Here is a 57,671-nt window from a genome sequence, read left to right on the forward strand (position 1 = left end):
TTAACTCGTTGATTAACAAGGAGTTTTGCGTTCCGTTTGCTGCGGAAGTGGGGCGCATTATAAGGGGATCTGAGAGGGCGTCAACCTTTTATTTCAGTTATTTGAAAGATCCTCGGCGCAGACCTTATATAGGCCACCAAGTGCCTGCCTCAAACTCTGCTGCGCCTACAAGATCGAGCGCCGCGCGGGCGGCGCTCGATTTTAAGGGCGCCAGAAACCCCAAGGCAGGCACCTTGCAGCCACCCATTAATCCAAACCAGGCCTCACCCACCCCACAAACCAAAACGGGGAGGCCTGTCGGCCTCCCCGCTTCTATATATAGCGACACCCGCAACCAATCACTCGGCCTTCAAGGTAACCCGGCCAAACGACTTCTTACCCGCCTGGCACACATGGGTAGCACCCAGGACAAACAAGAAGTCCTTGTCGACGACTGCACCATCAACCTTGACCGCGCCGCTACCGAGCAGATCACGCGCCTGGGCCGAGTTCTTCACCAGACCCGCGCGGTTCAGCACCGCAGCGATCGGCAGGTCTTCAGCCGCAGCGACTTCGATCTCCGGCAGATCCTCAGGCAGCTCACCCTCCTTCATGCGGTTACCCGCAGCACGGTGAGCATTCGCCGCAGCCTCTTCACCATGGAAGCGCGCCACGATCTCTTCGGCCAGCTTGATCTTGATGTCGCGCGGGTTCGCACCCTTCTCGACATCGGCGCGGAACTGATCGATCTCGTCCATCGAGCGGAAGCTCAGCAGCTCGAAGTAGCGCCACATCAGCGTATCCGGAATCGAGACCAGCTTGCTGTACATCACCCCAGGCGCTTCCTGGATACCCACATAGTTACCCAGCGACTTGGACATCTTCTTCACGCCATCGAGCCCTTCGAGCAACGGCATGGTCACGATGTTCTGAGCTTCCTGGCCATAGGCGCGCTGCAGCTCACGCCCCATCAACAGGTTGAACTTCTGATCGGTACCACCGAGCTCGACATCCGCCTTGAGCGCAACCGAGTCGTAACCCTGCACCAGCGGATAGAGGAACTCATGGATGGCGATCGGTTGCTGGCTGGTGTAGCGCTTGTCGAAGTCGTCACGCTCGAGCATGCGCGCGACGGTGTACTGGGACGCCAGACGAATGAAGTCGGCCGGGGTCAGCTTATCCATCCAGGTAGAATTGAACGCGACCTCGGTCTTGGCCGGGTCGAGAATCTTGAACACTTGCTGCTTATAGGTTTCGGCGTTGTCCAGAACCTGCTCGCGGGTCAGCGGCGGGCGCGTGGCACTCTTGCCGCTAGGGTCACCGATCATGCCGGTGAAGTCACCGATCAGGAAGATCACCTGATGCCCCAATTCCTGGAACTGCCGCAGCTTGTTGATCAGCACGGTGTGACCCAGATGCAGGTCAGGAGCCGTCGGATCGAAGCCAGCCTTGATACGCAGCGGCTGGCCGCGCTTGAGCTTCTCCACCAGTTCCGACTCGACCAACACCTCTTCCGCACCGCGCTTGATAAGCGCCAGCTGCTCTTCAACCGACTTCATAGACAGACCCGCAAGGCTCAGATTCAAAGGGGACCAACCATACAAGATCGGCCGTCAAATACAAGTTTCGCAACGGAATGTGACCCGGAAGGCGCCTTGCGGCGTCTACGCGCCCTTGCGCGAAAATGGATTTGGTTATATTTTATACAGTTATTTCATCTTCATCATGTCATTCATCTTTTCCACCGTGTTTTTCAGCGTATTCAGTCACCTTTTTCATTCACTTTTTCAAAGTCACCTCATCTATGACCAACGACACGCCTAAAGCGCCCCCGCTTTATCCGAAAAGCCATCTGTTGGCCGCCAGCGGCATCGCCGCCCTGCTCAGCCTGGCCTTGCTGGTATTTCCTTCCAGCGACGTAGAAGCGAAGAAGACCACCCTCAACCTCGAGCTCGAAACCCCGGCCGAGCAACTCAAAGACGAATCCAAGGCCGCACCGCTGGTGCAGTCCACCGAATCCGCCGGCTCGCCCTTCGCCCAGATCGAAGGGGATGAACCCGCTACAGAACAGGCCGCCGGACAGCCGCAGCCCGTCGCGCAGGAGAAGGCGCAAGACAAGGCCCCCGGTCATCGCGAAGTCGTGGTCGCCCGTGGCGACACCCTCTCCACACTGTTCGCCAAAGTGGGCCTGCCCGCCAACGTCGTGCATGACGTTCTGGCCAGCGACAAGCAAGCCAAGCAGTTCAGCCAGCTGAAACACGGCCAGGTGCTACAGTTCGAACTGGACAAGGACGGCCAACTGGCCAGCTTGCACAGCCAGGTCAGCAACCTCGAAAGCATCCGCCTGAACAAGACCGACAAGGGCTACGCGTTCGAACGCGAAATCACCAAGCCCCTGGTGCGAACCGCCTACGCCCATGGCGTCATCAAGAGCTCGCTCTCGGCCTCGGCCCAACGTGCCGGCCTTTCCCACAGCCTGACCATGGATATGGCCCGCGTGCTGGGCTACGACATCGACTTCGCCCAGGACATCCGCCCTGGCGACGAATTCGACGTGGTCTACGAACAAAAGGTCATGGATGGCAAGGTGGTCGGCACCGGCAACATCCTCTCGGCGCGTTTCACCAATCGCGGCAAGACCTACACCGCCGTGCGCTACACCAACAAGCAGGGCAATACCAGCTACTACACCGCTGACGGCAACAGCCTGCGAAAGGCGTTCATCCGCACACCGGTGGACTTCGCCCGCATCAGCTCGCGCTTCTCCGCCGGGCGCAAGCACCCGATCCTGAACAAGATTCGCGCCCATAAAGGTGTCGACTATGCAGCGCCTCGCGGCACGCCGATCAAGGCAGCCGGTGATGGCCGCATCGAACTGGCCGGCCGCCGCGGCGGCTACGGCAACACAGTGATCATCGCCCACGGCAACACCTACAAGACCCTGTATGGCCACATGCAAGGCTTCGCCAAAGGCATCAAGACCGGCAGCAACGTCAAGCAGGGCCAGATCATCGGCTATATCGGCACCACCGGTCTCTCCACTGGCCCGCACCTGCACTACGAGTTCCAGGTCAACGGTGTCCATGTCGACCCGCTGAGCCAGAAGGTGCCGATGGCCGATCCGATCGCCAAGGCCGAGCGCCAACGCTTCATGCAGCAAAGCCAACCCCTGATCGCTCGCATGGATCAGGAAAAGGCCACGCTGCTCGCCGCCAACAAGCGCTGATCCATGGCGTTCTACCTGGGGGTGATGTCCGGCACCAGCCTTGACGGCCTGGACATTGCCCTGATCGAACAGTGCGAGCAGCCACGGTTGCTCGCCACCTGCTACCTGCCCATGCCCTCCGACCTTCGCCAGGACCTGCTGAGCCTCTGTGCCAGTGGCCCCGACGAGATCGCACGGGCAGCGCTGGCCGAAAATCGCTGGGCCAGCCTTGCTGCAGAGGGCATCCGGCAATTGCTGGCCGAGCAGAAACTCGAGCCCAGCGCCATCCGCGCCATCGGCAGCCACGGCCAGACCATCCGCCACGAACCAGCCCGCGGCTTTACCGTGCAGATCGGCAACCCGGCATTGCTCGCCGAGCTGACCGGCATCTGCGTGGTGGGTGACTTCCGTCGCCGCGACGTGGCCGCAGGCGGCCAGGGCGCACCACTGGTCCCGGCCTTCCACGAAGCCTTGTTCGCCCACCTGGGGCAGCGCCTGGCAGTACTCAACGTCGGTGGCTTCAGCAACCTGAGCCTCATTGCCCAAGACACGCCAGTGCATGGCTTCGACTGCGGCCCGGGCAATGTGCTGCTGGATGCGTGGATCGAGCGCAAGCGCGGCCAGACCTTCGACGCCGATGGCGCATGGGCGGCAAGCGGCAAGGTGCAGGACGAATTGCTGGCAGCGCTGCTGAGCGATCCGTTCTTCGCCGGCAATGGCCCCAAGAGCACCGGGCGCGAGGTATTCAACCTGCCCTGGCTCGACGCTCACCTGGCAAGGCTGCCGCGTTATCGCGACGAAGACGTTCAGGCCACCCTGCTGGAACTGACCGCCCGCAGCATCACCGATGCCTTGCGCAATGCCCAGCAAGGCACCGAAGCCCTGATGGTCTGTGGCGGCGGCGCACGCAATGGCACCCTGATGAATAGGCTGGCCGCCCTGCTGCCGGCCGCGAAAGTGACCAGCACCGATGCCCAAGGTATTGACCCGGACTGGGTCGAGGCGATGGCATTCGCATGGCTGGCTCATTGCTGCCTCGAAGGCATCCCGGCGAACCGCCCAAGCGTCACGGCGGCCAGAGGGCTGCGAGTGCTGGGCGCGATCTACCCGTCCTGATCGACAGAAACGAAAACGCCGCGCAATTGCGCGGCGTTTTCGTTGAAGCCGGACTCAGATCGAGAACGACGAACCGCACCCGCAGGTGGTGGCGGCATTCGGGTTCTTGATCACGAAGCGCGAGCCTTCCAGACCTTCCTGGTAGTCCACTTCAGCACCGGCCAGGTACTGGAAGCTCATTGGATCGACGACCAGCGAAACGCCTTCGCGCTCGACAATGGTGTCGTCATCGGCCACGTCTTCATCGAAAGTGAAGCCGTACTGGAAACCCGAGCAACCGCCGCCTGTGACGAACACACGCAGCTTGAGGCGATCATTGCCTTCCTCGGATACCAGGGTCTTCACCTTGTGCGCAGCCCCTTGGGTAAACTCCAAAGCGGTGGGGGTGAAGGTTTCGACGCTCATGTTGGTTCTCCCGGCGTAAGCCGCCATAAAACTCGATGACGCGCATTATCCGCTTCTCCGAGAAAATTGGTCAAGAATTGTGCGGCTTTGGTCGAGACAAACCAAAAGGCCCGCACGGGGCGGGCCTTTTCACCTGCTTGACGATTAAGGCAGCAGCCCCGCGTGGGAAAGGCCCATGCGCTCATCCAGCCCGAACAGGATGTTCAGGTTCTGCACTGCCTGGCCGGACGCGCCCTTGACCAGATTGTCGATCACCGACAGCACCACCACCAGATCACCACCCTGCGGGCGATGAACGGCAATACGGCAGACGTTGGCGCCGCGCACGCTGCGCGTCTCTGGGTGGCTGCCGGCCGGCATCACGTCGACGAACGGCTCGTTCGCGTAGCGCTTTTCGAACAGCGCCTGCAGGTCAACCGAGGTGTCGACCACATTCGCGTAGAGGGTGGCGTGAATACCGCGGATCATCGGGGTCAGGTGAGGTACGAAGGTCAGGCCGATATCCTTGCCCGCCGCCAGGCGCAGGCCCTGGCTGATTTCCGGCAGGTGACGGTGGCCTTTGACCGCATAGGCCTTCATGCTTTCGCCAGCCTCGCAGAACAGCGAGCCCACTGCAGCACCGCGGCCTGCGCCACTGACACCCGACTTGCAGTCGGCAATCAGGCGCGACGGATCGGCCAGACCCGCTTCGAGCAGTGGCAGGAAACCAAGCTGGGTCGCGGTCGGGTAGCAGCCTGGCACGGCGATCAGACGCGCCTGGCGGATCTTCTCGCGGTTCACTTCAGGCAGGCCGTAGACGGCATCCTTGAGCAGTTCCGGCGCGCCATGCGGCTGGCCGTACCACTTGCCCCACTCGACGGCGTCCTGCAGACGGAAGTCGGCAGACAGGTCGATGACTTTGGTCCCGGCGGCCAGCAGCTCGCCGGCCAGGGCATGGGCAACGCCATGCGGTGTGGCGAAGAACACCACATCACAGGCACCGAGAGTCTTGCTGTCCGGGACGCTGAACTGCAGGCCGTCATAGTGGCCGCGCAGGTTCGGGTACATGTCGGCCACCGCGACACCCGCCTCGGAGCGCGACGTGATGACCGCTACCTCGGCCTGTGGGTGCTGTGCCAGCAGGCGCAACAGTTCGACACCGGTGTAACCCGTGCCGCCGACGATACCGACCTTGATCATAACGCTTGCCCCTCATCAACGAGACCACTGGAAAGCGCACGATAATAGGGTTACGTGACGCCTGTAACAACTCTTGGGTACCCCTTCGCAGTGCCGGACCACTACTATCTGACCACCGTGAAAACCTGAAGGAACTCCCCCATGCTCTATCTCTGGATCAAGGCGCTGCATATCGTCAGCGTGGTCTGCTGGTTCGCCGGCCTGTTCTACCTGCCGCGCCTGTTCGTCTACCACGCCCAGAGCCAGGACAGCATCAGCCAGGAACGCTTCGTCACCATGGAGCGCAAGCTGTACCGCGGCATCATGAACCCGGCGATGATCGCAACCTACGTGTTCGGTATCTGGATGCTCTACCTGACGCCCGGCTGGCTGAGCCAGGGCTGGCTGCACGCCAAGCTGACCCTGGTGATCCTGCTGACCGGCTACCATCACGTATGCGGCGCACAGCGCAAACGCTTCGCCGCCGGACAGAACACCCGCAGCCATGTGTACTACCGCTGGTTCAACGAAGTACCGGTGCTGATCCTGCTGGCCATCGTAATTCTGGTGGTGGTCAAACCGTTCTGAGCATAACCCCTGAGCGAAGGAGCCTTGCCATGTCCCTGCCTGCAACACTCGAACACCGCCTGCGACTGCCCGTGGTCGCCGCGCCGATGTTCCTGATCTCCAATCCGCAGCTGGTACTGGCTTGCTGCGCCAACGGTGTGGTGGGTAGCTTTCCGGCGCTGAACCAGCGCGACAGCGCCGGCTTCAAGGCCTGGCTGGAGGAGATCGAGGCGGGCCTTGCGCAATTGCAGGCACCTGCGCCTTATGCCGTGAACCTGATCGTGCACCCGAGCAACCCGCGCCTGCAGGCCGACCTCGCCCTGTGCGCGGAGCACCGGGTGCCGATCGTGATCACCAGCCTGGGCGCTGCGAAGGAGGTGGTAGACGCGGTGCACGGCTATGGCGGCCTGGTGTTCCACGATGTCACCACCCGTCGTCACGCCGAGAAAGCCGCCGAGGCCGGCGTTGATGGCCTGATCGCCGTGGCTGCGGGTGCCGGCGGTCATGCCGGGACCTGGAGCCCCTTCGCCCTGGTCGCGGAGATTCGCCAGTTCTTCGACAAGACCCTGCTGTTGGCCGGTTGCATCAACCACGGTCACGAAATCCTCGCGGCACGTCTGCTCGGCGCGGACCTCGCCTACATGGGCACACGCTTCATCGCCACTCGCGAGAGCCAAGCCCAAGGTGCCTACAAACAAATGCTGCTCGATGCTCACGCCGCCGACATCGTCCACACCCCGGCGGTCTCGGGTGTGCCGGCCAGTTTCCTGCGCCAGAGCCTCGAGCAGGCCGGTTACGACATGGCCGCGCTCAAGCACAACCCGGGTGAGGTCAAGCTCAAACCGCTGGATGAAGAAGCCAAGGCCTGGAAAACCGTGTGGTCGGCAGGCCAGGGCGCGGGCGGTATCCATGACCTGCCCGATACGGCAGCGCTGATCGAGCGCCTGCGTGACGAATACCGAGCCGCCCAGCTTCGCACCGCTGAACTGGCGCGCTGAAGCCCTGCAAAAGACCACAACAGCCCCAGCCAAGCTGTACACTAGGCGCCCTCTTCCGCCCCCAGGAGCCTTGCATGACCCGTTACGCCATGATCACCGGAGCTTCCAGCGGCCTGGGCCTGGCCCTGGCGGAGGCCCTGGCGCGGCGCGGGCGCAACCTGATCCTGGTGGCACGCCACCGCGAAACCCTTGAGCCAATCGCGGTCGAGCTGACCCAGCGCTTCGGCGTCGAGGTCTTGCTGCGCGCCTGCGACCTCAGCCAGCCTTTGCGCCTCTCGGGGTTCGTACTCGAGCTGGAAGAGGGCGAGCGGCGCATCGACCTGCTGGTCAACTGTGCCGGGCAGCGCACCTATGGGCCCTTCCTGGCCCATGAGTGGGCCGACGAACAAGACCTGCTGGAGGTCAATATCCTCGCCCTCACCCGCCTGTGCCACGCCATCGGCAACCTGATGGCGGTGCACGGTGGCGGCCAGATCCTCAACGTGGCCTCACTGGCCAGCGCCGCGCCGGGTCCGTGGATGGCGTGCTACAGCGCCAGCAAGGCCTATGTACTGAATTTCTCGGAAGCCCTGCGCGAAGAACTGCGTCGTACCGGGGTCAAGGTGTCGGTTTTGTGCCCGGGCCCGATCCACTCGGCAAAACGACACATCCCGCGCCTGGAGGGCAGTTCGCGCTGCCTGAGCGCCGAAGAAGTGGCGCTCTACACCGTGCGCGCGCTGGACAAGAACCGCGCCCTGATCATGCCGGGCCGACGCAATCGCTGGCTGGCCTTCGCCCCACGCCTTCTGCCGCGCTGGTTGAGCCGCAAGCTGGCGGGCGTGATCCATCGTCGCTACTGCCCGATCGGCGCCGAATGACCTCTGTCCGAGCAGCGCCTCGCTGAGTACACTGCGCTTCGACCCTCACCAAGGAGCAAGTGACGTGGACGATCTATTCCTCAAGATCATCAACCGGGAAATCCCGGCGGATATCATCTACGAAGACGACCAGATCCTGGCCTTCAAGGATATCGCCCCTGCAGCGCCGGTACATTTTCTGGTCATCCCGAAAAAACACATCCGGACCCTCAACGACCTGACCGAAGAGGACAAGGCCCTGGCTGGCCACATCCTGTTCACCGCCCAGCGCCTGGCCGTCGAGCAAGGCTGCGAGGAAGGTTTCCGTGTGGTCATGAACTGCAACCCCAAGGGTGGGCAGACGGTCTACCACATTCACATGCACGTGCTCGGCCAGCGTCAGATGAACTGGCCGCCGGGCTGACCCAAGGCAAGCCCATCCGGCATGATTGAGTTAAACTGTCGGGCATCACTTTAGTGGAGGTGCCCGATGGCTACCGAACGTCACTATTCGCCGCTCGACCGCTTGTTGCTGCAGGCTGATACCGCCATGCGCACCCTGCTGCCCTTCAGCGGCCAACCTTCCCGTCCCTCGCCTGCGATCATCCAGCCGGATGCCGAGCTGGACGAGTCCCAGACCCGCCATATTGCCGGCCTGATGCGCATCAACCATACCGGTGAGGTCTGCGCCCAGGCGCTCTACCAAGGTCAGGCCCTGACCGCCAAGCTGCCGCAGGTACGCAAGGCCATGGAGCATGCCGCCGAGGAAGAAATCGACCACCTGGCCTGGTGCGAGCAGCGCATCCGCCAACTGGGCAGCCACCCAAGTGTGCTCAACCCGCTGTTCTACGGCATGTCGTTCGGCATCGGTGCCCTCGCCGGCCTGGTCAGCGACAAGGTCAGCCTGGGCTTCGTCGCCGCCACCGAGCACCAGGTCTGCAAGCACCTGGACGAGCACCTCGAACAGATCCCCGAAGAAGACGAAAAATCCCGCGCCATTCTCGAACAGATGCGCGTCGATGAAGAGCAACACGCCGAATCCGCTCTGGAAGCCGGCGGCTATCGTTTCCCGGCCCCGGTGCGTTTCGGCATGAGCCTGCTGGCCAAGGTGATGACCAAGAGCACCTACCGCATCTAGGACCCACCGATGACCGAGCGCTTCGATGCCAAGGATCTGGCCAGCGCGGTAAGCGCCGGCGTCCTCCAGCCAGGCCAGGATCGGGCACTGCTCGAATTCCTGCGCCAGCAACCGCAGCAACAGGGCCGGTTCCAGTTGGCCCATGTCGCCTTCTACTTCGGCGCACTGCTGATCATGGCGGCCATGGGCTGGCTGCTCACCGAGGCGTGGATGCGCATTGGTGACTCGGCGCTGCTCGCCATCGCCCTGCTCTATATCGCCAGCCTTACCCTGTTCGCCCTGTCACTCCAGCGCCGCGGGCAGGCCATTGCCGCCGGGGTTCTGGCCGCCGTCGCCGTGAGCATCGTACCGCTGGCAGTGTTCGCCCTCGAACGCCTGCTCGGCTGGTGGCCGCTGGATGACGTGCAGTTCGACTACCACCAGTACTACACCTACGTGCAAGGCGGCTGGCTGCTGATGGAAGCGGCAACCGTCGTCGCCGGGCTGGCGATGCTGCGCCTGGTGCCTTTCCCCTTCATCGTGATGCCAATCGCGGTGGCCCTGTGGTTCATGTCCATGGACCTCAGCGAATGGTTCTACGGCGAAGTGTTCAGTTGGGAGCAGCGCCAGAACGTCTCGGTGTGGTTCGGCCTGCTGTTGCTGGCCGCGTTCCTGGCAGTGGACGGTCGCACGCGCCGCGACTACGCCTACTGGGGTTACCTGGCAGGGCTTCTGGCCTTCTGGGGCGGGCTGACTTCGATGAACAGCGACAGTGAAGTGGGCAAGGCGCTCTATTGCCTGATCAACCTTGGCCTGATGGGATGTGCAGTGCTGCTGCGCCGCCCGATGTTCATGGTATTCGGTGCCATGGGCGTGGCTGCGTACCTGGGCTACCTGTCGTATGACGTGTTCGCCGAGTCGCTGCTGTTCCCGGTGGTGATCACATTGATCGGGCTTGGCGTGATCGGCCTAGGCCTGGCCTACCAGAAGCGTCGTGAACGACTGAGTCAATCGTTGCGGGCAAAACTGCCGCAATGGCTACTGGACGCGCTGCCAGCCCTGCGTGACTGAAAACCGGGGCCGCCAGGCGGCCCCACAGTCTCAACCCAGCTCCACGATCTCGTAGCCATGGGTGATTTCCACGCCCGCCCGATCAAGCATGATCGAGGCCGAGCAATATTTCTCGGCCGACAGCTCCACTGCCCGCTTGACCTGCGCTTCCTTCAGCCCGCGGCCTTTGACCACGAAATTCAGGTGGATCTTGGTGAACACCTTCGGATCTTCGCTGGCTCGCTCGGCCTCAAGGAAGGCTTCGCAGCTTTCCACCGCCTGTCGGGACTTCTTCAGGATGCTGACCACATCGAAACTGCTGCAGCCACCCAGGCCGAGCAGCAGCATCTCCATCGGGCGTACGCCCAGGTTACGACCGCCAGCCTCGGGAGGACCGTCCATGACCACGACATGCCCACTCCCCGACTCACCGAGGAACATGGCCTCACCGGCCCACTGGATGCGCGCCTTCATCTATCCGGACTCCTGATTTCGTAAAAGGCCGTCAGCTTAGACCTTGTAGCGCCGTCGGAAAAGCTCAAGACGTTAGGGTTTCATGCCGATAAACCCAAAGTGTCTGATAAGCTGACGCCAAATCACTGGCGCCCCTGTCAGTAACCTCCTACAAAATGCCTCTGCGTCGCTCGAACAGGATTTCGTGATGGTAGCCTCAGCACTCCCTGCCAAGATCAAGAATATCGACAAGCTGCTGGTGCACTGCCAACGCCGCCGCTATGCCGCCAAGAGCAACATCATCTGCGCCGGCGACCGAGCCGAGACGCTGTCGTTCATCGTCAAGGGTTCGGTGACCATCCTGATCGAGGACGACGAAGGTCATGAGATGATCATCGCCTACCTCAACAATGGTGATTTCTTCGGTGAGCTGGGGTTGTTCGAACCGGCGGGCCCCGAACAGCAGCGCAGTGCCTGGGTACGGGCCAAGACCGAATGCGAAGTGGCCGAGATCAGCTACGACAAGTTCCGCGAGCTGGCCCGCCACGATCCGGACATTCTCTACGCCCTTGGCAGCCAGATGGCCCAGCGCCTGCGCAACACCACGCGCAAGGTCGGCGACCTGGCCTTCTTCGACGTCACCGGCCGCGTCGCTCGTTGCCTGCTCGACCTGTGCAAGCAGCCAGATGCCATGACCCACCCCGACGGTATGCAGATCAAGATCACCCGTCAGGAAATCGGTCGGATCGTCGGCTGCTCGCGCGAGATGGTCGGCCGCGTGCTCAAGGATCTCGAGGAACGCAGCCTGGTGCAGGTCAAGGGCAAGACCATGGTGGTCTACGGCACCCGTTAATCCTTGGGCAGCGCCGCGATCACCTCGGCGTAGGCCTGGGACAGCCGTTCGAACCAAGGAACTGCGGGCGCCACTTCATGCAAGGCAATATGGCTGTCGGCACGGCAGCGTTGCTCCAGCCCACAACATTCGTTGAAACGATTGACCGCCGCCACCATCGACTCACGCTCGTTGTCCAGCAGCAGCGCCCCATGCACCAGCACCACCGGGCGCTTGCCGCCCAGCCCCTGGCGCCAGCGCTGGGCAGTGCCGACCAGCTTGCGGCCGTTGAGATTGACGTTGTAGCGACCATCGCAGAACGCACCGTCGATCTCCCCGACCGACGCCACACCACCCCATTCGCGCAAGACATCGCACAGCGGCAGGCACAAGCGCTCGTATGCGTTCTCGATGCGTCCGTGATCGCCTTCGCTGCGCGGTGCGACGTAGACCAGCGCCACGTTCACCGTCGAATGGGATTGCGGCACGGGTTCACCACCGGTTTCACGCAGCAGCACGGGCCAGCCGGCAATCGCCAGCTCCGCACAGGCAGCTTCGAAATTATCGAGCCGGCTCATGCGCCGTGGCATGACCAGCGCATGGTCGGTGGGGCGCCAGAAGAGCACACCAGATTCACGCTCGCCACGGCAGACGGCGGCGAGCAGCTCCTGTTCGGCGTGCAGGCCCTGCTCGACGGTGAGGGCCAGGGGTTGATCGGTCATTGATCCACCTTGGAAGTTAGGTCCACTTGCCCACGAAAGGGCCAGAACAGGCATACAAAAAAGCCGGCATCAAGCCGGCTTCCTTATCTTGATCAGTCCAGAGGCTGAACAGTCTTCTTCACCTGATCCGGGAAGAACAGCCGCTGCAGTTCCAAGCCCGGCTGCTCGGCCCGCATGAAGGCCTCGCCCACCAGGAACGAATACACTTCGTTGATTTCCATCAGCTCCACGTCGGCGCGGTTGAGGATACCGCTCTCGGTGATCGCCAGGCGGTCACGCGGAATGCGCGGCAGCAGGTCGAGTGTGGTATCCAGGCTGACCTCGAAGGTGTGCAGGTTGCGGTTGTTGACCCCCACCAGCGGCGTGTCGAGGGTTTTCAGCGCGCGCTCCAGCTCATCGCCATCGTGCACCTCCACCAGCACATCGAGACCGACATCCTTGGCAGTGGCGGCAAGCTCGGCCATCTTCACATCGTCCAGTGCCGAGACGATCAGCAGCACGCAGTCGGCGCCCAGGGCGCGGGCTTCGACGATCTGGTAGGGATCGACCATGAAGTCCTTGCGGATCACCGGCAGCGACACGGCGGCGCGGGCCTGTTGCAGGTATTCGTCAGCGCCCTGGAAGTAATCCACGTCGGTGAGTACCGACAGGCAGGTCGCCCCGCCCTTCTCGTAGCTGACCGCGATTTCCGCAGGCACGAAGTGCTCGCGGATCACGCCCTTGCTCGGCGAGGCCTTCTTGATTTCAGCGATGACCGCCGGCTGCTTGCGCTTGGCCTGTTCGATCAAGGCGTTGGCAAAGCCGCGCGGAGCATCGGCGACCTTGGCCAGACGCTCCAGCTCGGCGAGGCTCACGCGCGCGCTGCGCTCGGCCACTTCCTGAAACTTGCGGGCGATGATTCTTTCCAGCACCGTCGGTACGCTCATGCTCCGTTCTCCTGCTTGAATACCGCGGTAAAGGCGCCCAGCTCCTGGAGTTTTTCCCAGGCAAGGCCGGTGTGCAGTACATCGTGGGCGAGTTCGACGCCCGATTTCAGGCTCATCGCGTGGTCGGCGGCATACAGCGCGGCGCCGGCGTTGAGCACGATCATTTCGGCAGCTTTCTGGCCATTTTCGGTCTTGCGGCGGCCCAGGGCGTCACGGATCAGCGCCAGCGAAGCCTGCGGATCCTCGACCGCCAGGCCGTGCAGGCTCTGGCTCTTCATGCCAAGGTCTTCCGGTTCGACCCAGTATTCGGTGATCTCACCGTTCTTCAGTTCCGCGACGAAGGTCGGTGCGGCCAGGCTGAATTCGTCCAGGCCATCCTTGGAGTGCACCACCAGCACATGCTTGCTGCCCAGGCGCTGCAACACTTCGGCCAGCGGGCGGCACAGGGCCTGGGTGAACACGCCAACCACCTGGTGCTTCACACCGGCCGGATTCGTAAGCGGGCCGAGCATGTTGAAGAGCGTGCGCAGGCCCAGGTCGCGGCGCGGGCCAGCGGCATGCTTCATTGCGCTGTGGTGAGTCTGGGCGAACATGAAACCGATCCCCAGGCTATCGATGCAGCGGGCCACCTGTACCGGCGTAAGGTTCAGGTAGATACCGGCCGCCTCCAGCAGGTCGGCGCTGCCGCTCTTGCCGGACACCGCCCGGTTGCCGTGCTTGGCCACCGGGCAACCGGCCGCGGCGAGCACAAAGGCCGAGGCCGTGGATACGTTGAAGATGTTGGCCCCGTCGCCGCCGGTGCCGACAATGTCGACCACGCCGTCGAGGCTCTTGAGCTCGACCTTGTCGGCCAGCTCACGCATGACCGAAACGGCACCGACGATCTCGTCGATGCTCTCGCTCTTCATGCGCATGCCCATCAGGAAGGCGCCGATCTGCGCCTCGGTGCATTGTCCGGTCATGATCTGACGCATGACATCGCGCATTTCTTCTGTGGACAGGTCCAGGTGGCCGACGATGCGGCTCAGCGCGCTCTTGATATCCATGATCGGTCCTTAGCGGCGGCCGCCGGTCTGCTTGAGGAAATTGGCGAACAGCTCGTGACCCTGCTCGGTGAGGATGGACTCGGGGTGGAACTGCACCCCTTCGATGTTCAGGGTCTTGTGACGCAAGCCCATGATCTCGTCGACCGAACCGTCTTCATGGGCAGTCCAGGCGGTAACTTCGAGGCAGTCAGGCAGGGTTTCGCGCTTGACCACCAGCGAATGGTAGCGGGTCACGGTCAACGGGTTGTTCAGGCCGGCGAACACGCCCAGGTCGCGGTGGAACACTGGGCTGGTCTTGCCGTGCATTACCTGGCGGGCCCGCACCACGTCACCGCCGTACGCCTGGCCGATGGACTGGTGACCCAGGCACACGCCGAGGATCGGCAGCTTGCCGGCAAAGTGCAGGATGGCCTCGATGGAAACGCCTGCCTCACTGGGCGTGCAAGGGCCAGGCGAGACGACGATGCGCTCCGGGTTGAGGGCTTCTATCTGGGCGATGGTCAGTTCGTCGTTGCGAATGACCTTGACCTCGGCACCCAACTCGCCGAGGTACTGGACGACGTTGTAGGTGAAGGAGTCGTAATTGTCGATCATCAGTAACATCTGGGGGCAACCTCTTGAATCTACTGACTGTGCTTTCGAACCTTCCTGCGTCGGCCATGGGCGCGGTTCTGCCGCGACGGCGAAACTGGAACGACAGGAGGGCAAACGGGGACGGGCCGGACAGGACCGGCAGGAGAAAGAGTCAGGCGCGCCAACGCCAACGGGCGTGAGCCTTGATAACGCGCATCAGGAGTTTGCTGACGATCAACACGGGGTAGTTCTCGCTCATACGTCCCGGCACAGTAGCCTACCGCGACGAGAGGCGCAATACGCCGTAAATATCGGGAAACGAACGGACCGCGCGCTTTTTTGCTAAGGTCTTCGGGCTTGTCTCCATAAAAACAATGAAAAGGAACTTCACACATGCGACAGCCACCTTTCCTGCGCACGGCCCTGTGCCTGCTCACCCTCGCCTGCAGCCAGGCCATGGCAGCGCCCTCGCCATACTCTTCGCTGATCGTGTTCGGCGACAGCCTGAGCGATGCCGGGCAGTTCCCCGACCTGACCGGCGGCACGCCGGGCATGCGCTTCACCAATCGCGATGCGAACGGCAACTATGCCCCGGTATCGCCAATGATCCTTGGCGGGCGGCTGGGCTTTTCCGATACGGAACTGGGCCCATCCACTTCGCTGGTCAATCTTGTGCAGGGTCGCCCCGACGGCAACAACTGGGCCGTCGGCGGCTACACGACACAGCAGATCCTCGACTCGATCACCGACACCTCCGAGGCGGTTATTCCGCCCGGGCGCCCTGGCGCAGGTGCCGTCCTGCGTGAGCGTCCCGGCTACCTGGCCAACGGTCTGCGGGCCGACCCGAATGCGCTCTACTACATCACCGGTGGCGGTAACGACTTCCTGCAGGGGCAGGTCAACAGCGCCGCCGATGCCGCCGCCGCAGGTGCGCGCCTCGCCGCCAGCGCCCAGGCCCTGCAACAGGGCGGGGCGCGCTACATCATGGTGTGGCTGCTGCCCGACCTGGGGCAGACCCCGAACTTCAGCGGGACACCACAGCAGGGGCCGCTGTCGCAGCTCTCGGGCGTGTTCAACCAGTCGCTGCTCAACCAATTGCGCCAGATCGACGCTGAAATCATCCCGCTGAACATCCCCACCCTGCTCGGCGAAGCACTGCGCAGCCCGGCGGAGTTCGGCCTGGCCGCCGACCAGAATCTGGTCGGCACTTGCTACAGCGGCGACAGCTGCGTGCAAAACCCGGTCTATGGCGCCAACGGCACCAACCCCGACCCAACCCGGCTGCTGTTCAACGACTCGGTACATCCAACCATTGCTGGCCAGCAACTGATCGCCGACTACGCCTACTCCATCCTCGCCGCCCCTTGGGAACTGACGCTGCTTCCGGAAATGGCCCACGCCAGCTTGCGTGCTCACCAGGATGAGCTGCGCAACCAGTGGCAGACACCCTGGCAGGCGGTCGGCCAGTGGCAAGCCTTCGTCGCCACCGGCGCCCAGGACCTGGATTTCGGCAGCCAGCGCAGTTCGGCAAGTGGCGATGGCCGCGGCTACAACCTGACCCTCGGCGGCAGCTACCGGCTCGATGATGCCTGGCGCGTCGGTCTCGCAGCGGGCGTCTACAGACAGAAACTGGAGGCAGGCCAACAGGACTCGGACTACAAGCTCGACAGCTACCTGGCCAGTGCCTTCGCCCAGTTCCGCCAGAACCGCTGGTGGGCCGATACGACGCTGACTGCCGGCCACCTGGACTACAGCGACCTCAAGCGCAGCTTTGCCCTCGGCGCCAGCGAACGCACCGAGAAAGGCGACACCGATGGCGAGGCCTGGGCCATCAGTGGACGGCTGGGCTACAACCTGGCCGCCGACGAGAGCCGTTGGCAACTGGCTCCGTTCATCAGCGCCGACTATGCACGGGTCAAGGTCGATGGTTATGACGAGAAGAGCGGTCGCTCGACGGCCCTGAGCTTCGATGATCAGGAGCGCAAGTCCCGCCGACTGGGCGCGGGCCTGCTGGGCACTGTGCAGGTGCTGCCAAGCACGCGGTTGTTCGCCGAGGTCGCGCGCGAGCACGAGTTCGAGGATGACCGCCAGGACCTGACCATGCACCTGACCACCCTGCCGGGCAACGACTTCACCCTGGCCGGCTACACGCCGCACAGCAACCTGACCCGGGCAAGCCTGGGCCTCAGCCATGAACTGGTGCCGGGGGTGAACCTGCGGGGGAACTACAACTGGCGCAAGAGTGATGAGCTGCGTCAGCAGGGCGTCAGCCTGGCGGTGAGCCTGGACTTTTGAGGGTTAACCCATCGCGTGGCCAGCCCGCTCCTACAGAAATAGCAGTGAACCTGTAGGAGCGGGCTGGCCCCGCAATGGGCTGCACAGCAGCCCCCTCACACCACCAAAAAAACGGCGCTCACCAGAGCGCCGTTTCTTCATCCATCAGCCGCGCGGCGTCTGCTCGGCAAGCGCCACGGCCCGGAACATCGCCCGCCGCTTGTTGATGGTCTCTTCCCACTCCAGTGCCGGCACCGAGTCGGCAACGATGCCGCCACCGGCTTGTACGTGCAGCTCGCCGTCCTTGATCACCGCAGTGCGGATGGCAATGGCGGTGTCCATGTTGCCGTTCCAGGCAAAGTAACCCACTGCACCACCATAGACACCGCGCTTGACCGGCTCCAGCTCGTCGATGATCTCCATCGCCCGGATCTTCGGCGCGCCCGACAAGGTGCCGGCCGGCAGGATCGCACGCAGGGCGTCCATCGCCGTCAGCCCCTCGGCCAACTCGCCGGTGACGTTCGAGACGATATGCATGACGTTCGAATAACGCTCGATCACCATTTTCTCGGTCAGGCGCACGCTGCCCGTGGACGACACACGCCCCACATCGTTGCGCCCCAGGTCTATCAGCATCAGGTGCTCGGCGATTTCCTTGTCGTCCGACAGCAGGTCGTCTTCCAGGGCGCGGTCGGCCTCTTCGTTGGCGCCGCGTGGGCGGGTGCCGGCGATCGGACGTACGGTGACCAGATTATCCTCGACCCGCACAAGCACTTCCGGCGAGCTGCCGACCACATGGAAGTCGCCGAAGTTGAAGAAGTACATGTAGGGCGTCGGGTTGAAGCAGCGCAGTGCCCGGTACAGGTCGATGGGCGCAGCCTTGAAGTCGATGGACATGCGCTGCGACGGCACGACCTGCATGCAGTCGCCAGCGAGGATATATTCCTTGATCCGCCCGACCGCATTCTCGTAGTCGTCCCGGGTGTAGCTGGAGCGGAATTCAGGCTCAGCGGCCATCGGCCCGCTGAGGTCCAGTCCCCGACGCGGAGTGATCGGCTGACGCAGCGTGTCGAGCAAGCCCTCCAGACGCGCCTTGCCCTGCTCGAAGGCCTGCTCCTCAGACGGGTCGACCAGCACGATCGCATGCATCTTGCCGGCCAGGTTGTCGAACACCACCACGGCGTCGGAGACCATCAGCAGGATGTCCGGCACCCCCAGCGGATCCGGGTTCGGGCAGGCGCCCAGGCGCTTCTCGACATAGCGCACGCAGTCATAGCCGAAATAGCCGACCAGGCCACCATTGAAGCGCGGCAGGCCTGGAATGTCGGCGACCTTGTAGCGGTCCTTGAACGACTCGACGAATGCCAGTGGATCTTCGACCTCGTGGCTCTCTACCTCGACGCCATCGTGCAGGATGCTCACACGGTAGCCGTGCACGCGCATCACCGTGCGCGAAGGCAAACCGATCATCGAGTAGCGCCCCCACTTCTCCCCGCCCTGCACGGACTCGAGCAGATAAGAGTTGGCCTGGTCGGCAAGCTTCAGGTAGATCGACAGCGGCGTATCGAAGTCGGCCAGGGTTTCACAGGCCAGGGGAATGCGGTTGTAGCCGGCAGCGGCCAGGCGCAGGAATTCTTCGCGGGTCATGGGTAGCCTCGTGGCAAGCAGCAATGGGTTCGGGCAAGCGGACGGGCCGGCAGGCGCCGGCGAGCGGGAGTCAGGCGCGCCAGCGCCAACGGGCCAAGGCCTTGATGACTTTCATCCAGAATTTGCCGGTAACACCCACAGTGGAGTCTCTGTCTTGGGAGGCTTGAAGGTCCGCCCACGTTATCCCAGTGTCGGTGACTAAGCAACCGGGCAGCAGCAGGCGCAGATCGTCGAGTACCAGGCTCGGTGATTCCTCGTCGATCGGCCGGCCGTGGTTGTAGCCGTAGGTCAGGCCGACGCTCTTGACCCCCGCGGCCCTGGCCGCCTGCACGTCACTGCGCGAGTCGCCGACGAACAGCGACTGCTCGGGTGCGATGCCGGCCATCTTCATGACGAACAGCAGCGCCGCCGGGTCGGGCTTTTTCTGTGGCAGGGTGTCGCCACCGATGATCCAGCGGAAATAGCGACCAATCTTCATCTGGTCCAGCAACGGCCCGACAAAGCGTTCGGGCTTGTTGGTGATCAGGGCCATCTCCACGCCCTGCTTGCGCAACCAGCGCAAGGTGTCGCGCACGCCCGGGTAGACCACGGTCAGCTCATGGCTTTCACCATAAGCTTCCATGAACAGTGCCAGCGCACGCTCGGCCAGTTGCGCATCGACTGCGTCGTGCTCGATGCCGCCGGCCAGGGCGCGGCGCACCAGCACCTCGGCACCGTTGCCCACCCACTGGCGCACGGCGTCCAGCCCTGCGGGCGGGCGCCCGAGTTCGAGCAGCATGCGGTCCACGGCGGCGGCCAGGTCCGGTACCGAATCGATCAACGTACCGTCCAGATCGAACATCACCAGCCTGGGCAGCGTCCCCGGGAACAGCTGCTCGAAGCCACTCATGGGCGGGCCTGGGCCAGTTCGGCACGCATCTTGGCGATCACTTCCTGGTAGTCCGGGGCGTTGAAGATCGCCGAACCGGCCACGAAGGTGTCGGCGCCAGCAGCGGCGATTTCGCGGATGTTGCCGACGTTGACGCCGCCATCGATCTCCAGGCGGATATCACGTCCGCTGGCATCGATCAGGGCGCGGGCCTCGCGCAGCTTGTCGAGGGTGCCGGGGATGAACTTCTGCCCGCCGAAGCCTGGGTTGACGCTCATCAGCAGGACCATGTCGACCTTGTCCATCACGTATTTCAGTGCGTCCAGGCTGGTGGCCGGGTTGAATACCAGGCCGGCCTTGCAGCCGCCGTCCTTGATCAGTTGCAGCGAACGGTCGATGTGTTGCGACGCTTCCGGGTGGAAGGTGATGTAGGTCGCGCCGGCCTCGATGAAGTCGCCGATGATGCGGTCGACCGGGCTGACCATCAGGTGCACATCGATCGGCGCGGTCACGCCGTACTTGCGCAGTGCCGTGCAGACCATCGGGCCGATGGTCAGGTTAGGCACGTAGTGGTTGTCCATGACATCGAAGTGGACGATGTCGGCCCCGGCGGCCAGAACCTTGTCGACGTCCTCACCCAGGCGGGCGAAATCGGCGGAAAGAATGGAGGGGGCAATAGCGTAGGGCTGCATGGCGCACCTATGTGGTGGAAATCACGGTGGCGCGCATTGTAACTCAGGGAAGTGGACGGGGGCTGATTGGTATCAATTGGTGTCGAGCAGTGCCCGAAATCGGCTACGGTTGCACTGGCCTCTTCGCGGGCAAGCCCGCTCCTACCAGTACAACGCTGCCCTCATGAGCAGCGGGGCAACCGTGGGAGCGGGCTTGTCCCGCGATGAGGCCGGTGCAGCCGCCGCAGGATCAGGCCGGCTGCTGGGTCCGCAACTTCTCGCTGCGTCCGCGCAACCACTCCAGGGTCAGCAGCAGGATCACCGAAAACGCAATCAGCAACGTGGCCGCCGCCGCAATGGTCGGGCTGAGGTTCTCGCGGATACCGCTGAACATCTGCCGCGGCAGGGTCGCCTGCTCGGGCCCGGCGAGGAACAACGTCACCACCACCTCATCGAACGAGGTGGCGAAGGCGAACAGCGCCCCGGAGATCACTCCCGGTGCAATCAGCGGCAAGGTCACCCGACGGAAGGTCAGCAAGGGCGAGGCGCCGAGGCTGGCTGCGGCGCGCACCAGGTTGTAGTTGAAGCCCTGAAGCGTCGCCGACACGGTGATGATCACGAACGGCACACCGAGCACCGCGTGCACCAGGATCAACGAAATGAAGCTGTTACCCATCCCCAGCGGCGCGAAGAACAAGTAGCTGGCCACACCGATGATCACCACCGGCACCACCATCGGCGAAATCACCAGCGCCATCACCAGCGACTTGCCGGGGAAGTCGCCGCGGGTCAGGCCGATCGCGGCCAGGGTGCCGAACACCATGGCCAGTACCGTGGCCGCCGGAGCGACGATGATGCTGTTCTTCAGCGCGCGCATCCATTCGGCAGAGGCGAAGAAGTCCTGGTACCACTGCAGCGAAAAGCCTTGCAGCGGGTACACCAGGAAGCTGCCGCTGTTGAACGACAGCGGAATGATCACCAGCACCGGCAAGACCAGGAACAACAGGATCAGGCCGCAGAGAATGCGCAGGCTGTAGAACCAGACCCGCTCCACGGGCGACATGTAAGGGCTCAGCATGACAAGGCTCCTCAGCTCAGGCGCAGGCGGCTGGCGCCGACCAGCCAGCTATAGATCAGGTACAGCAGCACGGTTGCCAGCAACAGCAAGCCGCCCAGGGCCGTGGCCATGCCCCAGTTGATGCTGGTGTTGGTATAGAAGGCGACGAAATAGCTGACCATCTGGTCGTTCGGGCTGCCCAGCAGGGCCGGGGTGATGTAGTAGCCGATGGCAAGGATGAACACCAATAGGCAGCCGGCGCCGACACCAGCGTAGGTCTGCGGGAAATACACTCGCCAGAAGCTGGCGAACGGATGACAGCCCAGCGAAATCGCCGCCCGCATGTAGCTCGGCGAAATGCCCTTCATCACGCTGTACAACGGCAGGATCATGAACGGCAACAGGATGTGCACCATGGAGATGTAGACCCCGGTGCGGTTGAACACCAGCTCCAGCGGCTGATCGATGATGCCAATGGCCATCAGCGCGCTATTGATCAGGCCGCCAGACTGCAACAGCACGATCCACGCCGCCACCCGCACCAGGATCGAAGTCCAGAACGGCAGCAGCACCAGGATCATCAACAGGTTGCTCTGCCGGGTCGGCAGGTTGGCCAGCAGGTAGGCGAGCGGATAGGCCAGCACCAGGCAGATCACGGTGATCACCACCCCCATCCACAGGGTGCGGGCAAAAATGTCCAGATAAATGGCCTGGTCAGGGGTGGTCTTGGCCAGTTCGCCCAGATCATCGATGCGGTGATCCAGCGAGGCCAGCAGGTAGAAAGGTGTCACCTCGCTGGTGTTACGGCGAATTGCCTGCCAGTAGGCCGGGTCGCCCCAGCGCTCATCAAGGGTTTGCAGGGCTTCTTTATAGGAAGCCGGTTCGGTCTTGAACGGCAGTGCACGTGCTGTCTTGGACAGCAGGCTGCGGTAGCCGGCCAGTTCCATGTTCAGGCGCTTGGAAAGCTCGCCCAGGGTCTGGTTCTTGCGCGATTCGGCCAGGTCCTCGCTGAGGGCCTTGTATACCGCCTCGTCGGGCAGGCTCTTGCCGTCCCACTGCAACACGGCTTCAACGGTGCGCGGCAGGCCTGCGACCACCTCGGGGTTTTCGACGCTCTTGTACAAAAGTGCGGCGATCGGTACGAGGAACACCAGCAGCAGGAACAGCGCCAGCGGCGCGATCAACGCCTGGGCCTTCCAGCGGTTGACCCGTTCGGCGCGCTTGAGGCGCTGTTTGAGACTTGGACCTGCGCCTTCATTCAGGGGCACTGCAATGGCCATGGCGAACTCCGAAAAACACAGAAAACGAGGGAGCGCCGGTCAAACCCCGGCGCTCCTTTGAGGCGCGTTACTTCTTCGCAGCCCAGGCGTTGAAGCGTTGCTCCAACTGCTCGCTGTTGTCGGCCCAGAAGGCCACGTCGATCTGCACCTGGTTGGCGATGTTCTCGGGCGTGGTCGGCATGTCCTTCTTCACATCGTCCGACAGCAGTTCGATGGCCTTGGAGTTGGCAGGCCCGTAGGCGATGTTCTCGGAGTAGATCTTCTGCTGTGCCGGTTGCACGGTATAGGCGATGAACTTCTTCGCCTCTTCCACGTTCTTCGCACCCTTCGGAATGGCCCAGGCGTCGAAGTCGTAGATCCCGCCGTTCCACACCACCTTCAGGTTGCTGTCCTTCTGTACCGCAGCGATCCGGCCGTTGTAGGCCGAGCTCATGACCACGTCACCCGAGGCCAGGTACTGCGGCGGCTGGGCGCCGGCTTCCCACCACTGGATGTTCGGCTTGAGCTCGTCGAGCTTCTTGAAGGCGCGGTCTACACCGGCTTTGGTCTGCAGCACCGAGTACACATCCTTGGGCGCTACGCCGTCGGCCATCAGGGCGAATTCCAAGGTGTACTTGGCGCCCTTGCGCAGGCCACGCTTGCCCGGGAATTTCTTGGTGTCCCAGAAATCGGCCCAACTGGTGGGCGCGGTCTGGAGTTTGTCGGCGTTGTAGGCCAGCACCGTGGACCACACGAAGAAGCCTACGCCGCAGCCCTGGATCGCACCGGGTACGTAGTCGGCCGCGTTGCCGAACGGCGCGGGGTCGAGCTCCTCGAACAGGCCTTCCTGGCAACCGCGCTCCAGCTCTGGCGACTCCACCTCCACCAGGTCCCACGACACGCTCTTGGTATCGACCATGGCTTTGACCTTGGCCATCTCGCCGTTGTACTCACCAGCGACGATCTTGCCCTTGCCGGCCTTCTCCCACGGCTCGTAGAACGCCTTGACCTGGGCTGCCTTGTTGGCGCCGCCGAAAGACACCACGGTGAGGTCCGCGGCCAGGGCCTGGCCCGCGGTGAACAGCCCCAGGGCCAGGGCGGTCAGTTTCAACTGCTTGCGCATTATTATTCTCTCCACAGTACAGGGTTGGTGAAGCAATCGATCAGTGGGCTTCGGCAATCGGATCGAGCGCGCGGGCGTGCTCCACCTCCCAGCCAAGCGGTACCACATCGCCCACGGCCAGGGCCGGGTCGAGCTCGGCGATTGGCTGCTTCACGAAGAAGTCGGCCTTGCCGCAGACTTCCAGGCGCACCCGCACGTGGTCGCCCAGGTAGATGAACTCGGCCACGCGGCCGGAGAAGCGGTTGACGCAATGCTCGCTGTGGCCGTTGAGGCGCACGCGCTCGGGGCGGATCGAGAGGGTCACCGGCTCGCCGGCCTGGCCGACGTTCACCGCCAGCGCCTCGACCTTCTCGCCACGTGCCAGTTGCACCTGGCAGCGCTCACCGTTGCGCGCCAGCAAGGTGCCGTTGATGCGGTTGTTCTCGCCGATGAAGTTGGCGACGAAGGTGTTGGCGGGCTCTTCGTAGAGGGTGCGCGGGTCGGCGATCTGCTGGATCTCACCCTGGTGGAACACCGCCACGCGGTCGGACATGGTCAGCGCCTCGCCCTGGTCGTGGGTGACATAGACCACGGTCACGCCCAGGCGCTGGTGGATATGCTTGATCTCCATCTGCATGTGTTCGCGCAACTGCTTGTCGAGCGCACCGAGCGGCTCGTCCATCAGCACCAGCTGCGGCTCGAACACCAGTGCCCGCGCCAGCGCCACACGCTGCTGCTGGCCGCCGGAAAGCTGGCCGGGGTAGCGCTTGGCGAAGCTGTCGAGCTGGACCATGTTGAGCACACGCTTGACCCGCTCGCTGATGTCGGTCTTGCTCAGGTTGCGTACGCTCAGGGGGAATGCCAGGTTCTCGGCGACGGTCATGTGCGGGAACAGCGCATAGTTCTGGAACACCATACCGATGTCACGCTTGTGCGGTGGCACGTTGTTGATCGAGCGACCGGCCAGCTGGATCTCACCGGCGGTTGGGGTCTCGAAGCCGGCCAGCATCATCAGGCTGGTGGTCTTGCCCGAACCGGAAGGGCCGAGCAGGGTGAGGAACTCGCCCTTGCGGATGTCGAGGTTGAGGTCCTTGACGATCAGCGATTCGCCGTCGTAGCTCTTCTGCACACCACGGAAGCTGACCAGCGTCTCGTTCGAATTCGCCTCGCTCATGCCCTGCACCTTCTTGTTGGAATGACTGCGTAGGCAAAAGACTAGAAGAACGGCAAAGCCCCGGAAATCGGGGGTACTGAGAGAATGCCATCATCCGGATGGAAGAGTTGTTGTAGGGATTGCCCTACACGGATGACGCGATTGGAACACTCCTCATCCCGACACCTTCAACCGGTGTAGGAGCGGGCTTGCCCGCGAAAAAGACACCGCGCTGCCTGGCACGGGCTACGCCCGTGTTCGCGGGCAAGCACGCTCCCACAGATGCATGTCGCAATCAGACCAGCTTGTGCTCCATGGCGTACTTCACCAGTTCGGCCAGCGAGTTGACCTTGAGCTTCTGCATCAACCGCGCCTTGTGGGTACTGATGGTCTTGCTCGACAGCGCCAGCTGCTGGGCGATGTCGTTGACGTTGGCACCCTGGGCCAGACGTTCGAACACCGAGAACTCACGCTCCGACAGCAGCGTGTGCAGCGGCCGGGTCTCGGTCAGCCCCACCTCGAAGACCATGCGGTCGGCCAGCACCGGGTCGATGTAACGCCCACCTCCGGCGACGCGGCGGATCGCAGTCAGCAGCAACGCCGGGTCGCTATCCTTGGTCGCATAGCCTGCCGCCCCCGCCTTGAGCGCGCGTGCCGCCATCTGCGCTTCGTCGTGCATCGACAGCACCAGGATGGCCGGCGGACTGTTCAGCGCGCGGATTCGCGGAATCGCCTCCAGACCATTGACGCCCGGCATCGAGATATCCAGCAGCACCACCTCGCAGGGTGTATGGCGCAGGGTTTCGAGCAACTGCTCGCCATTGCCGGCCTCGCCCGCTACCAGCATGTCCTTGGCCAGGCCGATCAATTGCTTGATGCCTTCACGAACAATGGTGTGGTCTTCGGCCACCAGCACTCGAATCACGGTGTTTCTCCTAACTAAAGAGGGATGGCCACGCTCAGGCTGGTGCCCTCGCCCGGCTCGCTTTCCAGGGTCACGCTGCCACCGAGCATCAGCACCCGCTCACGCATGCCGACCAGGCCGAACGAGGTGGGGCGTGGCTGATCGGGACTGAAACCGGCGCCATCGTCGATCACTGTCATGCGTAGCCAGTCATTTTCATGCTTGAGCTCGATCTGCACCGTATGCGCCCTGGCATGGCGCATGACATTGGTCAGCGCCTCCTGCAGGATGCGGAACAGCCCCGTGGCCTTGGCATCGCTCAATGCTGGCAGATTATCCGGCACCTGCACCAGGCAAGGAATCTGCGTGCGCGCCTCGAAGCGCCGGGCCTGCCATTCGATGGCCGAGGCGATCCCGGCATCGAGGATCGGCGGGCGCAACGCCGTGGCCACATCGCGCACCAGCTGGAACAACTGGGCGATCAGGCGCTTCATGCTGGTGAGTCGCTCGTTGAGCCCCGGGTCGAGCTCGGCGAACGCCAGTTCGCACATCGACACCTCCAGCTTGAGCACGGTGAGCATCTGCCCGAGCTCATCGTGCACTTCGCGGGCGATCCGCGCCTTCTCTTCCTCACGCACGCTCTCCAGGTGCGCCGACAGCTCACGCAGTTGCTCCTGGGAGCGCGCCAGCTCCAACTCGACCCGTTTGCTCTGGGTGATATCCCAGACAATGCCGTCCCACACCACCCGGCCATCGGCCTGGCGCCGGGCGCTGGCCTTGATGTCGGCCCAGCGCTGCAGGCCTTCGCGGGTGAGAATACGGCCTTGCCAGGACCAGTCGCGATCACTGGCCAGCGCCAGGTCCTGGACCCGGTGATAGTCGGCGCGGTCATCGGGGTGGACCAGATTGCGCAGCCCCATGTCCGCCTGCTGGATCTGCGTGGGGGCATAGCCGACCAGCGCCTCGCTACCCTCACTGACATAGGGAAACTCAGGCTCGCCCTCGGCGGGATCACGTTCCAGGCGAAAGACAAGCCCCGGCACGTTGCCCGCGATGCCCTTGAGCCGCGCCTCGCTCTCGCGCAGGGCCGCCAGGGCGCGGCGGCGCTCGGTGATATCGGTGATGAACACCACCAGGTATTCGGCATCGCGAAAACGCAGGAAGCTCAGTGACAGCTCTACCGGCAGCACGCTGCCATCGGCACGACGACACAGGGTTTCGAACGCTTGCGCACCACTATCACCCGTGCGGGCGCGCTTCCACAATTCAAGCCAGCGGTCCATGTGCAGGCTCGGCTCGATATCGATCAGCGGTCGCTCGAGCAATTCGCCCTCGCCATGGCCAAGCATGCGTTCGGCAGCATGGTTGGCGTAGCGCACGTGGCTGTCCCAATGCACCCAGAGGATGCCGACGGTGCTCTGGTCGATGGAGAATTGGCTCAGCCGCAGTGCCTCTTCGCGGGTCTGGCGTTCGAGCAGGCTCTCGCGCGCACTCAGCAGGCTTCGCTCGAGCTGGCGCTGCCGACGACGCTGCATCGCCAAAGTGGCCATCGCGCAGAGCAGCAACAAGCCGAACAACAGCGCAAGGTTCTGCCAAAACCCCGCCGACTCGCTCAGGCGCGGGTACTTCGGTTGCAACCAACGCTGGTGCATCTGCTCCAGTTCCTTGGCCGGCATCGCCTGCAGACCGCGCCCCAGCACGTCGGCCAACAGCGGCCAGTCGCGGCGCGAGCCGATACGCAGCAATTGCGGCAGGCCAATATCGCCCACGACCACCAGATCACCGAACTCGCTCTCGCGCGACAGGCGGCTGAACTGCGCCTCGTCGAGCACGGCGTAGCTGGCCTGTGCACCCAGCACCAGTTGCAGCGCCTCGCGCTCATTGGGCACACCCTGCAGGTTGAGATTGGCGAAGTTGCTACGCAGGTAATCGGCCAGGCTGCCAGGCATGCGCACGGCCACCCGGTCACTGGCGCCGAGCTGCTCCAGATCGACCGCCAGCGCACCACTGCGCAGGCCGACCAGCAACTGCGGCACACGCATGTAGGGGTCGCTGAACAGCCACAGGCGCAGGCTCGCCGGGGTTTGCACGAGGCCCGGGGCAAAGTCGATCTCGCCAGCCTGCAACGCATGCTCCAGGGCGGCCTGGTCAGGGAAGTTGCGCCAGGTCAGGTCAAGGTTCAGGGCACGCCCCAGCCAGCTGACCAGCTCGACGTTAGCGCCGTACAACTGCTGCAGACGCCGGTCGAACTGGGCATAGGGTGCTTGCAGCACCAGGCCCACGCGCAGGCTGCGATGGCTGTCGAGCCATTGCTGCTGCGCAGGCTCGAGCGCCACCGACGGGGGCACCGGGGCTTTGGCCAGGGCGATCAAGGGCAGGCACAACCAGCCGATAACCAACAGGCAACGCATTCGCTTCATCGATACGCTCGTCTTGGCAATGACGGCCACCTGCGTGGCCGTCGTGGGCAAATACTATTAGGCTGCCGGTATCATTCTGGCCTTGGGTTGATCCATGTTCATACTTTATCGCACGACGCTGGCCATGTTCTGCCTGGCCTCGGCCCTACCGCTCGCGGCCCACGCCGCCGACTCCGAGAAACCCACCGCCGCGGCCGAAACGACTGCCGTGCGCGCGCCCCTGGCCGAACGCAGCCAGGAAGACGCCCTGGCCCTGGAACGCCTGGTGCCCAAGGCCGAACAGAAGACCTTGCAGGCCGACGGCGAAAACTTCCTGGCGCTGTGGAAACCGGCCAACGACAGCGACCCGAAAGGCGCAGTGATCATCGTTCCCGGTGCCGGCGAAACCGCCGACTGGCCCAATGCCGTCGGCCCGCTGCGCAACAAGTTTCCCGATGTCGGCTGGCACAGCCTGAGCCTCAGCCTGCCCGACCTGCTGGCCGACAGCCCGCAGGCGCGCAGCGCAGACACACCTGCGGCGAAGCCGGTCAAGGATGAGGGCAAGGGTGCCAGTGCACCGGCCAAGGATACGCCGGACGACGCCAACGCCAACGTTGCCCAAGCCACGGCCGCCGACGCTGATACCGCGCAGGGCACAGACGCCGTGCAGGCCGACGAGCAGAGCGACTCGGCCGACGCCACCCGCATCTTCGCCCGCCTCGATGCTGCGGTGGCCTTCGCCCAGCAGCAGAATGCCCATAGCATCGTACTGATCGGCCATGGCAGCGGGGCCTACTGGGCCGCGCGCTATGTGAGCGAGAAGCAGCCGCCACAGGTGCAGAAGCTGGCACTGATCTCGGCGCAGACACCGGCACGGGTCGAGCACGACCTCGAAGCCCTGGTGCCGACGCTTAAGGTGCCGACCGCCGATATCTACTTCGTGACCCGCACCCGCGACCAGAACGCCGCCAAGCTGCGCCTGCAGGCCAGCAAGCGCGAGAAGGACAGTCAGTATCGGCAGTTGTCGCTGATTGCCATGCCGGGTGACAAGGCGGCAGAGCAGGAGCAGTTGTTCCGGCGGGTGCGGGGATGGTTGATGCCGCAGGCGTCGGAGTAAGGGGCTGAGTGCCGCGAAGAATCCACCACCGCACGCTGCCCCTCAGATCCCCCGCCGCTTGCGAATCAGGGCATAGGCCTGGTGCAACTCCCGCGTCCGCTCGGTCGCCTCGCGCACCCGTGCCTCGCTCGCACCGCTTCCGACCAGCTTGTCCGGGTGATGCCGGCTCACCAGTCGGCGATAGGCTTGCTTGATCCGATCGCCGTCGCTATCGGCCTCGACACCCAGCAGCCGCAGCGCCGCGGCATAGGTCATCACCCCGCCCCCGACCGCAGAACGGCTCGGCTCATACTCTTGTGACAAGGCCTGCACCTGGTTACGGCTCATGCCCAATTGCTGGCCCCAGTCCAGCAACAGCTCACGCTCGTGCCGCCCCGCCTTGCCATCGGCCCAGACCATGCGCCAGCACGCCCGAAGCGTACCCTCCGCGCCGTGGGGCTGCTGGCCGATACGGCGCAGATACTGCCCCAGGCGGTCCTTGCCCGACTTGCCGCGGTTGAATGCCGCAATCGCCCGCAAGCGGGCGGGCTCTGCAAGGTCCAGCCGGGTCATTTCCTGACGAGCCTGGTAGATATGCCCTTCCGCGACTCGCCCATCACTCTTGGCCAGGCGCCCCAGCAACACGAACAGCAACTCTTCGTCGCGCAAGGCCGGACGCCCGCCCAGGCGCTCGCGCACATCATCCCATCCCTGCAGGCGCAGACGCCGGTCCATGGCCTGCCCCAACAAGGCGCCCAGCAAGGCGCCGGGAATGCTGGCCACGGCAAAACCGGCTCCGGCACCAATCACTGTGCTCGGCCACCACATGTCAGGCACGCTCGCCGATCAGGCGCTCGACCTCGGCCAGGCGCTCGAGGGTGCCGACGTCGATCCACTGTCCAGGATAATGCTCACCAGTCACCTGCCCGGCGGCCATTGCCTGGCGCAGCAGCGGTGCGAGCTTGAAGGCACCGGGTTGGCAGCTTTCGAACAGCTTCGGGTCAAGCACCGACAGGCCGCTGAAAGTCAGGGTGCCGGGGGTATCGTCGCCATCGACGACGCGTGTGCCATCGAGGCGGAAGTCGCCACGCCCGTGATGCCCCGGATTGTCCACCAGCACCAGGTGCGCAAGGCCCTGAAGCGGTTGGCACAGGCGCTTGAAGTCGTAGTCGGTCCAGACGTCACCGTTGACCAGCAGGAACGGCGCATCCCCCAGCAGCGGCAGCGCCTTGAAGATGCCGCCGCCGGTCTCCAGCGGCTCGCCCTCGGGCGAATAGCGGATCTTCAGGCCAAAGCGGCTGCCGTCACCCAGGTGATCCTCGATCTGCTGCCCGAGCCAGGCATGGTTGATCACCACGTCGCGCACCCCCGCCCTGGCCAGGGCCTCGAGGTGGTACTCGATCAGCGGCTTGCCCGCCGCAGGCACCAGGGGCTTGGGAGTGTGCAAGGTCAGCGGGCGCATGCGCTCGCCCTTGCCTGCCGCCAGGATCATCGCTTTCATGGGTGTGCCCCGGCCTTGAGTTCGCCAATCAGTTGACCAAGCTCGGCCAGTTCCGGGCGACGGGCGATCACTTCATCTATATAGGCGAAGAAACGCGGCACGTCGGTGAGGTAGCGCGGTTTGCCATCGCGGTGGCAGATGCGGGCGAAGATGCCGATCACCTTGAGATGGCGCTGCACGCCCATCAGGTCGCTGGCACGCTGGAACTCTTTGAACTCAGGCTGCACCGCAATCCCTGCGGCCCGCGCCTTGTCCCAATAATCCCGCAACCAGCCATCGACACGCGCCTGCGGCCAGCTGAGGAAGGCATCCTTGAACAGGCAGGTGATGTCGTAGGTTACCGGGCCGTAGACGGCGTCCTGGAAGTCCAGCACGCCTGGATTGGGGGTGCTTTGCATGAGGTTGCGCGGCATGTAGTCGCGGTGCACCAGTACCTTGGGCTGGGCCAGGGCGCTGTCGATCAGTTGCTGGCTGATACGCTGCCAGCTGGCCTGCTGCGCTTCGGTGAAGGCCAGCTTCAGTTCACGCCCCACATACCACTCGGGAAACAGCTCCAGTTCGCGGCGCAGCAGCGCGGTGTCGTAGCTCGGCAGCGGCGCTTGCATCGGCAGTTGCTGCTGGGCCAGCAACGCATCGATGGCATCGGCGAACAGGCTATCGGCGTTGTCGTCGCCGATGATTTCCAGATAAGTCTTACGCCCCAGGTCGCTCAACAGCAGGAAGCCGCGCTCCAGATCCTGGGCATGGATCGCCGGCACGTTGATACCGGCACCGGCCAGCAAATGGTCGATGGCGACGAAAGGTGCGCAATTTTCCTGCGGCGGTGGCGCATCCATGATCACGAAGCTGTGTCCGCCGCCTTCCCAACGGAAGTAGCGGCGAAAGCTCGCGTCGCTGCTGGCGGCGGTCAGACTGCCCGCGGGCACGTCGCCCCAGGCGTTTTCGCGAAAAAGATTCTGTAACTGTTCTTCGAGCCACACAGTCAGCTGTTGCAGGCGTACATCATGATCAGGCATTACAAGGGTCTCCGACGGCCCCTAGCCGTCAAGCGGGTCATGCTTTATTATCCAGCATCTTTTTCAGACCATCGAGAGGCGTGCGGCCCCACACGCGGGCAGATGGCACGCAGGAAGCCCGGACTAATAAGATGGCATTGAAATCCCCCGCGTTTCGTAGAAAGTTTCCGTTGCTGGTCACTGGCGGTCTGCTGGCCCTGCAACCTCTGGCCACGTCGTACGTGGTGGCTGCCGAGCAGTTCGACTGCCAAGTGTCCGCCTCCGGTGGTTGGGACTGCAAGCCCAAGACTGCAGCCAGCAACTTGCCGCCACGCCCTGTGCACGATGGCGCCGCGCTCAGTGGCGGCACCGAGGCCCAGACCGCCGAGGCGGCTGGCAGTGCCGAGCCCAAGCCGGTACTGGTCACCGAGAGCAAGGGCCGCGGCCTGAAATCGCGCAGCGAAGACTACAGCCATCTGGACTGGGTCCCCCGCGAGAAGCTCACTGCTGCCCAGCTGGCCGAGACCGGCCCGTATTGCGGCGGCGCGTACGTCGAGCCGATCCGTCCGGGCATGAACGACTCCACCCCCAAGGACGAGTCGCCGACCTACCTCAACGCCAAGGTCTCCAAGTACCAGCAGGAGCAGCAGATCGCTACTCTGGCCGGTGACGTGGTCATGCGCCAGGGCAGCATGCAGGCCGAAGCCGACGAAGCCAACCTCTACCAGGCCGAGAACCGTGGCGAGCTCAAGGGCAACGTCAAGATTCGCGACAACGGTACGCTGGTGGTGGGCGACCAGGCCGAGGTCCAGCTCGATACTGGCGAAGCCAAGGTCGACAACGCCGAATACGTGATGCACAAGTCGCACATCCGCGGCTCGGCCCTGTACGCCAAGCGTGCAGAAAACGCCATCATCCGCCTCAAGGACGGTACCTATACCACCTGTGAGCCGGGCAGCAACGCATGGCAGCTCAAGGGCAACAACATCACCCTGAACCCGGCCACCGGCTTCGGTACCGGCACCAACGTCACCCTTCGGGTCAAGGATATTCCGGTGTTCTACACACCGTACATCTACTTCCCGATCGACGACCGTCGCCAGTCCGGCTTCCTGCCGCCGTCGTTCAGCACCAGCAGCGACACCGGCTTCATGCTGGTCACGCCGTACTACTTCAACCTGGCGCCGAACTACGACGCCACCTTGTATCCGCGCTACATGGCCAAGCGCGGCTTGTTGATGGAAGGCGAATTCCGCTACCTGACCAAGTCGAGCGAAGGTCAGTTCGGCGGCGCCTACCTCAACGACGAGGACGACGACCGCAAGCTGCAGACGGACTACAAGAAAGAACGCTGGATGGTCAACTGGCAGCACAAGGGCGGCCTGGACGACCGGATCATGACCGAGGTCGATTACACCGACATCAGCGACCCGTTCTACTTCCAGGACCTCGAGACCGACCAGATCGGCGTGCAGAAGCGCGACTTCGTCAACCAGCAAGGGGCATTGACGTACCGGGGTGACACTTACAATGCGCGGTTGAACGTGCATGCGTACGAAATGGCCACCATTTCGCAGATCACGCCTTATGATCGCCTGCCGCAGATTACCGTTAACGGGATGCTGCCATACCATCCTGCTGGCTTTGATTTCTCTTACGATACCGAGGCTGTGCGCTTTGATCGTAATCTGAAGAATGATTTCGTACGAAACAAAGACGGGCTCCCGGATGACAGCACCGGATTTCCTGGACGTCGTCTGGACGAAAACGTATTTGGCATCGCTCGAGCGAACGGCACCCGTTTGAACATCGCGCCAGCGATGAGCCTGCCGATGGAAGCGAGTTATGGCTACATCACGCCGAAGCTCAAGTACGCTTACACCAGCTACGACCTGGATTTGGACAGCAAAGGCAAAAGCGAAGCTATCAGAGACGCTGACAAGCCAGGCTATGGCAGTTATCACAGCTCGCTGAACCGCGACATCCCGATCTTCAGCGTCGACAGCGGCCTGTACTTCGACCGCAACACCTCGTTGTTCGGCACCAACTATCGCCAGACCCTCGAACCACGTCTGTTCTACCTCTATGTCCCTAACAAGGACCAGAAGGACATCCCGCTGTTCGACTCCGGCGAAACCCTGTTCAGCTACGACTCGCTGTTCCGCGATAACCGCTTCAGCGGTATCGACCGTATCGGCGACGAGAACAAGCTGTCGCTGGGCGTGACTACGCGCTGGATCGAGGAAAACGGCTTCGAGCGCCAGCGCTTCAGCATCGGCCAGGCCTACTACTTCGAAGACCGCAAGGTGCAGTTGCCGGGTATCGACTACCGCACCCGCGACGACGCCAAGTCCAATGTTTCGCCCTACGCTCTGGTGTATCAGTACGCCTTCAACCGCGACTGGCGCTTCAACTCGGACTTCAACTGGGATCCGGACAGCCGCAGCACCCGTTCGGGCAGCGCGATGTTCCACTACCAGCCTGAAGACAACCCGAACAAAGTGATCAACGCCGGCTATCGCTACCGTAACGACACCATTACCTACGATTCCCTGACCGGTCTGTGGAAAGTCGGCGGCGGTGACTACGGCACACCTGGCCAGCCGGGCTACATCAAGGACTACTACAAGATCCAGCAGCACGACTTCTCGGTCATCTGGCCGATCGTGCCGCAATGGAGCGTCATTGCACGCTGGCAGCACGACTACAACCGCAACCGCACCCTCGAAGCGATGGGCGGTTTCGAGTACGACAGCTGCTGCTGGAAGCTGCGCCTGATCAACCGCTACTGGCTCGACACCGACGACTTCAGTCAGGCCCTGCCGCAGAACGAAAAGGGCGACCACGGCGTATTCCTGCAGATCGTCCTCAAAGGCCTCGGCGGCGTCGTGGGCAACAAGGTCGAATCGTTCCTGGACCAAGGCATTCAAGGTTACCGTACCCGTGAAGAGCAAGCTTATTGATCGTCTGCGCCCGCTGATGCTGGGCGCCGTAATGCTGAGCGGTGCGGTGCATGCCGCGCCGCAACCCCTGGACCGCGTGGTGGCCATCGTCGACAACGACGTGGTCATGCAAAGCCAGCTGGACCAGCGCGTCCATGAAGTGCAGCAGACCATCGCCAAGCGCGGCGGTGGCGTGCCGCCTGCCGGCGCCCTGGAACAGCAGGTGCTGGAACGACTGATCGTCGAGAACCTGCAACTGCAGATCGGCGAGCGCTCGGGCATTCGCATCACCGACGAAGAACTCAACCAGGCCATCAGCACCATCGCCCAGCGCAACGGCATGTCGCTGGATCAGTTCCGTGCAGCCCTCGCTCACGATGGTCTGTCGTTCGACGACGCCCGTGATCAGGTCAAGCGCGAGATGATCATCAGCCGCGTCCGCCAGCGTCGCGTGGCCGAGCGCATCCAGGTGTCCGAGCAGGAAGTGAAGAACTTCCTTAACTCTGACCTGGGCAAGATGCAGATGTCCGAAGAATACCGCCTGGCCAACATCCTGATCCCGACCCCGGAAAGCGCCAATTCGGACGCCATCCAGGCCGCGGCACGCAGGGCTGGCGAGGTCTACCAGCAACTGCGCCAGGGCGCCGACTTCGGCCAGTTGGCCATCGCCCGCTCGGCCAGCGAAAACGCCCTGGAAGGCGGCGAGATGGGCTGGCGCAAGGCCGGCCAACTGCCACCTGACTTCGCCAAGATGCTCAGCAGCATGGCCATCGGTGACATCACCCAGCCGATTCGCATCCCCAACGGCTTCATCATCCTCAAGCTCGAGGAGAAGCGCGGTGGCAGCGAAAGCGTACTGCGCGACGAAGTCCATGTCCGTCACATCCTGATCAAGCCCAGCGAGATCCGCAGCGATGCGGCGACCGAGCAACTGGCCGAACGCCTGTACGATCGCATCAAGAACGGCGAAGACTTCGCCCAACTGGCGAAAAGCTTCTCGGAAGATCCAGGTTCCGCACTCAACGGCGGCGACTTGAACTGGGTCGACCCGAACAGCCTGGTACCGGAATTCCGCGAGCAGATGGCCAACGCCCAGCAAGGCGTAGTGACCAAACCGTTCCGCACCCAGTACGGCTGGCATGTTCTGGAAGTGCTCGGCCGTCGCGCCACCGACAGTACCGAACAGGCCCGCGAGCAGCAGGCGCTGAACGTATTGCGCAACCGTAAATACGACGAAGAGCTGCAGACCTGGCTGCGCCAGATCCGCGACGAAGCCTACGTTGAGATCAAGCTGCCTGGCGCCGACCAGGCGACCCAGTGAAGCCCCTGCGCTTCGCCGTCACCCCCGGTGAGCCAGCCGGCATAGGTCCAGACCTGTGCCTGCTGCTCGCCGCAGAGCCTCAGCCGCACCCCCTGATCGCCATCACCAGCCGTGACCTGCTCGCCGAGCGGGCCGCGCAGCTGGGGCTGGCAGTTGTGCTGCTGCCGGTCTCGCCGGATGCCTGGCCAGACCGACCAGCACCCGCAGGCAGTCTTTACGTGTGGGACACACCGCTCGCAACGCCTGTAACTGCCGGCCAACTGGACTCACGCAACGCAGCCTTCGTCCTGCAGACCCTGACCCGCGCGGGCCAAGGTTGCCTGGACGGCGACTTCGCCGGGATGATCACCGCCCCGGTACACAAGGGCGTGATCAACGAGAGCGGTATCGCCTTCTCCGGGCATACCGAATTCCTCGCCGACCTCACCCAGACAGCCCAGGTGGTGATGATGCTCGCCACCCACGGTCTGCGTGTTGCGCTGGTAACGACGCATCTGCCGCTGCGCGACATCGCCGACGCTATCACCGCCGAACGCCTGGAGCGCGTCACGCGCATCCTGCATGCCGACCTGCACGACAAGTTCGGCATCACCCAACCACGCATCCTGGTCTGCGGCCTCAACCCGCATGCCGGCGAAGGCGGCCACCTTGGCCGCGAAGAAATCGACATCATCGAGCCCGCGCTCGAGCGCCTGCGCGCCGAGGGCATGGACCTGCGCGGTCCGTTGCCGGCCGATACCCTGTTTACCCCCAAATATCTGGAGCACTGCGACGCAGTGCTGGCGATGTACCACGACCAAGGCCTGCCCGTACTCAAGTACAAGGGCTTCGGCGCCGCAGTCAACGTGACGCTGGGCCTGCCGATCATCCGCACCTCGGTCGATCACGGCACCGCCCTGGACCTGGCCGGCAGCGGCAAGGTCGACACCGGCAGCCTGCGCGTCGCCCTGGAAACCGCCTACCAGATGGCCGAGAACCGACCATGAACGAGCACTACCAACACCGGGCGCGCAAGCGCTTCGGCCAGAACTTCCTGCACGACGCCGGCATCATCGACCGCATCCTGCGGGCGATCAACGCCAAGGCTGGCGAGCACCTGCTGGAGATCGGCCCGGGCCAGGGCGCCCTGACCGAGGGCCTGCTGGGCAGCGGCGCGCAACTCGACGTGGTCGAGCTGGACAAGGACCTGGTCCCCATCCTCCAGCACAAGTTCGCCGATCGCGACAATTTCCGCCTGCATCAAGGCGATGCCCTGAAGTTCGACTTCAATACCCTGGGCGTGCCGCCGCGCAGCCTGAAAGTGGTCGGCAACCTGCCCTACAACATCTCCACGCCACTGATCTTCCACCTGCTGGCTCACGCCGGACTGATCCGCGACATGCATTTCATGCTGCAGAAAGAAGTGGTCGAGCGCATGGCCGCAGGCCCGGGCGGCGGGGACTGGGGGCGCCTGTCGATCATGGTGCAGTACCACTGCCGTGTGGAACACCTGTTCAATGTGGGCCCTGGCGCGTTCAATCCGCCACCGAAAGTGGACTCGGCCATTGTCCGCCTGGTGCCGCACGAAGTGCTGCCGCACCCGGCCAAGGATCCGAAACTGCTCGAGCAAGTGGTGCGCGAAGCCTTCAACCAGCGCCGCAAGACCCTGCGCAACACACTCAAGGGGTTGCTCGACAGCCAAGCCATCGAAGCGGCTGGCGTCGATGGCAGCCTGCGCCCAGAACAGCTGGACCTGGCGGCCTTCGTGCGTCTGGCTGATCAACTGGCACTGCAGCAAGGCTGACCCAGCCTTTTCTGCCCCTTCGCGGGCAACCCGTCCCCCTCGTGGGAGCGGGTTTACCCGCGAAGCACCCAACACCGATCACAGTGCCCACCGCTGGCTCTCTCCCCTCTCAATGGCCTAGACTGCGACAATCGCGTTAATGCTTCCGTTCGCCCAAGGCCCTTGCATGTCCGACCCCCGCTACCAGATCGACGTCAGCGTCGTGACCCGCTTCCTCAAAGAGCAATCCGACCCCGATAACAACCGTTTCGCTTTCGCCTACACCATCACGGTGTCGAACAACGGCACACTCAAGGCCAAGCTGATGGCCCGCCACTGGCTGATCACCAATGGTGACGGCACTGTCGAGGAAGTCCGCGGCGATGGCGTCATCGGCCAACAACCGACCATCGCCCCCGGGCAAAGCCATACCTACAGCAGCGGCGCGGTCATCAGCACCCGTGTCGGCACCATGCAGGGCAGCTATCAGATGTTCGCCGAAGACGGTAAGCGCTTCGACGCCGAGATCGCACCGTTCCGCCTGGCCGTGCCTGGAGCCCTGCACTGATGGCCACCTACGCCGTCGGTGACCTGCAAGGCTGCCTGCAACCGCTCAAATGCCTGCTCGAACGCGTCGACTTCGATCCCAAGGTCGATCGCCTGTGGCTGGTGGGCGACCTGGTCAACCGCGGCCCGGAATCGCTCGAAACCCTGCGCTACCTCCATGCGATCCGCGGGTCGCTGGTTTGCGTACTCGGCAACCATGACCTGCACTTGCTCGCAGCCTGGCAGAACATCGAGCGCCTGAAGAAAAGCGACACCCTGCGCGAGATCATCGAAGCGCCAGACGCCGACCAGTTGCTTGACTGGCTGCGTCGGCAGAAGCTGCTGCATTACGACGAGGCCCGGGGCATCGCCATGGCCCACGCCGGCATCCCACCCCAGTGGACACTGGGCAAGGCCCTGGAACTGGCAGCAGAGGTGGAAGAGGTGCTGCGCGACGACAACCGGCTCAAGCTCTACCTCGACGGCATGTATGGCAACGAACCGAACAAGTGGAGCAAGAACCTCAGCGGCGTCGAGCGCCTGCGGGTCATCACCAACTACTTCACCCGCATGCGTTTCTGCACCGCCGACGGCAAGCTCGACCTCAAGAGCAAGGAAGGCCTGGACAGCGCCCCCAAAGGCTACAAGCCCTGGTACGCCCACAAGGATCGTCGCTCGCGCCACGTGAAGATCATCTTCGGCCATTGGGCCGCCCTCGAAGGCAAGGTCGACGAGCCGGGCGTCATCGCCCTGGACACCGGTTGCGTGTGGGGCGGCGCCATGACCCTGTACAACCTGGACAGCGGCGAATACCACCGCTGCGACTGCACCGACGAAGGCACCGTACGTACGGCGCCTGAACCCACTAGAATCAACGATCAAACCTGAAGGAAAGCGTACCCATGAGCGAATTCAAGCGCATCCCCCCGGAACAGGCCCTGGCCTTGCGTGCACAAGGTGCGGTGGTGGTCGACATTCGCGATCCCCAGGCCTTCGCTGCCGGCCACATCACCGGTGCCCGGCACCTGGACAACCACTCGGTGGCCGACTTCATCCGCAACGCCGACCTCGACGCCCCGACGCTGGTGGTCTGCTATCACGGTAATTCCAGCCAGAGTGCCGCCGCCTACCTGGTAGGCCAGGGCTTCTCGGACGTCTACAGCGTCGACGGCGGCTTCGAGCTGTGGCGCGCCACCTATCCGGCCGAAACCGCCCAAGGCAGCGCCGAATAATTTTTTTCATTTCCCCTCAAGCCCGCGCAACCAGCGGGCTTGCGCCTTACCTGACGAACGGTCGAAAGCAACTTCTCGGCCCCTCGCCCTTGACCTTGCGTATTACCAACTATCCTTAAGCGCAGGCCATCCAAAAAAGGGGAGAGCCGGTACACCGGCGTGCGGGTCATCGGTAGCGTTCCAAGGTGTTCTGGGGGGTAAACAGCAATCGGTGAAAGCCGCTTGCATGCCAGCATCAGCTGACTGATCCGGCGTCGTCTCCACGTATCGAGCGAGGTGACGTCATGAGCATTTTTAGCCACTTCCAACAACGTTTCGAGTCAACGCGCCAGGAAGAACTCTCGCTGCAGGAGTACCTCGAGCTGTGCAAAGAGGATCGCAGTGCCTACGCATCGGCCGCTGAACGGCTGTTGCTGGCAATCGGTGAGCCGGAACTGATCGACACCTCAAGCAACTCCAGACTGTCGCGCATCTTCTCCAACAAGGTGATCCGCCGGTATCCGGCCTTTGCCGACTTCCATGGCATGGAAGAGTGCATCGACCAGATCGTGTCCTACTTCCGCCACGCCGCCCAAGGCCTGGAAGAGAAGAAACAGATCCTCTATCTGCTGGGCCCGGTAGGTGGCGGTAAATCGTCGCTGGCCGAAAAACTCAAGCAGCTGATGGAGAAAGTGCCGTTCTACGCCATCAAGGACTCGCCCGTGTTCGAGTCGCCATTGGGCCTGTTCAATGCCACCGAAGACGGCGCCATTCTCGAAGAGGAGTACGGCATCTCGCGGCGCTACCTGAACACCATCATGTCGCCCTGGGCAACCAAGCGCCTGCAGGAGTTCGGCGGCGACATCAGCAAGTTCAAGGTAGTCAAGCTCTACCCTTCGATCCTCAACCAGATCGCCATCGCCAAGACCGAACCCGGCGACGAGAACAACCAGGACATCTCGGCGCTGGTCGGCAAGGTGGATATCCGCAAGCTCGAAGAATTCCCGCAGAACGACGCCGACGCCTACAGCTACTCGGGTGCGCTGTGCCGGGCCAACCAGGGCCTGATGGAGTTCGTCGAGATGTTCAAGGCACCGATCAAGGTCCTGCACCCCTTGCTCACCGCCACCCAGGAAGGCAACTACAACAGCACCGAGGGCCTTGGGGCGATCCCCTATTCCGGCATCCTGCTGGCCCACTCCAACGAGTCGGAATGGCATACCTTCCGCAACAACAAGAACAACGAGGCGTTCATCGACCGGATCTACATCGTCAAGGTGCCCTACTGCCTGCGGGTCAGCGACGAGATCAAGATCTACGACAAGCTACTGGTCAACAGCTCGCTGTCCAAGGCCCATTGCGCGCCAGACACCCTCAAGATGCTCGCCCAGTTCACCGTACTCTCGCGCCTGAAAGAGCCGGAAAACTCGAATATCTACTCGAAAATGCGCGTGTATGACGGCGAAAACCTCAAGGACACCGATCCCAAGGCCAAGTCGATCCAGGAGTACCGCGATGCCGCTGGCGTCGACGAAGGCATGAATGGCCTGTCGACCCGCTTCGCGTTCAAGATCCTTTCCAAGGTGTTCAACTTCGACCCGCACGAAGTGGCGGCCAACCCGGTGCACCTGCTCTATGTGCTCGAGCAGCAGATCGAACAGGAGCAATTCCCGGCCGAAGTACGCGAACGCTACCTGCGTTATCTCAAGGAGTACCTGGCGCCGCGCTACATCGAGTTCATCGGCAAGGAAATCCAGACTGCCTACCTGGAGTCCTACAGCGAATACGGCCAGAACATCTTCGACCGCTACGTGCTGTACGCCGACTTCTGGATCCAGGACCAGGAATACCGCGACCCGGAAACCGGCGAAATCCTCAACCGCATCGCCCTCAACGAAGAACTGGAGAAGATCGAGAAACCGGCCGGCATCAGCAATCCGAAGGACTTCCGCAACGAGATCGTCAACTTCGTGCTGCGCGCCCGCGCCAACAACAATGGCAAGAACCCAAGCTGGCTGAGCTACGAGAAACTGCGGGTGGTGATCGAGAAGAAAATGTTCTCCAACACCGAAGACCTGCTGCCAGTCATCAGCTTCAACGCCAAGGCAAGCAAGGAAGACCAGAAGAAGCACAACGACTTCGTCACCCGGATGGTGGAACGTGGCTACACCGACAAACAGGTTCGCCTGCTGTCGGAATGGTATCTGCGGGTCAGGAAATCGCAATAAAGCGACAAGCTGTCAGCCACAAGCTGCAAGCTGCATGGCGCGACCGTCAGGTCTGCGCCTCGGCTTGCGGTGCTAGTGGCTGTTTTGTCTCGCAGCTTGACGCTTGCAGCTGCTCTTAGCGGAGGCACCATGAGCTACGTAATCGACCGACGCCTGAACGGCAAGAACAAGAGCACGGTCAACCGCCAGCGTTTTTTGCGCCGGTACCGTGAGCACATCAAGAAGGCCGTCGAAGAGGCGGTGAGCCGCCGCTCCATCATGGACATGGAGCATGGTGAGCAGATCAGCATCCCCGGACGCGATATCGACGAACCGGTGCTGCACCACGGCCGTGGCGGCAAGCAGACCATCGTTCATCCGGGCAACAAGGAATTCACAGCAGGCGAACATATCGCTCGTCCGCAAGGCGGTGGTGGCGGTGGCGGGCGCGGCAAGGCCGGTAATTCCGGCGAGGGCATGGACGAATTCGTCTTCCAGATCACTCAGGAAGAGTTCCTCGAATTCATGTTCGAAGACCTGGAGCTGCCCAACCTGGTCAAGCGTCACCTGACCGGCGCCGATACCTTCAAGACCGTACGCGCGGGTATCGCCAACGAGGGCAACCCGTCACGCATCAACATCGTGCGCACACTGCGCTCGGCCCATGCCCGACGCATCGCCCTGACCGGCAGCAGCCGCGGCCTGTTGCGCGCAGCGCAAAAGGAACTGGAGCGGCTGAAAGTCGAGGAACCCGACAATTTCACCGACATCCAGGAGGTCGAGGCCGAGATCGTACGCCTCAAGGCGCGCATCAACCGCCTGCCCTTCCTCGACACCTTCGACCTGAAATACAACCTGCTGGTCAAGCAGCCCAACCCCAGTTCCAAGGCAGTGATGTTCTGCCTGATGGACGTCTCCGGCTCCATGACCCAGGCCACCAAGGATATCGCCAAGCGGTTCTTCATCCTCCTGTACCTGTTCCTCAAGCGCAACTACGAACGCATCGAGGTGGTGTTCATACGCCATCACACCAGCGCCCGCGAAGTGGATGAAGAAGAGTTCTTCTATTCGCGCGAGACCGGCGGCACCATCGTCTCCAGCGCCCTGAAGATGATGCAGGAGATCATGGCCGAGCGTTATCCGGCCAGCGACTGGAACATCTATGCCGCCCAGGCGTCGGATGGCGACAACTGGAACGACGACTCCCCCATCTGCCGCGATATCCTGACCAAGCAGATCATGCCGCACGTGCAGTACTACACTTATGTCGAGATCACCCCCCGTGAGCATCAGGCACTGTGGTACGAGTACGAACGTATCGGCGAAGCGTTTCCCGACACCTTCGCCCAGCAACAGTTGGTCTCGGCCGGTGACATCTACCCGGTCTTCCGTGAACTCTTCCAGCGCAGGTTAGCCACATGACCGCCAGAGCACAGAGACGCCAACCCATTTCCACCGGCTCGGAATGGACCTTCGAGCTGATCCAGACCTACGACCGGGAAATCAGCCGCCTGGCCGCGCGCTATGCGCTGGATACCTATCCCAACCAGATCGAGGTGATCACTGCCGAACAGATGATGGACGCCTACGCCTCGGTGGGCATGCCGCTGGGGTATCACCACTGGTCCTACGGCAAACAATTCCTCAGCACCGAAAAGTCCTACAGCCGTGGACAGATGGGCCTGGCCTACGAAATCGTCATCAACTCCGACCCCTGCATCGCCTACCTGATGGAAGAAAACACCATCTGCATGCAGGCGCTGGTGATCGCCCACGCCTGCTACGGGCACAACAGCTTCTTCAAGGGCAACTACCTGTTCCGCACCTGGACCGACGCCAGCTCGATCATCGACTACCTGGTGTTTGCCAAGCAGTACATCGCCCAGTGCGAGGAACGCCACGGCATCGATGCCGTGGAAGACCTCATCGACTCCTGCCATGCCCTGATGAACTACGGCGTCGACCGCTACAAGCGGCCCTACCCCATCTCCGCCGAGGAAGAACGCCGGCGCCAGAAGGAGCGCGAGGAACACCTGCAGCGGCAGATCAACGACCTGTGGCGCACCATCCCCAAGGGCACGGAAAAGGGCAGCGACAGGGACGACGCGCGTTTCCCCGCCGAACCCCAGGAAAACATCCTGTACTTCATCGAGAAACACGCGCCATTGCTCGAGCCCTGGCAGCGTGAGGTCGTGAGGATCGTGCGCAAGATCGCACAGTACTTCTACCCGCAGCGCCAGACCCAGGTGATGAACGAAGGCTGGGCGACCTTCTGGCACTACACACTGATGAACGACCTGTACGACGAAGGCCTGGTCACTGACGGTTTCATGATGGAGTTCCTGCAGTCGCACACCAGCGTGGTGTTCCAGCCCGGCTTCGACAGCCCCTACTACAGCGGCATCAACCCCTATGCCCTGGGCTTTGCCATGTACACGGACATTCGCCGCATGTGCGAGCACCCGACGGAAGAAGATCGTCGCTGGTTCCCGGAAATCGCCGGCAGCGATTGGTTGTCGACCATCAAGTTCGCCATGAGCAGCTTCAAGGACGAGAGCTTCATCCTTCAGTACCTCTCCCCCAAGGTGATCCGCGACCTCAAGCTGTTCAGCATCCTCGACGACGACCAACGCGACGACCTGCTGGTGCCAGCGATTCACGACGAGGCAGGCTATCGCACCATCCGTGAACAACTGGCGGCGCAGTACAACCTGGGCAACCGCGAGCCCAACGTGCAGATCTGGAGCATCGATCGCCGTGGCGACCGCTCGCTCACCCTGCGCCACCAGCAGCACAACCGCAAACCGCTGGGCGACTCCACCGAGGAAGTGCTCAAGCACCTGCACCGCCTGTGGGGCTTCGACATCCACCTGGAAACCCTACAGGGCGATCAGGTGATGAAGACCCACCACATGCCGCCCCGCGGCGAGCATGGAGAGCCAGGCGACTACGGCCGCATGGACCTCGCCGTCATCCACCACCTCTGAGACCTCGTGACTGCCGACAAGGTATGCTGTCGGCAGTCACGGAGGTTGTACATGCACATCTATAAAGTTGGCGGCGCGGTTCGCGACCGTCTGCTCGGGCGCCCGGTCAGCGATATCGACTGGCTGGTGGTCGGCGCTACGGTCGAAGAGATGCAGGCCCAGGGCTTTCGCCCGGTAGGCGCGGATTTCCCCGTCTTCATCCACCCGAAAACCGGCGAGGAATACGCCCTGGCGCGCACCGAGCGCAAGAGCGGTCGCGGCTATGGCGGATTCACGTTTCACGCCAGCCCCGAAGTCACACTCGAGGAAGATCTGATACGCCGCGACCTGACCATCAATGCGATGGCCGAGGATGACCAAGGCAATCTGTACGACCCCTACCATGGCAAAGTTGATCTGGATAAGCGCATTCTTCGCCATGTTTCCCCGGCGTTTGCCGAAGATCCTCTGCGCGTACTGCGCGTTGCCCGCTTTGCCGCCCGCTATGCGCCGCTCGGTTTTCAAGTTGCCGACGACACCCTCGAGCTCATGCGCCAGATCACCGAGTCAGGTGAGCTGCAGGCATTGACGGCCGAACGCAGCTGGAAGGAGATCGAACGGGCGTTACTGGAAAGCGAGCCGCAGGTGTTTATCCAGGTGCTGCGTGAATGTGGCGCCCTGAAGGAGCTCATGCCCGAACTGGAGCATAACGCGGGCACGTTGGCGGCGCTGCGCCAGGCAGCCCAACATCAGCAGCCTTTGGCCGTGCGCTGGGCATGCCTGTTGCGGGGCCTGGAAACGGCGCAGATCAAGGCGCTGAACCAACGCTTCAAGGCGCCGCGGGAATGCCAGGAACTGGCCGTGCTGGTAGGGGAATTTGCCAGGCAGGCTGACGACGCCTTGCAGCTAACGCCTGTGGAGCTACTGGAGATGTTGCAGAAGTTCGACGTTTATCGAAGGCCACAGCGGTTCGAGGACTTCATCGCTGCCTGTGCGATGTCGCAGGGTGATACGGATTATCCACAGGCCGATTATCTGCGCGGGGCTGCGGCAGCAGCGCGGTCGGTGGATGTGAAGCCGCTGGTGGAGGCGGGGCTCACCGGCCAGGGCCTGGGGGAGGCACTCAAAGGCCAACGCCTGAAAGCGCTCGTGGCTTACCGAGCCAGCTGACTCGACCGGCCTTCTCGCGGGTTTGCCCGCGAAGAGGTCGGCAAGGCTTACGCAGGCGTCAGTTGCAACCCACGCCACTCGAAGTCGATCGGCGCCAACACCTGATCGATCTGCGCTTCCTGCCACAACTGCGCCATGCTTTTCCCCGCCCCCGGATGCACCAGCTCCGGCGCCAGCAACGACAGCGGCCACAGCACGAAGGCATTCTTCAGGATCTCGGCCCGAGGCAACACCAGCCCATCGAACGTGCCGTGCAGATCGTCATACATCAATACGTCTATATCCAGCGGCAAGCCCTTGCGCCCCGGGGCATAGCGCCCGTTGTCCGCCTCGATGAACTTGAGTCGGCGATCCAGCTCCATCAGGGGCAGGTCGGTCTTGCCCGTGACCACGAAGTTGATGAACGGCCCGCTCTTGATCCCCACCGCCTGGCTCTCGAACGCCGGCGAACAGCGCATGTCACCGAGAAAGAGCGCCAGCGCATCGAGCCCGGCGCACAGATGCCGGTAGCGGTCGATATTGCTGCCCAGCCCCAGGTAAACCGTGCTCAGAGACATCCGCGCTCGATCTCCACGCCCACGCCACCCCGGGCCGCAGGTACGGCACCGGGCTTGGTCAGTTTCAACCGCATCCACGGAATGTCGAACTCTTCCATCAAGGTCGCCGCCAGGCGCTCGGCAAAGGTTTCCACCAGCTCGAAGCGCGACTGTTCGGCAAAGGCCTGGATACGTGCCGAGACACTGGCGTAGTCCAACGCCAGGCTGAGGTCGTCACCGGCCGCCGCCGGGCGGTTGTCCCAGGCAAAACTCAGGTCCAGGCGCAGGCACTGGCGAATATCCCGCTCCCAGTCATAGGCACCGATGACGGTATCGACTTCCAGTCCCTCGATGAACACTCTGTCCAAGCACTTCTCTCCACAGCACGACAAGGGCGACTGGCGCCGTTAGAATCAGGGCGTCCCCGCCCGGAATAGTTAGCATGTTTTGGTTATTGGCGCTGCTCGCCTACCTGCTCGGCTCGCTGTCCTTCGCCATTGTCCTGAGCCGCCTCAGTGGCAACCCCGACCCGCGCTCCAGCGGCTCGGGCAACGCCGGCGCGACCAACATGCTGCGCCTGGCAGGCCGCAAGCTGGCCATCCTCACCTTGCTCGGCGACCTGTGCAAGGGTTTGCTGCCCGTGCTGCTGGCGAGCCTTGCCGGCCTGAGCCTGCAGGCCCAGGCCTGGATAGGCCTGTGCGCCGTGATCGGCCACCTGTTTCCGCTGTACTTCCGCTTCCAGGGCGGCAAGGGCGTCGCCACTGCGGCGGGCATGCTCATGGGCCTGTACTTCCCCGCCGCGCTGCTGGCGATCGGCGCCTGGCTGCTGACCTTCTACCTCACCCGCACCAGCTCGCTGGCGGCCTTGATCGCCACGCCGCTGACCCTGCCGCTGCTGGCCTGGCGCGAACCGGCCGCGCTGCTGCCAATGACGGTGCTGACAGTACTTATAGTCTGGCGACACCGTAGCAACCTGCGCGACCTGTTTGCCGGCCGCGAACGACATTTCTGAATCACTCGCGGGAAAAACTCTGCCTCACAGCGGCGGCAACTGCTCCATGGGCCAACGCGCCTGCACACTGATCGCCAGATCCTGCTGCTGCCCGGCCAACAGGCGCTGGCAGCCGGCGTAGGCAATCATCGCGCCGTTGTCGGTGCAGAACTTCGGACGCGCGTAATACACATTGCCCTTGATGCTCGCGAGCATGTCCTCGAGCGATGCCCGCAGCGCCTTGTTGGCGCTCACGCCACCGGCGATGACCAGGCGCTTGAGGCCAGTCTGCTTGAGGGCACGCTTGCACTTGATGGTCAGAGTCTCCACCACCGCCTGCTGGAATGCCAGCGACAGGTCGCAACGGGTTTGCTCGCTGTCGTCACCGGCATTACGGCACTGCTGCCAGGTGTTCAGGGCGAAGGTCTTGAGGCCACTGAAGCTGAACTCAAGCCCCGGGCGATCGGTCATCGGCCGCGGGAATACGAAGCGTCCGGGCGTACCTTGCTCGGCCAGGCGAGCGATCTCGGGGCCGCCGGGATAATTCAGACCGATCAGCTTGGCCGTCTTGTCGAAGGCCTCGCCTGCCGCGTCATCCAGGCTTTCACCCAGAAGCGCGTACTGGCCGATGCCATCGACCTGCACCAACTGCGTGTGACCACCGGATACCAGCAAGGCGACGAACGGGAACTGCGGCGGCTGCTCTTCGAGCATCGGCGCCAGCAGGTGGCCTTCCATATGGTGAACGCCAATTGCCGGAATGTCCCAGGCGAACGCCAGCGCCTGTGCACAGGAGGCGCCAACCAGCAGCGCACCGACCAGCCCGGGGCCTGCGGTGTAGGCAATGGCATCGATGTCGGCGGCGATGCAGCCGGCTTCATCCAGCACTTCGCGAATCAACGGCAGCATGCGCTTGACGTGATCGCGCGAGGCGAGCTCGGGCACCACGCCGCCGTAGACGCGGTGCAGGTCGATCTGGCTGAACAGCGCATCGGCCAGCAGGCCGCGCTCACTGTCGTATAATGCGACGCCAGTTTCGTCGCAGGATGTTTCCAATCCCAGTACTAGCATGGGTCCGTGCCTTGTGGAGGCTGAATTCGAAGCCGCGCATTCTAGTCCCCGTGCAGAGTGCCGACCAGCGGTTTTCGATCAGAGGCTTTGCATTCCGCCACGCTAAGGGTTAACATCCGCAACCCTTGAAAACCGACGTTCTCCAGCACACCTTTGTTTTGCCAGGAGCACGTCTACCCCGGTAATGAATTAAGGTAGCCCTGGATGCCAGCCGTCAAAGTTAAAGAGAACGAACCCTTCGACGTAGCTCTGCGTCGTTTCAAGCGCTCCTGCGAAAAAGCCGGTGTACTGGCTGAAGTTCGTAGCCGCGAGTTTTACGAGAAGCCGACCGCCGAGCGTAAGCGCAAAGCTGCTGCCGCTGTTAAGCGTCACGCCAAGAAAGTTCAGCGCGAACAGCGCCGAGCCGTTCGTCTGTACTAATACAGACGTTCTACGCAAAGCTTCTGCCCAGCCCGGCCTCGTGCCGGGCTAATGGCAGTTGTCGCTTCACCCCTCGGCCATGTGCCTTGGGCGCCCCGGCAAACGCCCATGGGCAGAATTCATACGCCTCACCAGAATGCCCGATGCGGCAGGTGAAACGCAGACACGCATCTCCCTTGTTGCTCTCTCCAGCGATTAGACTTGCCAGTAGCCAGATAACGAGACTGCCATGGCCGGGCTGATTCCCCAGAGTTTCATCGACGACCTCCTCAACCGCACCGACATTGTCGACGTGGTGAGTTCGCGCATCCAACTGAAGAAGACCGGCAAGAACCACTCGGCCTGCTGCCCGTTCCACAAGGAAAAGACGCCGTCCTTCACCGTCAGCCCCGACAAGCAGTTCTACTACTGCTTCGGCTGTGGCGCCGGGGGCAACGCCCTGGGCTTCATCATGGACCACGACAACCTGGACTTCCCCCAGGCGGTCGAGGAACTGGCCCGCGCCGCAGGCATGGAAGTGCCGCGCGAAGAGGGACGACGCGGACAAAAGCCGCGCCAGCCCACTGATTCGCCGCTGTACCCGCTGCTCGAAGCGGCTGCAGAGTTCTATCGCCAGGCGCTGCGCAACCATCCGACACGCAAGGCAGCGGTCGAGTACCTGAAGGGCCGCGGCCTGTCTGGCGAAATTGCCCGTGATTTCGGCCTGGGTTTCGCCCCGCCGGGCTGGGACAACCTGTTCAAGCACCTTGGCGCCGACACCCTGCAACAGAAGGTGATGATCGACGCCGGCCTGCTGATCGAGAACGCCGAGACCGGCAAGCGCTACGATCGCTTCCGCGATCGGGTCATGTTCCCGATCCGCGACAGTCGAGGCCGGGTGATCGCCTTCGGCGGGCGCGTGCTGGGCGATGACAAGCCCAAGTACCTGAACTCCCCGGAAACCCCGGTGTTCCACAAGGGCCAGGAACTGTACGGGCTGTTCGAGGCACGCAAGCACAACCGCAACCTCGACGAAATCATCGTGGTCGAGGGCTACATGGATGTGATCGCCCTCGCCCAGCAAGGCCTGCGCAACGCCGTGGCCACCCTTGGCACCGCGACCAGCGAAGAGCACCTCAAACGCCTGTTCCGCGTGGTGCCCAACGTGCTGTTCTGCTTCGACGGCGACCAGGCCGGGCGCAAGGCGGCCTGGCGCGCACTGGAGGCCACCCTGGCGAACCTGCAGGATGGCAGGCGTGCGCGCTTCCTGTTCCTGCCCGAAGGGGAAGATCCGGATACGCTGGTCCGCGCCGAAGGCACCGACGCCTTCCAGGCCCGCATCCATCAGCACGCCCAGCCGCTCGCCGACTATTTCTTCGAGCAACTGGCCAGCGAAGCCGACCCACGCTCGCTGGAAGGCAAGGCCCACATGGCGACCCTGGCTGCACCGTTGATCGAAAAGATTCCGGGCGCCAATCTGCGTCAGTTAATGCGCAATCGCTTGAAGGAAATTACTGGTCTTGATGTCCAACAAATGGAGCAGTTGGCGCAGAATACGCCCGCACCCAGCGTACCGGACTATGATCCAGGCTATGACTACGATGCCATGGCCAGCTACACGCCGGACTTCAGTGAACAGCATTACGACTACGCCCCCACCCAGCAGGAGCAGCACCCCTGGACACCCAACAAGGGGGGTGGCAAGAAGCCCTGGGATGGCAATGGCAAGCCTTGGGACAAGAACCGCAAGGGCGGCAAGGGCTGGCAGCGCGACGAAGCGCCTCCACGCACACCGGCACCGGTCGAACCCCCGGCGCTCGCGGCCTTGCGCACATTGCTGCACCATCCGCTGCTGGCCGGAAAGGTCGAGGACGCGAGCCATTTCGCCGACGAAGAACATCTTTACAGCCAGTTGCTGGTGGCCCTGATCGAAGCCGTGCAGAAGAATCCTGGGCTAAGCTCCATGCAGCTGATCGCACGCTGGCACGGCACCGAACAGGGGCGTCTGTTGCGGGCGCTGGCAGAGAAGGAATGGCTGATCGATGCCGATAACCTTGAACAACAGTTTTTCGACACCATAACTAGCTTGTCAGCCCGCCAGCGCGAGCGAAGCTTGGAACATCTGCTCAGGAAAGCACGTCAAAGTGAGTTGAGCACCGAGGAAAAATCCCAGTTGCTCGCCCTGCTCAGCAGGAATGTTCCCGCACAAACCCCGACCTCATCTGGCGCGTGAGGTCCATGCTCGGGTATAATCCTCGGCTTGTTTTTTGCCCGCCAAGACCTTCAGTGGATAGGGTGTTATGTCCGGAAAAGCGCAACAGCAATCTCGTATCAAAGAGTTGATCACCCGCGGTCGTGAGCAGGGCTACCTGACTTACGCGGAGGTCAACGACCACCTGCCTGAGGATATTTCAGATCCGGAACAGGTGGAAGACATCATCCGCATGATCAACGACATGGGGATCAACGTATTCGAGAGTGCTCCGGATGCGGATGCCCTGTTGTTGGCGGAAGCCGACACCGACGAAGCCGCAGCCGAAGAAGCCGCCGCAGCGTTGGCGGCCGTTGAAACCGATATCGGCCGCACGACCGACCCGGTACGCATGTACATGCGTGAAATGGGTACCGTCGAGCTCCTGACCCGCGAAGGCGAGATCGAAATCGCCAAGCGCATCGAGGAAGGTATCCGCGAAGTCATGGGCGCCATCGCTCACTTCCCGGGCACCGTCGATCACATTCTCGGCGAGTACGACCGTGTAACGACCGAAGGCGGCCGTCTGTCGGACGTTCTCAGCGGCTACATCGACCCTGACGACAATATCGCCGCGCCTACCGAAGAAGTACCGATCCCAGGCGCCAAGACTGCAGCGGCGAAGGAAGAGTCGGAGGACGAAGAAGAAGGCGACGAAAACAGCGACGACAGCGAGGAAGAGGGCGAAAGCGGCCCCGATCCAGAAGTTGCCCGTCAGCGTTTCGGCGCCGTCTCCGATCAGCTCCAGGCCACCAACAAGGTCTTGAAGAAGCATGGTCGCAGTGGCAAGGAAAGCGTTGCGGCGCTCCAGGCCCTGGCCGATCTGTTCATGCCGATCAAGCTGGTGCCCAAGCAGTTCGACGTGCTCGTCGAGCGTGTCCGCGGTGCCCTTGACCGCCTGCGTCAGCAGGAGCGCGCGATCATGCAACTGTGCGTGCGTGATGCCCGCATGCCGCGTGCCGACTTCCTGCGCCTGTTCCCGAGCAACGAGACCGACCAGACCTGGAGCGGTGACCTCGCCAAGCGCAGCACCAAGTGGGCCGCCGCCCTGGGTGAGAAGGACGCCGCGATCGTCGCCTGCCAGCAGAAGCTGATCGACCTTGAGACCGAGACCGGCCTGACCGTCGCGGAAATCAAAGAGATCAACCGTCGCATGTCGATCGGCGAGGCGAAAGCCCGTCGCGCCAAGAAAGAAATGGTCGAGGCGAACCTGCGTCTGGTGATCTCCATCGCCAAGAAGTACACCAACCGCGGCCTGCAGTTCCTCGACCTGATCCAGGAAGGCAACATCGGCCTGATGAAGGCGGTGGACAAGTTCGAATACCGTCGTGGCTACAAGTTCTCGACCTACGCCACCTGGTGGATCCGCCAGGCGATCACCCGTTCGATCGCCGACCAGGCGCGCACCATCCGGATTCCGGTGCACATGATCGAGACGATCAACAAGCTCAACCGTATTTCCCGGCAGATGCTGCAGGAAATGGGTCGCGAACCGACCCCGGAAGAGCTGGGTGAGCGCATGGAAATGCCTGAGGACAAGATCCGCAAGGTATTGAAGATCGCCAAAGAGCCGATCTCCATGGAAACCCCGATCGGCGACGACGAAGATTCGCATCTGGGCGACTTCATCGAGGACTCCACCATGCAGTCCCCGATCGACGTGGCCACGGTCGAAAGCCTCAAGGAAGCCACCCGTGACGTGCTCTCGGGCCTGACCGCACGCGAAGCCAAGGTGCTGCGCATGCGTTTCGGTATCGACATGAACACCGACCACACACTTGAAGAAGTCGGCAAACAGTTCGACGTGACCCGCGAGCGGATCCGTCAGATTGAAGCCAAGGCGTTGCGCAAGCTGCGCCACCCGACGCGAAGCGAGCATCTGCGCTCCTTCCTCGACGAGTGATGACGAACCCCGGCCCAGGCCGGGGTTTTTCATGGGCGACAAAAAGCAGCAGGCAATCTGCCGCATTCACCGGCACTCTTCACCCGCGTCCGTCTACACTCGAATCAGCCCCCTGATAGAGAGAGGTCGCCATGCCCTTGATGCCGGCACTTCTGCTGCTGCTCTTGATGATCTGGAACACAGCGGCCGGCGCCCTGACCCTGACGGACGAAGAACAAGCCTGGCTCAACGCCCATCCGCAGCTGCGCCTGGGCGTGGATGCGTCTTGGCCGCCATTCGAATTTCGCGACCAGGAAGGTCGCTATCAGGGATTGGCCGCCGACTACATTGCCCTGATCCAGCAACGCCTGGGCGTCACGCTGCAGCCGGTCGAGCCCAGCAATTGGTCGCAAGTACTTGAGCAAGCACGACAGAACCGTATCGACCTGCTTCCAGGCATCATGTCGACGCCCGAACGCCAATCCTACCTGGCCTTCACCCGCCCCTACCTCGATTTCCCCATCGTCATCCTCGCCCACGAGGGCGGCCCTCAGCCACGCACCCTCAAAGACCTGTACGGCCTGAAAATCGCGGTCGTGGAAAACTACGCTCCCCATGAGTTGCTGCGTACCCACCACCCGGATCTCAATCTGGTGGCCTTGCCCAATGTGAGTTCAGCCCTGCAGGCGTTGGCTACCGACGAAGTGGATGCGGTGGTTGGCGACCTTGCATCGAGCATCTGGAGCCTACGCCAGCTCAAGCTCGATGGCCTGTACGTCAGTGGCGAGACGCCCTACCGCTATCAGTTGGCCATGGCCGCCCCACGAGAACAGAAAATCCTCATCGGCATTCTCGACAAAGTCATGGCCGACCTGAGCAGTACCGAAATCAGTGACATTCAGGAGCGCTGGGTTGGCAACGTCGTCGATCAACGGAGCTTATGGCGCGACCTAGTGATTTATGGCCTGCCGACATTGGCCGTTGTGCTGCTGATCCTCGCCGCCATGGTGCGCATCAATCGCCGCCTCAGCTCGGAGATTTCGCGGCGGATCGCTCTGGAGCAAGAGCTACGCAGCAGCGAATACCACTACCGCAGCCTGATCGAGAGCCTTTCGGCCATCGCCTGGGAGGCCGACGCCAACGACTTCACCTACAGCTACGTCTCCCCGCATGCCGAGGGCCTGCTCGGCTATCCGCTGCGGGAATGGCTCAAACCCGGCTTCTGGCGCGGCATCCTGCACCCCGAAGACGCCCTCTGGGCCCAGGCCTACTGCGATGCCGAAACCGCCGCCGGGCGCGACCACAGCCTCGACTATCGCGTGGTGCGTGCCGACGGGCACATCCTCTGGGTACGCAATATCGTCAGCATGATCGAGCAAGGCCACAAGCCGCTGATGCGCGGCCTGATGATCGACATCAGCGAAACCAAACGTACCGAGGATGCCCTGCGCCTATCCGAACAGAAGTTCGCCTCGGTGTTTGAGCAATGCCCCGATATCCTGCTCATCGCCCGCCACAGCGACGGCTGCCTGCTGGAGGTCAACAAAGCATTCGAAGAGCAGATCGGCCTGAGCCCAGCCCAGGTCATAGGCCGCACCGCCACAGAACTGGACCTGTGGGGCGTTGCGGGCTCCGGCCCGACGATCCTTGAGCGCATGCAACTGGGCGGCATCCGCAATCTGGAAATGAGCTTCCGGCGCAGCAACGGCGAGTTATTCACAGGCCTCACCTCCGCTGAAAGCTTCGACCTGGACGGCACACCGGCGCTGGTGGTTGCCGTGCGCGACATCAGCCAGCTCAAGGAAACCCAGCAACAGTTGCAGACTTCCGAAGAGAAGTTCGCCAAGGCCTTCCACGCATCGCCCGACGGCTTGCTGCTGTCGCGCCAGAGCGATGGCCTGCTGCTGGAAGCCAACGAAGGTTTCTGCCGCCTGACCGGCTACGACATCAACCCGAATCTTGGCCACAACAGCCTCGACCTGGGCATCTGGGCCGACCTCAACGAACGTGATCGGCTGATCGAACTGCTCAAGCGCGATGGTTTTGCGCGCGATTTCAGTTGCCATATCCGCCGTAGCGACGGCCAGATCCGCCTGTGTGAAATGTCCGCTCGGCCACTGCCGATCGGCGGCATCGACTGCATGCTGACCATTACCCGCGACATCACCGAGCGCCACATGATGCAGGAAAAACTGCAACTGGCCGCCACGGTCTTCGAGAACACCGCCGAGGGCGTGCTGATCACCGATACCGAACAGCGCATCAGCGCGGTCAACCGCGCCTTCAGCGAGATCACCGGCTACAGCGAGCTCGAAGCCCTTGGCCAGACCCCGCGTCTGCTCGCCTCCGGTCAACACGACAGCGCCTTCTACGTCGCCATGTGGCATCAGCTCACCGCCGAAGGCCATTGGCAGGGCGAGATCTGCAACCGACGCAAGAATGGCGAGTTCTACCCTAGTTGGCTGACCATCAGCGCCGTACGCAACAGTGAGCACGAGACCACCCATTTCGTCGCCGTGTTCGCCGACATCTCCAGCCTCAAGCACGCCCAGGCCAAGCTCGACTACCAGGCGCACCACGACCCGCTCACCGGCCTGCCCAACCGCACCCTGTTCGAGAGCCGCCTGCAGGCTGCCCTCACCTGCGCCCAGGCCTCCAGCCGCCAGGGCGCAGTGCTGTTCCTCGACCTCGACCGCTTCAAGCACATCAACGACAGCCTCGGCCACCCGGTCGGCGACCTCTTGCTAAAGAGCATCGCCCAACGCCTGAAAGAACAGGTTCGCGATGTCGACACCGTCGCCCGCCTGGGCGGCGACGAATTCATCATCCTGTTGCCCGGCCTGCATCGCCCAAGCGACGCCAGCGCCATCGCCAACAAGCTACTGGCGTGTTTCCACGCCCCGGTTCAGGCCGGCGAGCACGAGTTCTTCACCAGTGCCAGCATCGGTATCAGCCTGTACCCGCAGGACGGCACCGACGTCGCCACACTGATCCGCAACGCCGACGCCGCCATGTACCGCTCCAAGGCCAAGGGCCGCAACCGCGTCGAAAGCTACACCCTCGACCTCACTGCCCAGGCCAGCGAGCGTATTTTCCTCGAGCATGAACTGCGCCGCGCCATCGAACGCAACGAACTGAGTCTGTACTACCAACCCAAGTTCAGCCTCAAGACCCAGGGGTTGGTCGGTGCCGAGGCGCTGATCCGCTGGAACCACCCGACCTTCGGCGAGGTGCCGCCGGAGCAGTTCATTCACCTGGCCGAAGAGAACGGCAGCATCCTCCAGCTCGGCGACTGGGTGCTGGAGCAGGCCTGCCAGCAGATGCACACCTGGAAACGCACCTACCAGGCGTTCGGCCCGCTGTCGATCAACCTCGCAGGTGCTCAATTGCGCCAGCCCAGCCTGACCCGGCGGATCGAGCACCTGCTCAAGACCTTCCACCTCAAGGCCGGCGACCTGCAGCTGGAAATCACCGAGAACTTCATCATGAGCCAGGCCGAAGAAGCCCTGGCCATCCTGCACCAGCTCAAGCACCTCGGTGTGCAACTGGCGATCGACGACTTCGGCACCGGCTACTCCTCGCTGAGCTACCTGAAGCGCCTGCCGCTGGACATCCTCAAGATCGACCAGTCGTTCATCCGCGGCCTGCCCGACGACCCCAACGACGCCGCCATCGCCCGCGCCATCATTGCCCTGGGCCGCAGCATGCAGTTGACCATCATCGCCGAAGGCGTGGAGAACCAGGCCCAGCAACGCTTCCTCGCCGCAGAAGGATGCGAACAGATCCAGGGCTACATCGTCAGCCTGCCCCTGCCCGCCGACGAATTCGCCGCCACCTTTCTTCGTATAGCACTGTCGGATCTTTCAGATGGCACCCTTAGCAAACCCTCGTTATAATCCGGCCGACCTCTGGGGCCTATAGCTCAGTTGGTTAGAGCAGAGGACTCATAATCCTTTGGTCCACGGTTCGAGTCCGTGTGGGCCCACCATACTCAAAGCCGCGCATTGCGCGGCTTTCGTGTTTGTGGCGGAACCACCTCAGATACAGTCCTATGGTCTAAAGGTACAAATTAGGTACAGTGCGGCTTCGCTTGCACGCCTTTGGAGTCCTTCAGATGGCTACAATCGTCAAAACCCCTGCCGGCACCTGGAAGGCCGTTATCCGCAAGACCGGATGGCCAACCAACGCCAAAACCTTCCGCACTAAACGCGACGCTGAGGATTGGTCACGACGCACCGAAGACGAGATGGTGCGCGGTGTGTACATCCAGCGCAGCGGCTCCGAGCGCATGACGCTTGAAATAGCGCTCAAGCGCTACCTGACCGACATTACACCTACAAAGAAGCCTACGACTCAACGCGGTGAGATCTCCAAGGCTAAAAAGCTAACGGAGCATCTGGGCAGGTATTCTCTCGCAGCCCTTTCCGCTGAAACCATTGCCAACTATCGCGACAAGCGCCTCAACGAGCCAGGCCGCGCAGGCACGACCAGTAATAACACCGTGCGC

51 protein-coding genes and 1 tRNA gene (1 of these 52 running past the window's edge) are annotated in these 57,671 nt (G+C 62.8%); 29 read left to right on the forward strand and 23 right to left on the reverse strand.

Features of this window, described 5'->3' with window-relative positions:
- Nucleotides 1–338 precede the first annotated feature (338 nt).
- Entirely contained in the window at nucleotides 339–1,538 is a 1,200-nt protein-coding gene (tyrS, locus tag HU748_RS08630) for a tyrosine--tRNA ligase (RefSeq protein ID WP_186667574.1), read from the reverse strand.
- A 245-nt stretch (nucleotides 1,539–1,783) separates the two neighbouring features.
- Here tyrS and HU748_RS08635 point away from each other — a divergent pair, with 245 nt between their 5' ends.
- Nucleotides 1,784–3,205: a peptidoglycan DD-metalloendopeptidase family protein gene (locus HU748_RS08635; RefSeq protein ID WP_186720094.1), complete on the forward strand. Its 1,422-nt coding sequence runs from the start codon at nucleotides 1,784–1,786 to the stop codon at nucleotides 3,203–3,205.
- 3 nt (nucleotides 3,206–3,208) lie between these two features.
- Nucleotides 3,209–4,300 (forward strand): anhydro-N-acetylmuramic acid kinase, encoded by a 1,092-nt coding sequence (locus HU748_RS08640; protein WP_186720095.1) that lies wholly within the window; start codon nucleotides 3,209–3,211, stop codon nucleotides 4,298–4,300.
- A 54-nt stretch (nucleotides 4,301–4,354) separates the two neighbouring features.
- On the opposite strand, the gene erpA is transcribed toward HU748_RS08640, so the two are convergent.
- Complete coding sequence (gene erpA / locus HU748_RS08645; protein WP_186667571.1) at nucleotides 4,355–4,705, reverse strand: iron-sulfur cluster insertion protein ErpA; 351 nt, start codon at nucleotides 4,703–4,705, stop codon at nucleotides 4,355–4,357.
- Nucleotides 4,706–4,849: 144 nt separating this feature from the next.
- Nucleotides 4,850–5,884: an N-acetyl-gamma-glutamyl-phosphate reductase gene (argC, locus tag HU748_RS08650; protein WP_063542462.1), complete on the reverse strand. Its 1,035-nt coding sequence runs from the start codon at nucleotides 5,882–5,884 to the stop codon at nucleotides 4,850–4,852.
- A gap of 141 nt (nucleotides 5,885–6,025) precedes the next feature.
- Between argC and hemJ the strand changes: the two genes are divergently transcribed.
- The 6 genes from hemJ to HU748_RS08680 all read left to right on the forward strand — a co-directional run bounded on the left by hemJ (nucleotide 6,026) and on the right by HU748_RS08680 (nucleotide 10,452).
- On the forward strand, nucleotides 6,026–6,451 hold the full coding sequence (hemJ, locus tag HU748_RS08655; protein ID WP_186709560.1) for a protoporphyrinogen oxidase HemJ: 426 nt from the start codon (nucleotides 6,026–6,028) through the stop codon (nucleotides 6,449–6,451).
- Nucleotides 6,452–6,480: 29 nt separating this feature from the next.
- Nucleotides 6,481–7,428 carry a nitronate monooxygenase family protein gene (locus HU748_RS08660; RefSeq protein ID WP_186667569.1) on the forward strand — a complete coding sequence of 316 codons (948 nt, stop codon included), beginning with the start codon at nucleotides 6,481–6,483 and terminating at the stop codon, nucleotides 7,426–7,428.
- A 74-nt stretch (nucleotides 7,429–7,502) separates the two neighbouring features.
- Complete coding sequence (locus tag HU748_RS08665) at nucleotides 7,503–8,285, forward strand: SDR family oxidoreductase (RefSeq protein ID WP_186667568.1); 783 nt, start codon at nucleotides 7,503–7,505, stop codon at nucleotides 8,283–8,285.
- A gap of 64 nt (nucleotides 8,286–8,349) precedes the next feature.
- Nucleotides 8,350–8,688: a histidine triad nucleotide-binding protein gene (locus HU748_RS08670; protein WP_003255518.1), complete on the forward strand. Its 339-nt coding sequence runs from the start codon at nucleotides 8,350–8,352 to the stop codon at nucleotides 8,686–8,688.
- A gap of 66 nt (nucleotides 8,689–8,754) precedes the next feature.
- Nucleotides 8,755–9,402 (forward strand): 2-polyprenyl-3-methyl-6-methoxy-1,4-benzoquinone monooxygenase, encoded by a 648-nt coding sequence (gene coq7 / locus HU748_RS08675; protein ID WP_112897195.1) that lies wholly within the window; start codon nucleotides 8,755–8,757, stop codon nucleotides 9,400–9,402.
- Nucleotides 9,403–9,411: 9 nt separating this feature from the next.
- Entirely contained in the window at nucleotides 9,412–10,452 is a 1,041-nt protein-coding gene (locus HU748_RS08680) for a DUF2157 domain-containing protein (protein WP_186709558.1), read from the forward strand.
- 30 nt (nucleotides 10,453–10,482) lie between these two features.
- On the opposite strand, the gene HU748_RS08685 is transcribed toward HU748_RS08680, so the two are convergent.
- On the reverse strand, nucleotides 10,483–10,905 hold the full coding sequence (locus HU748_RS08685; protein ID WP_028689009.1) for an OsmC family protein: 423 nt from the start codon (nucleotides 10,903–10,905) through the stop codon (nucleotides 10,483–10,485).
- Between the two features lie 187 nt (nucleotides 10,906–11,092).
- On the opposite strand from HU748_RS08685, the gene crp reads away from it, so the two are divergent.
- Entirely contained in the window at nucleotides 11,093–11,737 is a 645-nt protein-coding gene (gene crp, locus HU748_RS08690; protein WP_054925379.1) for a cAMP-activated global transcriptional regulator CRP, read from the forward strand.
- Here crp and HU748_RS08695 read toward each other — a convergent pair.
- From HU748_RS08695 to HU748_RS08710, 4 genes are all read right to left on the reverse strand, one after another.
- Nucleotides 11,734–12,438, reverse strand: coding sequence for a lipoate--protein ligase family protein (locus tag HU748_RS08695; RefSeq protein ID WP_186720097.1), 705 nt, complete (start codon nucleotides 12,436–12,438; stop codon nucleotides 11,734–11,736). The two genes, crp and HU748_RS08695, sit on opposite strands and share 4 nt — an antisense overlap.
- Before the next feature lie 92 nt (nucleotides 12,439–12,530).
- On the reverse strand, nucleotides 12,531–13,364 hold the full coding sequence (gene trpC, locus HU748_RS08700; RefSeq protein WP_186667565.1) for an indole-3-glycerol phosphate synthase TrpC: 834 nt from the start codon (nucleotides 13,362–13,364) through the stop codon (nucleotides 12,531–12,533).
- A complete protein-coding gene (gene trpD, locus HU748_RS08705; protein WP_186667564.1) occupies nucleotides 13,361–14,410 on the reverse strand; it encodes an anthranilate phosphoribosyltransferase in 1,050 nt (349 codons plus the stop codon). The genes trpC and trpD overlap by 4 nt, the downstream gene beginning before the upstream one ends.
- Before the next feature lie 9 nt (nucleotides 14,411–14,419).
- Nucleotides 14,420–15,013: an aminodeoxychorismate/anthranilate synthase component II gene (locus tag HU748_RS08710; protein WP_186667563.1), complete on the reverse strand. Its 594-nt coding sequence runs from the start codon at nucleotides 15,011–15,013 to the stop codon at nucleotides 14,420–14,422.
- 363 nt (nucleotides 15,014–15,376) lie between these two features.
- On the opposite strand from HU748_RS08710, the gene estP reads away from it, so the two are divergent.
- The gene (gene estP / locus HU748_RS08715) at nucleotides 15,377–17,278 is read left to right on the forward strand and encodes an esterase EstP (RefSeq protein WP_186720099.1); all 1,902 of its coding nucleotides are present in this window, start codon (nucleotides 15,377–15,379) and stop codon (nucleotides 17,276–17,278) included.
- A gap of 144 nt (nucleotides 17,279–17,422) precedes the next feature.
- Here the strand turns inward: estP and trpE are convergent, their stop codons facing one another.
- The 9 genes from trpE to HU748_RS08760 form a co-directional block, all read right to left on the reverse strand.
- Nucleotides 17,423–18,904, reverse strand: a complete 1,482-nt coding sequence (trpE, locus tag HU748_RS08720; RefSeq protein WP_065864575.1) for an anthranilate synthase component I — start codon at nucleotides 18,902–18,904, stop codon at nucleotides 17,423–17,425.
- 70 nt (nucleotides 18,905–18,974) lie between these two features.
- Nucleotides 18,975–19,793, reverse strand: a complete 819-nt coding sequence (locus HU748_RS08725; RefSeq protein WP_186667561.1) for a phosphoglycolate phosphatase — start codon at nucleotides 19,791–19,793, stop codon at nucleotides 18,975–18,977.
- A complete protein-coding gene (gene rpe / locus HU748_RS08730) occupies nucleotides 19,790–20,464 on the reverse strand; it encodes a ribulose-phosphate 3-epimerase (protein WP_054892234.1) in 675 nt (224 codons plus the stop codon). The genes HU748_RS08725 and rpe overlap by 4 nt, the downstream gene beginning before the upstream one ends.
- A 229-nt stretch (nucleotides 20,465–20,693) precedes the next feature.
- Complete coding sequence (locus HU748_RS08735) at nucleotides 20,694–21,521, reverse strand: ABC transporter permease (protein ID WP_054892233.1); 828 nt, start codon at nucleotides 21,519–21,521, stop codon at nucleotides 20,694–20,696.
- 11 nt (nucleotides 21,522–21,532) lie between these two features.
- Nucleotides 21,533–22,780 (reverse strand): ABC transporter permease, encoded by a 1,248-nt coding sequence (locus HU748_RS08740; RefSeq protein WP_125930916.1) that lies wholly within the window; start codon nucleotides 22,778–22,780, stop codon nucleotides 21,533–21,535.
- A 67-nt stretch (nucleotides 22,781–22,847) separates the two neighbouring features.
- Complete coding sequence (locus HU748_RS08745) at nucleotides 22,848–23,882, reverse strand: ABC transporter substrate-binding protein (protein WP_054892231.1); 1,035 nt, start codon at nucleotides 23,880–23,882, stop codon at nucleotides 22,848–22,850.
- 40 nt (nucleotides 23,883–23,922) lie between these two features.
- Nucleotides 23,923–25,035: an ABC transporter ATP-binding protein gene (locus HU748_RS08750; protein ID WP_186667559.1), complete on the reverse strand. Its 1,113-nt coding sequence runs from the start codon at nucleotides 25,033–25,035 to the stop codon at nucleotides 23,923–23,925.
- Nucleotides 25,036–25,309: 274 nt separating this feature from the next.
- Nucleotides 25,310–25,939 carry a response regulator transcription factor gene (locus HU748_RS08755; protein WP_054892229.1) on the reverse strand — a complete coding sequence of 210 codons (630 nt, stop codon included), beginning with the start codon at nucleotides 25,937–25,939 and terminating at the stop codon, nucleotides 25,310–25,312.
- A gap of 14 nt (nucleotides 25,940–25,953) precedes the next feature.
- On the reverse strand, nucleotides 25,954–28,338 hold the full coding sequence (locus HU748_RS08760; RefSeq protein WP_186720102.1) for a sensor histidine kinase: 2,385 nt from the start codon (nucleotides 28,336–28,338) through the stop codon (nucleotides 25,954–25,956).
- A gap of 94 nt (nucleotides 28,339–28,432) precedes the next feature.
- Between HU748_RS08760 and HU748_RS08765 the strand changes: the two genes are divergently transcribed.
- Nucleotides 28,433–29,434 (forward strand): alpha/beta hydrolase family protein, encoded by a 1,002-nt coding sequence (locus tag HU748_RS08765; protein WP_186667557.1) that lies wholly within the window; start codon nucleotides 28,433–28,435, stop codon nucleotides 29,432–29,434.
- Between the two features lie 42 nt (nucleotides 29,435–29,476).
- Here HU748_RS08765 and HU748_RS08770 read toward each other — a convergent pair whose 3' ends face one another.
- Genes HU748_RS08770 through HU748_RS08780 form a run of 3 tightly spaced genes read right to left on the reverse strand, consistent with a single transcriptional unit; the run spans nucleotide 29,477 to nucleotide 31,930 of the window.
- Nucleotides 29,477–30,241: a TerB family tellurite resistance protein gene (locus HU748_RS08770; RefSeq protein ID WP_186667580.1), complete on the reverse strand. Its 765-nt coding sequence runs from the start codon at nucleotides 30,239–30,241 to the stop codon at nucleotides 29,477–29,479.
- A 1-nt stretch (nucleotide 30,242) separates the two neighbouring features.
- A complete protein-coding gene (gene murU, locus HU748_RS08775; RefSeq protein ID WP_186709548.1) occupies nucleotides 30,243–30,914 on the reverse strand; it encodes an N-acetylmuramate alpha-1-phosphate uridylyltransferase MurU in 672 nt (223 codons plus the stop codon).
- Nucleotides 30,911–31,930 (reverse strand): phosphotransferase, encoded by a 1,020-nt coding sequence (locus HU748_RS08780; RefSeq protein ID WP_186720104.1) that lies wholly within the window; start codon nucleotides 31,928–31,930, stop codon nucleotides 30,911–30,913. The genes murU and HU748_RS08780 overlap by 4 nt, the downstream gene beginning before the upstream one ends.
- A gap of 131 nt (nucleotides 31,931–32,061) precedes the next feature.
- On the opposite strand from HU748_RS08780, the gene HU748_RS08785 reads away from it, so the two are divergent.
- From HU748_RS08785 to HU748_RS08835, 11 genes are all read left to right on the forward strand, one after another.
- The gene (locus HU748_RS08785) at nucleotides 32,062–34,872 is read left to right on the forward strand and encodes an LPS-assembly protein LptD (protein WP_186720105.1); all 2,811 of its coding nucleotides are present in this window, start codon (nucleotides 32,062–32,064) and stop codon (nucleotides 34,870–34,872) included.
- Nucleotides 34,853–36,172, forward strand: a complete 1,320-nt coding sequence (gene surA, locus HU748_RS08790; protein ID WP_186667553.1) for a peptidylprolyl isomerase SurA — start codon at nucleotides 34,853–34,855, stop codon at nucleotides 36,170–36,172. The genes HU748_RS08785 and surA overlap by 20 nt, the downstream gene beginning before the upstream one ends.
- Nucleotides 36,169–37,158 (forward strand): 4-hydroxythreonine-4-phosphate dehydrogenase PdxA, encoded by a 990-nt coding sequence (gene pdxA / locus HU748_RS08795; protein WP_186709543.1) that lies wholly within the window; start codon nucleotides 36,169–36,171, stop codon nucleotides 37,156–37,158. The genes surA and pdxA overlap by 4 nt, the downstream gene beginning before the upstream one ends.
- Nucleotides 37,155–37,955, forward strand: coding sequence for a 16S rRNA (adenine(1518)-N(6)/adenine(1519)-N(6))-dimethyltransferase RsmA (rsmA, locus tag HU748_RS08800; protein WP_186667551.1), 801 nt, complete (start codon nucleotides 37,155–37,157; stop codon nucleotides 37,953–37,955). The genes pdxA and rsmA overlap by 4 nt, the downstream gene beginning before the upstream one ends.
- Before the next feature lie 166 nt (nucleotides 37,956–38,121).
- On the forward strand, nucleotides 38,122–38,502 hold the full coding sequence (apaG, locus tag HU748_RS08805) for a Co2+/Mg2+ efflux protein ApaG (protein ID WP_186667550.1): 381 nt from the start codon (nucleotides 38,122–38,124) through the stop codon (nucleotides 38,500–38,502).
- Entirely contained in the window at nucleotides 38,502–39,368 is an 867-nt protein-coding gene (locus HU748_RS08810; RefSeq protein ID WP_186720107.1) for a symmetrical bis(5'-nucleosyl)-tetraphosphatase, read from the forward strand. The genes apaG and HU748_RS08810 overlap by 1 nt, the downstream gene beginning before the upstream one ends.
- A gap of 14 nt (nucleotides 39,369–39,382) precedes the next feature.
- Entirely contained in the window at nucleotides 39,383–39,712 is a 330-nt protein-coding gene (gene glpE / locus HU748_RS08815) for a thiosulfate sulfurtransferase GlpE (protein WP_186667548.1), read from the forward strand.
- Between the two features lie 284 nt (nucleotides 39,713–39,996).
- Nucleotides 39,997–41,919, forward strand: coding sequence for a PrkA family serine protein kinase (locus HU748_RS08820; protein WP_186667547.1), 1,923 nt, complete (start codon nucleotides 39,997–39,999; stop codon nucleotides 41,917–41,919).
- A gap of 129 nt (nucleotides 41,920–42,048) precedes the next feature.
- Nucleotides 42,049–43,320 (forward strand): YeaH/YhbH family protein, encoded by a 1,272-nt coding sequence (locus HU748_RS08825; RefSeq protein WP_054892216.1) that lies wholly within the window; start codon nucleotides 42,049–42,051, stop codon nucleotides 43,318–43,320.
- Nucleotides 43,317–44,885, forward strand: a complete 1,569-nt coding sequence (locus HU748_RS08830) for a SpoVR family protein (RefSeq protein WP_186720108.1) — start codon at nucleotides 43,317–43,319, stop codon at nucleotides 44,883–44,885. The genes HU748_RS08825 and HU748_RS08830 overlap by 4 nt, the downstream gene beginning before the upstream one ends.
- 51 nt (nucleotides 44,886–44,936) lie before the next feature.
- The gene (locus HU748_RS08835; RefSeq protein ID WP_186667545.1) at nucleotides 44,937–46,034 is read left to right on the forward strand and encodes a multifunctional CCA tRNA nucleotidyl transferase/2'3'-cyclic phosphodiesterase/2'nucleotidase/phosphatase; all 1,098 of its coding nucleotides are present in this window, start codon (nucleotides 44,937–44,939) and stop codon (nucleotides 46,032–46,034) included.
- A 47-nt stretch (nucleotides 46,035–46,081) separates the two neighbouring features.
- Here the strand turns inward: HU748_RS08835 and folK are convergent, their stop codons facing one another.
- Nucleotides 46,082–46,591: a 2-amino-4-hydroxy-6-hydroxymethyldihydropteridine diphosphokinase gene (gene folK / locus HU748_RS08840; protein WP_186667544.1), complete on the reverse strand. Its 510-nt coding sequence runs from the start codon at nucleotides 46,589–46,591 to the stop codon at nucleotides 46,082–46,084.
- Entirely contained in the window at nucleotides 46,582–46,938 is a 357-nt protein-coding gene (gene folB, locus HU748_RS08845; RefSeq protein WP_186667543.1) for a dihydroneopterin aldolase, read from the reverse strand. The genes folK and folB overlap by 10 nt, the downstream gene beginning before the upstream one ends.
- Before the next feature lie 74 nt (nucleotides 46,939–47,012).
- On the opposite strand from folB, the gene plsY reads away from it, so the two are divergent.
- A complete protein-coding gene (gene plsY / locus HU748_RS08850) occupies nucleotides 47,013–47,582 on the forward strand; it encodes a glycerol-3-phosphate 1-O-acyltransferase PlsY (RefSeq protein WP_186667542.1) in 570 nt (189 codons plus the stop codon).
- A gap of 24 nt (nucleotides 47,583–47,606) precedes the next feature.
- Here the strand turns inward: plsY and tsaD are convergent, their stop codons facing one another.
- Nucleotides 47,607–48,632 (reverse strand): tRNA (adenosine(37)-N6)-threonylcarbamoyltransferase complex transferase subunit TsaD, encoded by a 1,026-nt coding sequence (gene tsaD / locus HU748_RS08855; protein WP_186709539.1) that lies wholly within the window; start codon nucleotides 48,630–48,632, stop codon nucleotides 47,607–47,609.
- Nucleotides 48,633–48,836: 204 nt separating this feature from the next.
- On the opposite strand from tsaD, the gene rpsU reads away from it, so the two are divergent.
- The 6 genes from rpsU to HU748_RS08885 form a co-directional block, all read left to right on the forward strand.
- Complete coding sequence (gene rpsU / locus HU748_RS08860; RefSeq protein WP_003255575.1) at nucleotides 48,837–49,052, forward strand: 30S ribosomal protein S21; 216 nt, start codon at nucleotides 48,837–48,839, stop codon at nucleotides 49,050–49,052.
- Nucleotides 49,053–49,281: 229 nt separating this feature from the next.
- Nucleotides 49,282–51,264: a DNA primase gene (gene dnaG / locus HU748_RS08865; RefSeq protein ID WP_186720109.1), complete on the forward strand. Its 1,983-nt coding sequence runs from the start codon at nucleotides 49,282–49,284 to the stop codon at nucleotides 51,262–51,264.
- A gap of 67 nt (nucleotides 51,265–51,331) precedes the next feature.
- The gene (gene rpoD, locus HU748_RS08870) at nucleotides 51,332–53,185 is read left to right on the forward strand and encodes an RNA polymerase sigma factor RpoD (RefSeq protein WP_054892208.1); all 1,854 of its coding nucleotides are present in this window, start codon (nucleotides 51,332–51,334) and stop codon (nucleotides 53,183–53,185) included.
- 131 nt (nucleotides 53,186–53,316) lie between these two features.
- Entirely contained in the window at nucleotides 53,317–57,060 is a 3,744-nt protein-coding gene (locus tag HU748_RS08875; protein ID WP_186720110.1) for a bifunctional diguanylate cyclase/phosphodiesterase, read from the forward strand.
- Nucleotides 57,061–57,075: 15 nt separating this feature from the next.
- Nucleotides 57,076–57,152 (forward strand) — tRNA-Ile (locus HU748_RS08880).
- Nucleotides 57,153–57,278: 126 nt separating this feature from the next.
- A protein-coding gene (locus tag HU748_RS08885; protein ID WP_186720111.1) for a site-specific integrase crosses the window boundary here: on the forward strand, nucleotides 57,279–57,671 show its 5' end (the start). 699 nt of this gene lie beyond the right edge of the window; only the first 393 of its 1,092 coding nucleotides appear in the window; it begins with the start codon at nucleotides 57,279–57,281; the stop codon falls past the right edge of the window.

The sequence above is a fragment of the Pseudomonas sp. RW3S2 genome (assembly GCF_014268955.1).
GTDB lineage: Bacteria > Pseudomonadota > Gammaproteobacteria > Pseudomonadales > Pseudomonadaceae > Aquipseudomonas > Aquipseudomonas wayambapalatensis.

Coding starts and splice junctions, on each gene's coding strand:
- tyrS (WP_186667574.1), bottom strand. CDS start 1,538: ATGAAGTCGGTTGAAGAGCAGCTGGCGCTTATCAAGCGCGGTGCGGAA.
- HU748_RS08635 (WP_186720094.1), top strand. CDS start 1,784: ATGACCAACGACACGCCTAAAGCGCCCCCGCTTTATCCGAAAAGCCAT.
- HU748_RS08640 (WP_186720095.1), top strand. CDS start 3,209: ATGGCGTTCTACCTGGGGGTGATGTCCGGCACCAGCCTTGACGGCCTG.
- erpA (WP_186667571.1), bottom strand. CDS start 4,705: ATGAGCGTCGAAACCTTCACCCCCACCGCTTTGGAGTTTACCCAAGGG.
- argC (WP_063542462.1), bottom strand. CDS start 5,884: ATGATCAAGGTCGGTATCGTCGGCGGCACGGGTTACACCGGTGTCGAA.
- hemJ (WP_186709560.1), top strand. CDS start 6,026: ATGCTCTATCTCTGGATCAAGGCGCTGCATATCGTCAGCGTGGTCTGC.
- HU748_RS08660 (WP_186667569.1), top strand. CDS start 6,481: ATGTCCCTGCCTGCAACACTCGAACACCGCCTGCGACTGCCCGTGGTC.
- HU748_RS08665 (WP_186667568.1), top strand. CDS start 7,503: ATGACCCGTTACGCCATGATCACCGGAGCTTCCAGCGGCCTGGGCCTG.
- coq7 (WP_112897195.1), top strand. CDS start 8,755: ATGGCTACCGAACGTCACTATTCGCCGCTCGACCGCTTGTTGCTGCAG.
- HU748_RS08680 (WP_186709558.1), top strand. CDS start 9,412: ATGACCGAGCGCTTCGATGCCAAGGATCTGGCCAGCGCGGTAAGCGCC.
- HU748_RS08685 (WP_028689009.1), bottom strand. CDS start 10,905: ATGAAGGCGCGCATCCAGTGGGCCGGTGAGGCCATGTTCCTCGGTGAG.
- crp (WP_054925379.1), top strand. CDS start 11,093: ATGGTAGCCTCAGCACTCCCTGCCAAGATCAAGAATATCGACAAGCTG.
- HU748_RS08695 (WP_186720097.1), bottom strand. CDS start 12,438: ATGACCGATCAACCCCTGGCCCTCACCGTCGAGCAGGGCCTGCACGCC.
- trpC (WP_186667565.1), bottom strand. CDS start 13,364: ATGAGCGTACCGACGGTGCTGGAAAGAATCATCGCCCGCAAGTTTCAG.
- trpD (WP_186667564.1), bottom strand. CDS start 14,410: ATGGATATCAAGAGCGCGCTGAGCCGCATCGTCGGCCACCTGGACCTG.
- HU748_RS08710 (WP_186667563.1), bottom strand. CDS start 15,013: ATGTTACTGATGATCGACAATTACGACTCCTTCACCTACAACGTCGTC.
- estP (WP_186720099.1), top strand. CDS start 15,377: ATGCGACAGCCACCTTTCCTGCGCACGGCCCTGTGCCTGCTCACCCTC.
- trpE (WP_065864575.1), bottom strand. CDS start 18,904: ATGACCCGCGAAGAATTCCTGCGCCTGGCCGCTGCCGGCTACAACCGC.
- HU748_RS08725 (WP_186667561.1), bottom strand. CDS start 19,793: ATGAGTGGCTTCGAGCAGCTGTTCCCGGGGACGCTGCCCAGGCTGGTG.
- rpe (WP_054892234.1), bottom strand. CDS start 20,464: ATGCAGCCCTACGCTATTGCCCCCTCCATTCTTTCCGCCGATTTCGCC.
- HU748_RS08735 (WP_054892233.1), bottom strand. CDS start 21,521: ATGCTGAGCCCTTACATGTCGCCCGTGGAGCGGGTCTGGTTCTACAGC.
- HU748_RS08740 (WP_125930916.1), bottom strand. CDS start 22,780: ATGGCCATTGCAGTGCCCCTGAATGAAGGCGCAGGTCCAAGTCTCAAA.
- HU748_RS08745 (WP_054892231.1), bottom strand. CDS start 23,882: ATGCGCAAGCAGTTGAAACTGACCGCCCTGGCCCTGGGGCTGTTCACC.
- HU748_RS08750 (WP_186667559.1), bottom strand. CDS start 25,035: ATGAGCGAGGCGAATTCGAACGAGACGCTGGTCAGCTTCCGTGGTGTG.
- HU748_RS08760 (WP_186720102.1), bottom strand. CDS start 28,338: ATGAAGCGAATGCGTTGCCTGTTGGTTATCGGCTGGTTGTGCCTGCCC.
- HU748_RS08765 (WP_186667557.1), top strand. CDS start 28,433: ATGTTCATACTTTATCGCACGACGCTGGCCATGTTCTGCCTGGCCTCG.
- HU748_RS08770 (WP_186667580.1), bottom strand. CDS start 30,241: ATGTGGTGGCCGAGCACAGTGATTGGTGCCGGAGCCGGTTTTGCCGTG.
- murU (WP_186709548.1), bottom strand. CDS start 30,914: ATGAAAGCGATGATCCTGGCGGCAGGCAAGGGCGAGCGCATGCGCCCG.
- HU748_RS08780 (WP_186720104.1), bottom strand. CDS start 31,930: ATGCCTGATCATGATGTACGCCTGCAACAGCTGACTGTGTGGCTCGAA.
- HU748_RS08785 (WP_186720105.1), top strand. CDS start 32,062: ATGGCATTGAAATCCCCCGCGTTTCGTAGAAAGTTTCCGTTGCTGGTC.
- rsmA (WP_186667551.1), top strand. CDS start 37,155: ATGAACGAGCACTACCAACACCGGGCGCGCAAGCGCTTCGGCCAGAAC.
- apaG (WP_186667550.1), top strand. CDS start 38,122: ATGTCCGACCCCCGCTACCAGATCGACGTCAGCGTCGTGACCCGCTTC.
- HU748_RS08810 (WP_186720107.1), top strand. CDS start 38,502: ATGGCCACCTACGCCGTCGGTGACCTGCAAGGCTGCCTGCAACCGCTC.
- glpE (WP_186667548.1), top strand. CDS start 39,383: ATGAGCGAATTCAAGCGCATCCCCCCGGAACAGGCCCTGGCCTTGCGT.
- HU748_RS08820 (WP_186667547.1), top strand. CDS start 39,997: ATGAGCATTTTTAGCCACTTCCAACAACGTTTCGAGTCAACGCGCCAG.
- HU748_RS08825 (WP_054892216.1), top strand. CDS start 42,049: ATGAGCTACGTAATCGACCGACGCCTGAACGGCAAGAACAAGAGCACG.
- HU748_RS08830 (WP_186720108.1), top strand. CDS start 43,317: ATGACCGCCAGAGCACAGAGACGCCAACCCATTTCCACCGGCTCGGAA.
- HU748_RS08835 (WP_186667545.1), top strand. CDS start 44,937: ATGCACATCTATAAAGTTGGCGGCGCGGTTCGCGACCGTCTGCTCGGG.
- folK (WP_186667544.1), bottom strand. CDS start 46,591: ATGTCTCTGAGCACGGTTTACCTGGGGCTGGGCAGCAATATCGACCGC.
- plsY (WP_186667542.1), top strand. CDS start 47,013: ATGTTTTGGTTATTGGCGCTGCTCGCCTACCTGCTCGGCTCGCTGTCC.
- tsaD (WP_186709539.1), bottom strand. CDS start 48,632: ATGCTAGTACTGGGATTGGAAACATCCTGCGACGAAACTGGCGTCGCA.
- rpsU (WP_003255575.1), top strand. CDS start 48,837: ATGCCAGCCGTCAAAGTTAAAGAGAACGAACCCTTCGACGTAGCTCTG.
- dnaG (WP_186720109.1), top strand. CDS start 49,282: ATGGCCGGGCTGATTCCCCAGAGTTTCATCGACGACCTCCTCAACCGC.
- rpoD (WP_054892208.1), top strand. CDS start 51,332: ATGTCCGGAAAAGCGCAACAGCAATCTCGTATCAAAGAGTTGATCACC.
- HU748_RS08875 (WP_186720110.1), top strand. CDS start 53,317: ATGCCCTTGATGCCGGCACTTCTGCTGCTGCTCTTGATGATCTGGAAC.